This is a genomic window from Marinobacter sp. PE14, assembly GCF_053566155.1.
In genome coordinates, this window is the sequence record NZ_JBQXNY010000004.1 from 1 (window position 1) to 56694 (window position 56694).

At 58.2% G+C, this 56694-nt stretch carries 54 protein-coding genes and 1 rRNA gene (1 of these 55 only partly in view); 32 read left to right on the forward strand and 23 right to left on the reverse strand.

The annotated features are described in order from the left end of the window. A 5S ribosomal RNA gene (gene rrf, locus ACWJ62_RS13515) occupies nucleotides 1-76 on the forward strand; the annotation flags it as partial. A gap of 68 nt (nucleotides 77-144) precedes the next feature. On the opposite strand, the gene ACWJ62_RS13520 is transcribed toward rrf, so the two are convergent. The 8 genes from ACWJ62_RS13520 to ACWJ62_RS13555 all read right to left on the reverse strand — a co-directional run bounded on the left by ACWJ62_RS13520 (nucleotide 145) and on the right by ACWJ62_RS13555 (nucleotide 11525). Continuing rightward, complete coding sequence (locus tag ACWJ62_RS13520) at nucleotides 145-825, reverse strand: sensor histidine kinase (RefSeq protein WP_449286663.1); 681 nt, start codon at nucleotides 823-825, stop codon at nucleotides 145-147. Next, entirely contained in the window at nucleotides 822-2459 is a 1638-nt protein-coding gene (locus tag ACWJ62_RS13525; RefSeq protein WP_449286664.1) for a tetratricopeptide repeat protein, read from the reverse strand. Before ACWJ62_RS13525 ends, ACWJ62_RS13520 begins: the two co-directional genes overlap by 4 nt. Continuing rightward, complete coding sequence (locus tag ACWJ62_RS13530) at nucleotides 2456-5974, reverse strand: PAS domain-containing hybrid sensor histidine kinase/response regulator (protein WP_449286665.1); 3519 nt, start codon at nucleotides 5972-5974, stop codon at nucleotides 2456-2458. The genes ACWJ62_RS13525 and ACWJ62_RS13530 overlap by 4 nt, the downstream gene beginning before the upstream one ends. Before the next feature lie 53 nt (nucleotides 5975-6027). After that, nucleotides 6028-6534 carry a hypothetical protein gene (locus ACWJ62_RS13535; RefSeq protein WP_449286666.1) on the reverse strand — a complete coding sequence of 169 codons (507 nt, stop codon included), beginning with the start codon at nucleotides 6532-6534 and terminating at the stop codon, nucleotides 6028-6030. 97 nt (nucleotides 6535-6631) lie between these two features. Further along, complete coding sequence (locus ACWJ62_RS13540; protein WP_449286667.1) at nucleotides 6632-8398, reverse strand: sodium:solute symporter family protein; 1767 nt, start codon at nucleotides 8396-8398, stop codon at nucleotides 6632-6634. A 6-nt stretch (nucleotides 8399-8404) separates the two neighbouring features. Continuing rightward, the gene (locus ACWJ62_RS13545; protein WP_008172923.1) at nucleotides 8405-8671 is read right to left on the reverse strand and encodes a DUF4212 domain-containing protein; all 267 of its coding nucleotides are present in this window, start codon (nucleotides 8669-8671) and stop codon (nucleotides 8405-8407) included. 213 nt (nucleotides 8672-8884) lie between these two features. Next, the gene (locus ACWJ62_RS13550) at nucleotides 8885-9592 is read right to left on the reverse strand and encodes a 3'-5' exonuclease (protein WP_449286668.1); all 708 of its coding nucleotides are present in this window, start codon (nucleotides 9590-9592) and stop codon (nucleotides 8885-8887) included. Nucleotides 9593-9608: 16 nt separating this feature from the next. Next, entirely contained in the window at nucleotides 9609-11525 is a 1917-nt protein-coding gene (locus tag ACWJ62_RS13555) for a putative nucleotidyltransferase substrate binding domain-containing protein (protein ID WP_449286669.1), read from the reverse strand. 170 nt (nucleotides 11526-11695) lie between these two features. On the opposite strand from ACWJ62_RS13555, the gene smrA reads away from it, so the two are divergent. From smrA to ACWJ62_RS13600, 9 genes are all read left to right on the forward strand, one after another. Next, entirely contained in the window at nucleotides 11696-12277 is a 582-nt protein-coding gene (gene smrA / locus ACWJ62_RS13560) for a DNA endonuclease SmrA (protein WP_064230530.1), read from the forward strand. A gap of 63 nt (nucleotides 12278-12340) precedes the next feature. Next, nucleotides 12341-12532 (forward strand): membrane lipoprotein lipid attachment site-containing protein, encoded by a 192-nt coding sequence (locus ACWJ62_RS13565; protein WP_008172919.1) that lies wholly within the window; start codon nucleotides 12341-12343, stop codon nucleotides 12530-12532. Between the two features lie 81 nt (nucleotides 12533-12613). Then, a complete protein-coding gene (locus ACWJ62_RS13570; RefSeq protein WP_449286670.1) occupies nucleotides 12614-13102 on the forward strand; it encodes a (2Fe-2S)-binding protein in 489 nt (162 codons plus the stop codon). Nucleotide 13103: 1 nt separating this feature from the next. Then, the gene (locus ACWJ62_RS13575) at nucleotides 13104-15308 is read left to right on the forward strand and encodes a molybdopterin cofactor-binding domain-containing protein (protein WP_449286671.1); all 2205 of its coding nucleotides are present in this window, start codon (nucleotides 13104-13106) and stop codon (nucleotides 15306-15308) included. Further along, nucleotides 15301-16296 (forward strand): XdhC family protein, encoded by a 996-nt coding sequence (locus ACWJ62_RS13580; protein ID WP_449286672.1) that lies wholly within the window; start codon nucleotides 15301-15303, stop codon nucleotides 16294-16296. The genes ACWJ62_RS13575 and ACWJ62_RS13580 overlap by 8 nt, the downstream gene beginning before the upstream one ends. Nucleotides 16297-16345: 49 nt before the next feature. Beyond that, a complete protein-coding gene (locus ACWJ62_RS13585) occupies nucleotides 16346-16972 on the forward strand; it encodes a methylthioribulose 1-phosphate dehydratase (protein ID WP_449286673.1) in 627 nt (208 codons plus the stop codon). After that, nucleotides 16969-17529 (forward strand): 1,2-dihydroxy-3-keto-5-methylthiopentene dioxygenase, encoded by a 561-nt coding sequence (locus ACWJ62_RS13590; protein WP_449286674.1) that lies wholly within the window; start codon nucleotides 16969-16971, stop codon nucleotides 17527-17529. The genes ACWJ62_RS13585 and ACWJ62_RS13590 overlap by 4 nt, the downstream gene beginning before the upstream one ends. Next, the gene (gene mtnC, locus ACWJ62_RS13595) at nucleotides 17526-18218 is read left to right on the forward strand and encodes an acireductone synthase (RefSeq protein ID WP_449286675.1); all 693 of its coding nucleotides are present in this window, start codon (nucleotides 17526-17528) and stop codon (nucleotides 18216-18218) included. The genes ACWJ62_RS13590 and mtnC overlap by 4 nt, the downstream gene beginning before the upstream one ends. A 36-nt stretch (nucleotides 18219-18254) precedes the next feature. Then, entirely contained in the window at nucleotides 18255-19310 is a 1056-nt protein-coding gene (locus ACWJ62_RS13600; RefSeq protein WP_449286676.1) for a DUF3080 domain-containing protein, read from the forward strand. A gap of 7 nt (nucleotides 19311-19317) precedes the next feature. Here the strand turns inward: ACWJ62_RS13600 and ACWJ62_RS13605 are convergent, their stop codons facing one another. The 4 genes from ACWJ62_RS13605 to arsC are packed head-to-tail and all read right to left on the reverse strand — an operon-like array spanning nucleotide 19318 to nucleotide 22585. After that, complete coding sequence (locus ACWJ62_RS13605; RefSeq protein ID WP_449286677.1) at nucleotides 19318-21135, reverse strand: GspE/PulE family protein; 1818 nt, start codon at nucleotides 21133-21135, stop codon at nucleotides 19318-19320. Nucleotides 21136-21155: 20 nt separating this feature from the next. Further along, a complete protein-coding gene (locus tag ACWJ62_RS13610; protein ID WP_008172908.1) occupies nucleotides 21156-21527 on the reverse strand; it encodes a DUF2069 domain-containing protein in 372 nt (123 codons plus the stop codon). A gap of 57 nt (nucleotides 21528-21584) precedes the next feature. Then, on the reverse strand, nucleotides 21585-22190 hold the full coding sequence (wrbA, locus tag ACWJ62_RS13615; protein ID WP_449286678.1) for an NAD(P)H:quinone oxidoreductase: 606 nt from the start codon (nucleotides 22188-22190) through the stop codon (nucleotides 21585-21587). A gap of 41 nt (nucleotides 22191-22231) precedes the next feature. After that, nucleotides 22232-22585 carry an arsenate reductase (glutaredoxin) gene (gene arsC, locus ACWJ62_RS13620; RefSeq protein WP_449286679.1) on the reverse strand — a complete coding sequence of 118 codons (354 nt, stop codon included), beginning with the start codon at nucleotides 22583-22585 and terminating at the stop codon, nucleotides 22232-22234. Between the two features lie 68 nt (nucleotides 22586-22653). Between arsC and ACWJ62_RS13625 the strand changes: the two genes are divergently transcribed. From ACWJ62_RS13625 to ACWJ62_RS13705, 17 genes are all read left to right on the forward strand, one after another. After that, the gene (locus ACWJ62_RS13625) at nucleotides 22654-23121 is read left to right on the forward strand and encodes a TlpA family protein disulfide reductase (RefSeq protein ID WP_449286680.1); all 468 of its coding nucleotides are present in this window, start codon (nucleotides 22654-22656) and stop codon (nucleotides 23119-23121) included. A gap of 45 nt (nucleotides 23122-23166) precedes the next feature. Next, complete coding sequence (gene dnaE, locus ACWJ62_RS13630) at nucleotides 23167-26649, forward strand: DNA polymerase III subunit alpha (RefSeq protein ID WP_449286681.1); 3483 nt, start codon at nucleotides 23167-23169, stop codon at nucleotides 26647-26649. Between the two features lie 140 nt (nucleotides 26650-26789). After that, nucleotides 26790-27743, forward strand: a complete 954-nt coding sequence (gene accA, locus ACWJ62_RS13635; protein WP_449286682.1) for an acetyl-CoA carboxylase carboxyl transferase subunit alpha — start codon at nucleotides 26790-26792, stop codon at nucleotides 27741-27743. After that, nucleotides 27727-29076, forward strand: coding sequence for a tRNA lysidine(34) synthetase TilS (gene tilS / locus ACWJ62_RS13640; RefSeq protein WP_449286683.1), 1350 nt, complete (start codon nucleotides 27727-27729; stop codon nucleotides 29074-29076). The genes accA and tilS overlap by 17 nt, the downstream gene beginning before the upstream one ends. Nucleotides 29077-29163: 87 nt before the next feature. Then, entirely contained in the window at nucleotides 29164-30792 is a 1629-nt protein-coding gene (locus tag ACWJ62_RS13645) for a CTP synthase (protein WP_449286684.1), read from the forward strand. Between the two features lie 2 nt (nucleotides 30793-30794). After that, nucleotides 30795-31640, forward strand: coding sequence for a 3-deoxy-8-phosphooctulonate synthase (gene kdsA, locus ACWJ62_RS13650; protein ID WP_449286685.1), 846 nt, complete (start codon nucleotides 30795-30797; stop codon nucleotides 31638-31640). Nucleotides 31641-31820: 180 nt separating this feature from the next. Then, nucleotides 31821-33116, forward strand: coding sequence for a phosphopyruvate hydratase (gene eno / locus ACWJ62_RS13655; protein WP_449286686.1), 1296 nt, complete (start codon nucleotides 31821-31823; stop codon nucleotides 33114-33116). A 205-nt stretch (nucleotides 33117-33321) separates the two neighbouring features. Continuing rightward, nucleotides 33322-33594 (forward strand): septum formation initiator family protein, encoded by a 273-nt coding sequence (locus tag ACWJ62_RS13660; protein WP_449286687.1) that lies wholly within the window; start codon nucleotides 33322-33324, stop codon nucleotides 33592-33594. A 6-nt stretch (nucleotides 33595-33600) separates the two neighbouring features. Next, entirely contained in the window at nucleotides 33601-34302 is a 702-nt protein-coding gene (ispD, locus tag ACWJ62_RS13665) for a 2-C-methyl-D-erythritol 4-phosphate cytidylyltransferase (RefSeq protein ID WP_449286688.1), read from the forward strand. A gap of 26 nt (nucleotides 34303-34328) precedes the next feature. Beyond that, nucleotides 34329-34808, forward strand: a complete 480-nt coding sequence (ispF, locus tag ACWJ62_RS13670; RefSeq protein WP_449286689.1) for a 2-C-methyl-D-erythritol 2,4-cyclodiphosphate synthase — start codon at nucleotides 34329-34331, stop codon at nucleotides 34806-34808. Continuing rightward, nucleotides 34805-35854 (forward strand): tRNA pseudouridine(13) synthase TruD, encoded by a 1050-nt coding sequence (gene truD, locus ACWJ62_RS13675; RefSeq protein ID WP_449286690.1) that lies wholly within the window; start codon nucleotides 34805-34807, stop codon nucleotides 35852-35854. The genes ispF and truD overlap by 4 nt, the downstream gene beginning before the upstream one ends. A gap of 11 nt (nucleotides 35855-35865) precedes the next feature. Then, on the forward strand, nucleotides 35866-36636 hold the full coding sequence (gene surE, locus ACWJ62_RS13680) for a 5'/3'-nucleotidase SurE (RefSeq protein WP_449286691.1): 771 nt from the start codon (nucleotides 35866-35868) through the stop codon (nucleotides 36634-36636). Next, nucleotides 36633-37289 carry a protein-L-isoaspartate(D-aspartate) O-methyltransferase gene (locus ACWJ62_RS13685; RefSeq protein WP_449286692.1) on the forward strand — a complete coding sequence of 219 codons (657 nt, stop codon included), beginning with the start codon at nucleotides 36633-36635 and terminating at the stop codon, nucleotides 37287-37289. Before surE ends, ACWJ62_RS13685 begins: the two co-directional genes overlap by 4 nt. Nucleotides 37290-37291: 2 nt before the next feature. Beyond that, nucleotides 37292-38281, forward strand: coding sequence for a DUF368 domain-containing protein (locus tag ACWJ62_RS13690; protein ID WP_449286693.1), 990 nt, complete (start codon nucleotides 37292-37294; stop codon nucleotides 38279-38281). Nucleotides 38282-38491: 210 nt separating this feature from the next. After that, the gene (locus tag ACWJ62_RS13695; protein WP_449286694.1) at nucleotides 38492-39382 is read left to right on the forward strand and encodes a peptidoglycan DD-metalloendopeptidase family protein; all 891 of its coding nucleotides are present in this window, start codon (nucleotides 38492-38494) and stop codon (nucleotides 39380-39382) included. A 204-nt stretch (nucleotides 39383-39586) separates the two neighbouring features. Next, nucleotides 39587-40582 carry an RNA polymerase sigma factor RpoS gene (rpoS, locus tag ACWJ62_RS13700; protein WP_449286695.1) on the forward strand — a complete coding sequence of 332 codons (996 nt, stop codon included), beginning with the start codon at nucleotides 39587-39589 and terminating at the stop codon, nucleotides 40580-40582. 206 nt (nucleotides 40583-40788) lie between these two features. Next, nucleotides 40789-41364, forward strand: coding sequence for a chalcone isomerase family protein (locus ACWJ62_RS13705; protein WP_449286696.1), 576 nt, complete (start codon nucleotides 40789-40791; stop codon nucleotides 41362-41364). Between the two features lie 61 nt (nucleotides 41365-41425). Here the strand turns inward: ACWJ62_RS13705 and nth are convergent, their stop codons facing one another. From nth to metG, 8 genes are read right to left on the reverse strand one after another with little or no spacing between them, the layout of a single operon-like run. Beyond that, nucleotides 41426-42064, reverse strand: a complete 639-nt coding sequence (gene nth / locus ACWJ62_RS13710; RefSeq protein WP_449286697.1) for an endonuclease III — start codon at nucleotides 42062-42064, stop codon at nucleotides 41426-41428. Nucleotides 42065-42092: 28 nt separating this feature from the next. After that, nucleotides 42093-42809 (reverse strand): electron transport complex subunit E, encoded by a 717-nt coding sequence (locus ACWJ62_RS13715; RefSeq protein WP_449286698.1) that lies wholly within the window; start codon nucleotides 42807-42809, stop codon nucleotides 42093-42095. Between the two features lie 2 nt (nucleotides 42810-42811). After that, a complete protein-coding gene (rsxG, locus tag ACWJ62_RS13720) occupies nucleotides 42812-43513 on the reverse strand; it encodes an electron transport complex subunit RsxG (protein ID WP_449286699.1) in 702 nt (233 codons plus the stop codon). Between the two features lie 2 nt (nucleotides 43514-43515). After that, nucleotides 43516-44565 (reverse strand): electron transport complex subunit RsxD, encoded by a 1050-nt coding sequence (rsxD, locus tag ACWJ62_RS13725; protein WP_449286700.1) that lies wholly within the window; start codon nucleotides 44563-44565, stop codon nucleotides 43516-43518. 21 nt (nucleotides 44566-44586) lie between these two features. Next, nucleotides 44587-46416 carry an electron transport complex subunit RsxC gene (gene rsxC / locus ACWJ62_RS13730; RefSeq protein WP_449286701.1) on the reverse strand — a complete coding sequence of 610 codons (1830 nt, stop codon included), beginning with the start codon at nucleotides 46414-46416 and terminating at the stop codon, nucleotides 44587-44589. Further along, nucleotides 46416-46994 carry an electron transport complex subunit RsxB gene (gene rsxB / locus ACWJ62_RS13735; protein ID WP_088557582.1) on the reverse strand — a complete coding sequence of 193 codons (579 nt, stop codon included), beginning with the start codon at nucleotides 46992-46994 and terminating at the stop codon, nucleotides 46416-46418. Before rsxB ends, rsxC begins: the two co-directional genes overlap by 1 nt. 29 nt (nucleotides 46995-47023) lie before the next feature. Continuing rightward, entirely contained in the window at nucleotides 47024-47605 is a 582-nt protein-coding gene (rsxA, locus tag ACWJ62_RS13740; protein WP_014576726.1) for an electron transport complex subunit RsxA, read from the reverse strand. A gap of 45 nt (nucleotides 47606-47650) precedes the next feature. After that, entirely contained in the window at nucleotides 47651-49681 is a 2031-nt protein-coding gene (metG, locus tag ACWJ62_RS13745; protein ID WP_449286702.1) for a methionine--tRNA ligase, read from the reverse strand. Nucleotides 49682-49878: 197 nt separating this feature from the next. On the opposite strand from metG, the gene apbC reads away from it, so the two are divergent. From apbC to ACWJ62_RS13765, 4 genes are all read left to right on the forward strand, one after another. Continuing rightward, a complete protein-coding gene (gene apbC, locus ACWJ62_RS13750) occupies nucleotides 49879-50979 on the forward strand; it encodes an iron-sulfur cluster carrier protein ApbC (RefSeq protein ID WP_449286703.1) in 1101 nt (366 codons plus the stop codon). Between the two features lie 62 nt (nucleotides 50980-51041). Further along, nucleotides 51042-51608, forward strand: coding sequence for a dCTP deaminase (dcd, locus tag ACWJ62_RS13755; protein WP_008172848.1), 567 nt, complete (start codon nucleotides 51042-51044; stop codon nucleotides 51606-51608). Further along, complete coding sequence (locus tag ACWJ62_RS13760) at nucleotides 51605-52204, forward strand: YjaG family protein (RefSeq protein ID WP_148610251.1); 600 nt, start codon at nucleotides 51605-51607, stop codon at nucleotides 52202-52204. Before dcd ends, ACWJ62_RS13760 begins: the two co-directional genes overlap by 4 nt. Nucleotides 52205-52278: 74 nt before the next feature. After that, the gene (locus ACWJ62_RS13765; protein WP_449286704.1) at nucleotides 52279-53556 is read left to right on the forward strand and encodes a valine--pyruvate transaminase; all 1278 of its coding nucleotides are present in this window, start codon (nucleotides 52279-52281) and stop codon (nucleotides 53554-53556) included. On the opposite strand, the gene ACWJ62_RS13770 is transcribed toward ACWJ62_RS13765, so the two are convergent. From ACWJ62_RS13770 to purM, 3 genes are all read right to left on the reverse strand, one after another. Beyond that, entirely contained in the window at nucleotides 53553-54287 is a 735-nt protein-coding gene (locus ACWJ62_RS13770; RefSeq protein WP_449286705.1) for a DUF3108 domain-containing protein, read from the reverse strand. The two genes, ACWJ62_RS13765 and ACWJ62_RS13770, sit on opposite strands and share 4 nt — an antisense overlap. 90 nt (nucleotides 54288-54377) lie before the next feature. Next, nucleotides 54378-55040 (reverse strand): phosphoribosylglycinamide formyltransferase, encoded by a 663-nt coding sequence (purN, locus tag ACWJ62_RS13775; protein WP_449286706.1) that lies wholly within the window; start codon nucleotides 55038-55040, stop codon nucleotides 54378-54380. Further along, nucleotides 55037-56101: a phosphoribosylformylglycinamidine cyclo-ligase gene (purM, locus tag ACWJ62_RS13780; RefSeq protein WP_449286707.1), complete on the reverse strand. Its 1065-nt coding sequence runs from the start codon at nucleotides 56099-56101 to the stop codon at nucleotides 55037-55039. Before purM ends, purN begins: the two co-directional genes overlap by 4 nt. A gap of 159 nt (nucleotides 56102-56260) precedes the next feature. Between purM and ACWJ62_RS13785 the strand changes: the two genes are divergently transcribed. Next, nucleotides 56261-56694 carry the 5' end (the start) of a DUF2066 domain-containing protein gene (locus tag ACWJ62_RS13785; protein ID WP_449286708.1) on the forward strand. It continues 904 nt past the right edge of the window, so only the first 434 of its 1338 coding nucleotides appear in the window; it begins with the start codon at nucleotides 56261-56263; the stop codon falls past the right edge of the window.

Sequence of the window (56694 nt, forward strand, 5' to 3'; positions counted from 1 at the left end):
CCGAACTCAGAAGTGAAACAGACCAGCGCCGATGGTAGTGTGGCGTTGCCCATGTGAGAGTAGGTCATCGTCAGGCGCCTAATACCTAAAACCCCAGCATCCCAGATGCTGGGGTTTTTTATTGCCTTCAGAAAAATCTCTGGATCAGGGTAGCCAGATCTCAAACACCCCACCACCCAGGCTTCCGCCATTGTGGAGCTTTATCGATCCACTGCGATTTCCCTCGCTGTGCAATTTGGCGACTGAAGAGGCGAAGAACAGCCCAAGGCTGGTACTGCCACTCTTGAAATCAAGGGATTTGAAGTTGAGCGTTCCCGTGTGCTGCATGTTGTCGGGATATCCCTTGCCATCGTCTTCAACACCAATCACCAGGTAACCGTCTCTCTCACCGGCGGTGAGTCGGATTCTGCTACGGGTATAGCGGATGGCATTGTTGATGGTGTTATTGAGCACACCGGTCAACAGATCCTCGTCGAAAAAACCGTTTATATCCTCAGCGTCCACGGAAACATCGATACCGAGCCCCTGCAGAAGAGGATTGTGTCTGGCCAGGTGTTCCGAGAGAAAATCTGGCACAAAGTGCTCCTCAATGTGTGCGGAGAGGTTGTTCTCGCCAAGTCGATATATGCCAAGGAGTTGCACCAGATCGTTGTGCATCCGTTCGGCTTCGTACTGCAGGGTATTGAAGCGCGAAGATTCCCCGAGGCTTTCCTCGTGCTCGCTGCGAAGCTCGTCCAGAGAATTCAGGAGCATGCCAAGCGAGTTCTTCATATCGTGAACGGCTGAGGCAAGCACCATGGAAAAATCGATATTCTGGTCTTTCATACCATCAGCCCCTTCAGTTTTCGTTGTAACGCGATATAACGCCGATATTGGCGGTGTTGTTCAGGCAGTCCTGCCAGACGATCCAGGTAGGACTGGCAGCGTTTGAGGAGCTCCGGGTCTTCGGGATTGTTGTCATGCTCCTTCATCAGCACCTGAACCAGGTTAAGGTTTAGGGCGGCGTGGTCCGGGACAATCTCGAGAGCCTTTGAAAAGATATCCGCGGCTTCTTGCAGGTTTCCGGCTTCGAACGCTTTGATGCCATCCCGGTTGAGGGTTCGAGCTTTGATTTTCTGCCGGAAACCTACGGGCTCATCGAGGAGGCTTTCAATCTTCTGCAGTATGTCAGGCTCGTTGCTGAACCGCTCTGACATCTCTCGCAGCAGCGTTTTGGCATCGGTTTCATGTCCGAGTCGAAACAGGGTCTTGGCGTAATCGAGCCCCGTTGCTGCATCCAGGGCTGTGGCATCGCCGAGTTCCGGTCTGATCCTTTCGAGGATTTTGCTCGCCTCTTTGTCCTGACCCTGTCCTGCATAAACCCGGCACTGCACGATCTGGCTCCGCAGGCTGATACCCTGCTCACCCTCGAATCGCTTTTCCATCTTCTTGAGAACCGTCAGTGCTTCCCTGGCTTTTTCTTTGCCCTCTTCTTCAAGATCGCCTTCGCTGAGGTCGGAAAGTGCCTGGCCCAAGGCGAGGTAATGCTCTGAATTGTCGTGGATCGAGTGGGTGCCAAGCTCTACTGTGCGCTGCCAGGCCTCGGATGAGGTCTCGAGATCCTGGTTGGAGCCGGCCAGTTGTGCCAGATGCTTTTGCCGCAGTAATGCATTGGGGGAATGCTCTATGGCTTTTTCTAGTACCTGCTGTGCCTGTGTCGGCCGGCCCTGCCGTTCGAACCCTTCTGCCAGAAGATCATAGGCCTCCATGTAGTCCGGGTGGTGTGCAATAAGCTCTCGCAGTCCGTCTACCGCCTGGTCGAAGCTTCGATTGGCGAGCAGGACTTTGCAGCGTCCGAGCCTTGCCCAGGACAACTCCCGTTGCGCAAGGACGTCATCGTAGATTTTGAGCGCGTGCGCCAGGTCCCCGAGCTGGAAATACAGGTCGCCCAGGGTTTTCATCAACCAGGTCTTGTAACGCGGTTGACGGGGCAGCATTTGGAGACAAAGCGAAATGGCTTCCGGGTAGTTTTCCCGGTCGATTTCCCGATTGATGGGCATGAGCGTGTTGCGCTGGCTGATCAGTGCGCTCAGACGTTTCTCAAGTACAGCCCGGTTGATGGGCTTGGTCAGATAGGCATCGGGCTGGTACTCCCTCGCGCCCATGACCATTTCCTTGGAGGTCTCGGCCGTCACCATGAGGAACAGGGAGGAGCGCTTCAGTAATTTTCTGTACCGGAGGTCTTCGAGAATATGCTGACCATTCTTGCCCTCTCCAAGGTTGAAGTCGCACAACACGACATCCACGTGATTATAGGTACAGTACTGGATGGCTTGACTGGCATTGGAAACCAGTTCGATTGTGTCAGCGCCACAACTGCGCAACATCTGGCGCATGGACAACCGGAAATTTTCGAAGTCATCAATGACGAGATAGGTGAGCTTGCCGAAAGGATTGACGTCCGCTTTGGTATCGGTCATGAGCGCTTCTGTTTGAGTAGCTTGTTAACCAGTGCCCTCAGTGCAGCCGGTTTCACCGGTTTGTAGAGAATCTGGTAGCCGCGGTCGATGGCGTCCTCCCGCACTTCAGGCGCCATATAGCCGGTGATGAGTATGCCCGGGATGTCGGCATTAAGGGCGCCGCGAATGCTGTCCATGGCATCGAGGCCGTTCTTGTTATCATCCAGCTGATAATCGGCAAGTATAATATCGGGCCGATTTCCTTCCAGTTTTTCCATGGCGTCTTCCAGGCTTTCGGCGGCCGTCACGTCACATTTCCAGTTCCCAAGCAGGGCGACCATGCCCTGCAGGATAGCCGGGTCGTTATCGATACACAGGAAATGCAGGCCACCGAGGTTTGATACCCTGCGTGATCCCGATGCGGGCTTGGTGGCGGCGGTCTCGTTCTGTTCCGGGGCCGCTGTTGGCACTGTGATACCAAACACACTGCCTCGGCCCTGAACGGAATGGACGCTCACTGGATGGTTCAGCATGCCGCTGATGCGGTCTACGATGGCGAGACCGAGCCCCAGGCCCTTTTTGTCCCGGCCATGCTGAAACCGACGAAATTCCTCGAAAATGTGTGCCAGCTGGTCCTCGGGTATGCCGGGACCGGTATCCCAGACTTCTATACGAATGTAGCCTTTCAGACGCCGGCACCCGAGCAGAATCTTGCCCTCCGGGGTGTAGCGTATGGCGTTGGACAGGAAATTCTGGACCACACGACGCAGCAATTTGGAATCGGAGCGGATCCAGACCGTGCTGGGCACAACGTGCAGCTCCAGGTTCTGGTCCTTGGCGATTGCCGAAAAGTCGGTTGCCAGGTGGCGCATGATCTCGTTTACGGGGAAGACCCCGATATCCGGCTCCAACGCACCCGCGTCCAGCTTTGAAATATCCAGCAGGGTGCTGATGATTTCCTCGGCAGCCCCGAGAGAACTGTCGATGTGGTCCACCAGATCTTTCATTTCGCCGTCATCGGCTTTGCCGGCGAGGGCAGAGGTGAACAGCCGCGCCGCGTTCAGCGGCTGTAGAAGGTCATGGCTGGCCGAGGCGAGGAAGCGTGTCTTGCTCTGGTTTGCCTGCTCGGCCACGGATTTGGCCTTCAGCATCTGCTCATTGATGACCTGAAGCTCCTGGGTTCGCTCCTTGACTCGCTGCTCGAGGTAGATGTTGGTCTCCTTGAGGGCCTGTTCGGTTCTGCGCATGGCCGTGATGTCCTGGAAGGTGGTGACATAGCCGCCACCGGGTATCGGGCTGCCATCGATGCGTAACACGGTACCGTCCGGTCTCTGGCGCTCGTAGGACATCGGTCGGCCTTCCCGCATGCTGGTGCAGCGATCAAGGACGATCTCATCAATCCGGCGGGCTGATAGATTGGCATTGGTGAGGTTATAGCGCATCAGATCTTCAACAGGCCGACCGACCCTGACGAAGCCCTTCGGATAGGTGAACAGCTCCAGATACCGGTGATTCCAGACCACCAATTGCTGCTGGTGGTTAACCACAGACACGCCCAGGCTGATATTTTCAATCGCTGACTGCAGCAACTCCCGGCTGAACGTCATGGCCTGGGACGCCTCGTCGACGATGCTGACCACATCCTCGATCTGCATGTCCCGACCGGTGAGAGTCGATTCCAGGACCACCCTGGCGGTGGAGGCGCCGATGACCGAGGCCAGCTGGCGCTCGATGTATTTCATCAGATGCGCCGATGCCGGGCGGTGTGGGTGCAAACGGATGGCGTTGCGGCGTTCGTAATTCCGGAAAATGGTTTCCGAGCGTTCTTCACCCATGAACCGGTCGGTTAGCGCCTGCAGGTCGGATGTCAGAATTTCGCCCTGCCAGCTCTGGTGCTGGGCGGTTTCCGCTTTGGGCTGCGGATCGTGGAAGAAGGAGGCAATCTGGATCTTCTCGCGGACACGTTGACGGGTCAGCATCGAAAGTACGATGTACACAAGCGTGTTGATGCCGAGGCTCCAGATAATGCCGTGACTGGTCTGGTCCAGCTCGGACCCGAACAGGGCAGTGGGTCGTGTCCAGTTCAGCCCCCAGATTCCCTGCTCAATCAGGGTGTCGGAGACCCAGCCGGTGGTGGCCAGTGCCGGCAGTAGCAGGGTGTAACACCACATCAGGAAACCAAGGCCAAGGCCCCAGACAGCGCCCATGTAATTGCCCCGGCGCCAGATAATGCCGCCTACCAGCGCCGGCCCGAACTGCGCCGCTGCCGCAAATGAGAGCAGGCCGAAGGCCGTCAGGCTGTAGTCTTCACCGGCCATCCGGTAAAAACCATAGGCGGTGAGCAGCACCACAAAGATAGCGACCCGGCGGATACTCAGGAGCAGGTAGCTGAGGTCCGTGCGCCGGTTCATGCCCGGTCGGAAAAATTTCAGCAGGGCCGGCATGATGATCTCGTTGCTGACCATGGTGGCAATCGCGACGGAGCACACGATTACCATGGCTGCGGCCGCTGACCCGCCACCGAGGAACGCCAGTATGGCCAGCCATTCCTCGCCCGCCATGATCGGCAGTTGCAGTATCAGGATGTCAGGATTTCCAGCAGAGGCCTCGGGCGACAGCAGGCCGGCAGCTGCAATAGGAAGCACAAAGGCACTGGCGACGATCAGGTAGATCGGCATGGCCCAGCGGGCAATCTCGAAATCCCGATGATCGGTATTTTCAACCACCATGACATGAAACTGCCTGGGCAGGCAGATGATGGCGAGCATGGCAATGAGTGTCTGGGTAATAAACGCCGGCGCTTCGATACCATCGGTGGTCAGGGTGCCGATCAGGTCGGCGTCCGTGGCCCGTTCAAACAGGTCGCCAAACCCGCCGTAGAGCCCGTAGCCAACGAACAGACCCACAGCGACGAAAGCCACGAGTTTGATCAGTGACTCGAAGGCCACGGCCTGGATCATGCCCCGGTGATGCTCGGTGGATTCCAGGTGTCGGGTACCGAACAGAACGGTGAATACCGCCAGGGCAAGGGTGATGTACCAGGCGGAATCATTCCAGGCTGCCGTGCTCAGCTCTTCATAGCCTGTTCCGGTAGCCGAGAGCACGTTGAAGCCCATAGCAATGGCTTTTAGCTGCAGGGCAATGTAGGGAACGCTGCCAATCAGGGCAAAGGTCGCAATCATTGCAGCCAGAAGCTGGGATTTGCCGTACCGGGAGGCAATGAAGTCAGCAATGGAAGTGCTGTTATTGCGCTTGCTGATATAGATGATCCGGCGCAGTAACGGGGCACCGAACACGAAGACGAGCAAGGGCCCGAGGTAAATGGGGAGAAACCCGAGCCCCTCCTGAGTGGCGCGTCCAACGGCGCCGTAGAAGGTCCAGGAGGTGAAGTAGACTGCCAGAGACAGTGCGTAAATGTGCGTGCGTGCCAGGCGCCTGCGATATAACCCGGGGTGTTTGTCGCCGGCCCAGGCGATCACGAACAGGATCGAGATGTAGGTGATGGAAATGAGGACCAGCAGCCAGGCACTAATCATGGTTACGCGTTCCCGACAGTATCAGCAGGTTGGAGCATCACGCTAACGAGGTATCACTCGGCGCAGACGGTTTCATACAGGGGGTCTCCGGGCTCCAGCAGCTTCAGGTTATCCACTCGTGGGCTTCCGTCTGATCCCAGAGGCACCAGTTCACGGGTCGCACAGTTAATGATGTGAATGCGGTGGGAAACCGCGTCCGTCATTTTCTGCTCGAAGCGATAAAGGGTGAACCGGACGATGTCTTCGCTGCTGGTGTCACGGCTGATGCTTTTGGTGTCGACTGTGGAAAACGCGGTGACGTAGGGAAGTACGAAGGTCCAGGGCCGCCAGAGGATGCCGTCGGATTCGGTACTCACAACCACTGCTTCGTCTGGCAGGCGAGCCTCTTTCTGATCGAACCAGGTGTATTCCATGTAAATGAGATAGCCGAGCATGCCCGCGCCGGCGAAAACCGGGATGATCCACTTCGGGGCTTTATTTTGGGTGGCGGCGCGAATGCCCAGTGCAATACCGGCAGCGCCAAGGCCGCAAACTACAGTAGCGACAAATGTCCAGAACATATAATGACTTCCTCAAAAAAGAACGGGCTCCCTCATTGAGGAAGCCCGTTCAGTATCAACCTGTCAGTTCATTGAACAAATCAGGCTGAGATGTTGCTTAGTGGTCTGTAGCTTGACCGGAACCACGTGGGTAACGGACGCTTTCAACCAGTTCCTGAATCTCAACGGGCGGTTCTTCAGTTGCGTTGGATACAATGAAGGCTACCGCAAAGTTGACGATTGCACCAACCGCGCCGATGGACAGCGGGGAGATGCCCAGCACCCAGTTTTCGGGGGTGTCTGCCAGGTTATTGGTGCCCGGAATGAACAGCCAGCCCTTGTATACGAAGATGTACGCAAGGGTGAAGGCCAGACCGGTCAGCATGCCGGCGATTGCGCCTTTGTTGTTCACACGCTTGGAGAAGATACCCATCATCAGTGCCGGGAACAGGGATGCAGCGGCGATACCGAATGCCAGTGCAACAACCTGTGCCGCGAAGCCGGGAGGGTTCGCACCAAGCCATGTGGCGACAACGATCGCGACCGCCATGGATATCCGGGCTGCCATTAGCTCACCCTTCTCCGAGATCGCCGGATTAATGGAGCCCTTGATCAGGTCGTGACTGACTGCCGAGGAGATCGCCAGCAACAGACCGGCCGCCGTGGACAGTGCTGCTGCCAGACCACCTGCTGCGATCAGACCGATGACCCAGCCGGGCAGATTAGCGATTTCCGGGTTGGCCAGTACCAGGATATCCCGGTTAACGACCAGCTCGTTGCCGTTCCAGCCGCGGGCTTCAGCCGTAGGCGCGAAGGCTTCGCTGTCGTTGTACAGCTGGATCCGACCGTCTTCGTTCTTGTCGGTGAACTGGATAAGACCAGTCACTTCCCACTCCTTGATCCAGTTCGGACGCTCATCATACTGGATCGGCTCCGCTGCGGTGCCGTCCGGGTAGATGGTGGTCATCAGGTTCAAGCGAGCCATGGAAGCAACAGCCGGAGCAGTCAGGTACAGCAGGGCGATGAATACCAGGGCCCAGCCCGCAGACCAGCGCGCGTCAGCAACCTTGGGTACGGTGAAGAAGCGGATGATAACGTGAGGCAGACCTGCAGTACCGATCATCAGCGACAGGGTGAACAGAACCATGTTCAGCTTGTTGTCGATATCGGCGGTGTACTCGTTGAAGCCGAGGTCGGTGATAACCTGGTTCAGCTTGCTGAGGATCGGCATGCCGGAATCCACATGAGTTGAGAACAGGCCCAGACCCGGAATCGGATTCCCAGTCAGTTGCAGGGAAATGAATACCGCAGGAATGGTATAGGCAACGATCAATACACAGTACTGGGCCACCTGGGTGTAGGTAATACCCTTCATGCCACCCATTACCGCGTAGATGAAGACCACAACTGCAGCGATCATCAGACCAACGGTGGAATCAACTTCCAGGAAGCGGGAGAAGGCAACACCGGCACCAGCCATCTGGCCGATAACGTAGGTTACAGACGCTACGATCAGGCAGACAACCGCCACCAGGCGGGCATTCTTGCTATAGAAGCGGTCGCCGATGAACTCGGGTACCGTGAACTTGCCGAACTTCCGCAGGTACGGAGCCAGCAGCATCGCCAGCAGAACATAACCGCCAGTCCAGCCCATGAGGAAGGTGGAGTTGGCGTAGCCACCGGCAGCAATCAGGCCTGCCATGGAGATAAACGATGCCGCGGACATCCAGTCGGCGCCGATTGCAGCGCCGTTGGTGATCGGATGAACACCGCCGCCGGCAACGTAGAAGTCACTCGTGCTTCCGGCCTTGGCCCAGATAGCGATTGCGATGTAGAGGAGGAATGAGCCCCCTACAAACATGATGTTAATGGCAAATTGGCTCATTCGTTCTTACTCCTCGTGCACGCCGAATTTTTCATCGATCTTGTTCATGCGCCACGCGTAGTGGAAGATCAGAGCGATGAACGTGAGGATGGAACCCTGCTGGGCAAACCAGAAGCCCAGATCAGTACCACCAATCGGAATACCGGCAAGCATCGGACGGAGCAGAATTGCAAAGCCGTAAGATACCAGGGCCCAGACAATCAGGCTCCCGAATATCAGGCGCAGATTCGCCTTCCAGTACGCTTCAGCATCGTAGCTATGACCTGCTGACATAGGATCACTCCTGTTTTGTTGTTGTGGAGGTTGGGTGGGTTTTTGGTGAGGCACTTCGGTTAGAGAATTTATTATTCATATAAGTACTTCTCCGACTAGTTGTCCCTACTGACTTTACTGGTCAAGCGATTTATAGATATTGGCAAAAAGTCTAATTCTCAGTAATTTGGCGTGATGTCGGTCTATGAATGAGACATTCCGCCGGACATCGATTCAGAAACGATGCATGTTTTGCAGGCGCCGGTGGTAATGGAGCTTGTCGTAAAGCCCTTTCAGTGTTTTTACCCCTTCTGACCGCGCCTTGTTGAGGGCGACCAGGGTAAGTTCGGCTGTGGCGAGAGCGTCAGAAGCGGCGTGGTGACGTTCGCTGACTTCAAGGCCGAAATAATCGGCCCAGTTGTCGAGTCCTTTGCCACCGGTTTTGGTGTTGGGGAAAAAAGCAGGCATCAGGTCTGCCACGTCCATCCAGGTGTGGGGCTGGGTATAACCAAGCTGCGCCTTCAGGGTCTTTTCCAGGAATTTCTGATCGAACGCGGAGTGGTAGGCCAGGATCGGGTCGCCGTTCATCCACTCCAGGAGATAGAGCAGCGCATCCTCGATTTCGTGCCCCTGGGTCAGCGCCTCGGGTCCGATCCCGTGAATGAGCACGGTTTCGCGGATGTCGAGCTCCGGACGTCTGAGGATCAGATCGAACTGGTCGCCAAGGTTGATAACGCCGCCGCGGATGGCGACGGCCCCGATAGCGATGACCTCGTCCTTGGAGGGGTTCAGTCCCGTGGTTTCCAGATCCAGAACGATCAGGCGGCAGTCCGTAAGCAGCTGCTCTCCCGGCGTTTTCAGATTGGGCAGGTTGCCAGGATCGTGACTACCGATTTTTCCGCCCCGGCGATGCTCAATCCATTGTTTGATCTGTTCCAGCATGTCTCGCGCCTGAAGGTCAGAGTTGGTATGTAACTTCGAGTTTCTGTTGCAACCGCTGCGCCTGCCTGAAAGATTCGCGCAGGATTCGACGGTCGAGTGGGTTCAGATCGTCGGGATCGATGTAGTTGGTGAGCTCCTCGCCCTTCGCCAGCATTTCCTGGTGGGCCCGCATCCGGATCGCCTGGATCAGGCTATAACCTTCCTTCCAGGCGTTGGCATCTTTCGGATCGAAGACGCCTATTTTCGCCAGCTCATCCATGCGCTCCAGCGTGTTCGCTGTCTCAACGCCATTCGCCAGGGCAAAAACCCGCACCGCCTCAACAAACGGAGCCAGGCCCTGACGCTTGAGGTCCAGTGAGTGCTTGTTGCCCTCGGATATATAACGGAAGTTGCGGAACATGGTGAGCGGCGGCTTCCGCTGGAAAGCGTTACCGGCAAGCATTTTCTGGAACAGGGCGTTCTTCCGGATGCGCGTAAGGATCTTGTCCAGAAGATCGTTCAACGGCTCCGTTGGACCGTAGATGGCCCTCATATCGAGAAAAATTGAAGAATACACCAGGTTCTGGGGCGTGGAGGCATCAATGAACCGGATAAACCAGTCGTCCCATTCCGTGTCGCTCAGACAGAGTTTCGGGTTACTGGCCATGATGTTGCCCTTGCACAGGGTAAAGCCGCACTCGGCCAGTTCGTCGTTTACCTTTCGCGCAAAGGGCAGCAGCTTTTCGCGGACCTGTTCGGCGGTCATCCCCTCTGGCGTCTGGAACAGTATGCCGTTGTCCTGGTCGGTCAGCAGGGTCTGCTCCTGACGGCCCTCACTGCCAAACGTCAGCCAGGTGAAGGGAATGCCCGGGTCGTTCTTCTTGATGTTCAGTTCCAGGACCCGCCGAACGGTTACGTCATTGAGTGTGGTGATAATCTTGACCACCTGCCCGGAGTCCGCGCCGTGGGCGAGCATCGCATCCACCAGGCGTGATACGTCCGTGCGCAGGCTGACCAGGGTGCGCAGATGGGTGGCTGTGCCAATGGTGCGGGCAAGATTCACCAGATCCACACGCTGCAGGGAAAACAGGTCTCGCTCCGAAACCACCCCAATCAGTTTATGGTCATCGTCGATGACGCAAAGATGCGCAAAGTGATGCTCTGCCATCAGCATGGCGGCTTCGAACGCATCTGCGTGGGAAGGCAGGCAGCAGGGATTCTTGGTCATTACCTGCTGTATCGGCGTATCCAGGGGACCGGTGCCCTCGGCGATCATGGTGCGAAGGTCCCGCAGTGTGAAAATGCCGGTCGGGATACGGTTTTCATCGGTAACAATTATGCTGCCGACGTTGTTCTCATGCATGCGGGCCACGGCCTTACGCACCGGAAGATCGGGTGAGCACACGATCGGATTGCGCAGGGCATAGCGTTCCAGTGGCGTATCGAGGGACGTGCTGGACCCTATTGAGGCCATGGCACCTGACTGTATGCGCCGGTTTACCTGATCAAGCAGGCTGCTGACGCCCCGCAGGCAAAAATCCCGGAACGGTTCGCTTTCAGCAAAGAGAGTAACGAATGCCGTCTGCCCGATGCTGAGGCAGAAGGTATCGCCGTCTGCCCGATGCAGGGTTCTGGTTGGCCGTTCGCCGATCATGGCGGCGAGGGGAAAGCACTCGCCCTGGCTGATTTCGAAGGTCGTTTCCGTGCGGTCTTCCTTGTCGTTGTGGCGCTCGCCACGAATCCGCCCCTGTTTGACCACGTAGAATCGTTTAACGACATCCTGATCGGGAGACAGGACGACATCGCCATCGGCGTAGAACTGGATGGAGGCATTCTCCGCGAAATGCGCAAGATGGGCGTCATCCATGCTGGAGAAAGGCGCGTGTTCCCGCAAAAACGTCATGATGGCGCGGATGTTCTGCGGGCGGTCATTTTCCTGGTGCGCTGAGGCCATGTCCGTCGTCACTCGCTGGTTATTATTGTCCGTGTGAAGTGTAGTGTAGCCAAAGCATCTGTCGCCCTACGATTTTGGTCGCAATAAGTCTGACATAGATCAGTTTTCTTTAAGGCCGGTTACCCGGGTGGTAAAGTCAGCTTTTGAAACAGGTCATTAATTGTAGCGCCATGACTACCAAAGAAGAGCGCCTCAGCTTCCTTGAGGAAATGAAAGACGTCCGGCGTATCCGCAAGCCTAACCGGGCCGAGGTGACAACGCCCCGGGAACTGACGCCAGGCCATCTGGAGCGTCAGAGGGCGGCTGTTGAAAAGCCTGTGCGGGATATCAACCCCCTGACCTCCGACATGGTAGAGCCGCTCACGGCCCACGATATATTGAGCTGGCAGCGGCCAGGCATCCAGCACGGCGTATTTCGAAAGCTCCGACTGGGCCAGTATCCGATCGAAGCCCGCCTTGATCTGCACCGGATGACGGTTGAGCAGTCCCGGCGCGAAGTCTTCAGGTTCATCGGTGATTGCGTGCGCTATGGCCTGCGTTCGGTCATCATTCTTCATGGCAAGGGTGAGCGTAACCCTGATGGTATCGCCCAGTTGAAAAGTTACCTCGCCAAATGGTTGCCGGAGCTGGACGATGTCCTGGCCTTTCATTCGGCCCAGAAACACCATGGTGGTACGGGGGCTGTTTATGTCATGGTGCGAAAGAGTGACCGGGATAAGCAGCATAACCGTGAACTCCACGGCAGCCGTTAGGGCTGCCAATCCCAGGTATTCCTTAACAAGAGCCGCAGCGGCGGCTGAACGGAGGTTATCGTCGTGAAAAAAGCTGTACTGGTTGTATTCGCCGTACTGGCACTGGCGGGGTGTAAGGATCGAGTTATCTGGAACGACAACGGCAAGGTTGAAGAGGCCACAACGGACCGGGAGGTCTGGGACTCAAACGGCAAGATGGAGTCCGGCGAACGCAAGATCTGGGTTAACAAGGATGGCGAAGAAGTCGTCAGATAGGGCTCTGGTATCTGCCGCAGGGGGCAGCCACAACAAGAAATCCGGAAATAATACCGGAGACAGGTAAAGGAGAGGGTTGGGATGGCCGTGAGCCTGACAGTCAATGGCGACGAGCGGTCGCTGAACATTGAAGGGGATACGCCTCTTCTATGGGTATTGCGTGATGAGCTGGGGCTCAAGGGAACCAAATTCGGTTGCGGCGCGGGCCTCTGTGGTGCCTGCACGGTTCACCTGAACGGGCAGCCCGTGCGTTCCTGCTCGACACCGGTCGAAATGGCCGCCGGTGGTGATGTGGTTACGATTGAAGGTCTGGGGGAGGGTAGTCGTCTGCATGCCCTGCAGGAAGCCTGGATCGAACACGGCGTTCCCCAATGCGGCTACTGCCAGTCAGGCCAGATTATGAGTGCGGCCCACCTTCTGGCCAGCAATCCGGCGCCGTCACGTGAGGAAATTGTTGCGGCCATGACAGGCAATCTCTGCCGATGCGGCACCTACTCGCGGATCATTGCAGCCGTGGAATCCGTCGCTGGCGGTGAGTCGTCAGACAGCGCTCAGGGAGGGCCAGCATAACATGGCGATGAACCGACGAAATTTCCTCAAGGTCAGTGCCGGTGCCTCCGGCAGTCTGATGGTTTCAATGACATTACCGGGCTGCGCGGGAATCCAGACGGGTTATGAGCCGGACACGGGCGAATGGCGTCCCGATGCCTGGCTGGAACTGACTGCCGATGATGAAGTCTTCTTCACCCTGGCCCGGGTCGAAATGGGGCAGGGCACCTACACCGGGTTGACCACACTGATTGCCGAGGAGCTGGAAATCCAGCCGGAGCGGATCACGCCACGCTTTGCACCGGTGGCGCCGGAGTATCGAAATCCTCTTTACAAGCTGCAGCTAACGGGCGGTAGCACCAGTGTTGCGACCAGCTGGGAGCCGCTTCGAACGGCCGGTGCGGAAGCCCGGCAAATGCTGGTTATGGCTGCAGCACGTGTATGGAACGTTGATGCAGCCGAATGTCGCGCCAGTGAAGGTCGAGTGGTGCACCCGAACGGTATCGATTCCATGGCTTATGGCCAGTTGGTTGAGTTGGCCGCTAAAGAAGTCGTGCGTGGTGAGATAGTCCTCAAGCCGCAGAGTGAATGGAAGTACATTGGCAAGCAACGGGGCAAACTGGATGCCCGAGCCAAGTCGACCGGAACCGCGGTTTACGGTATTGATGTGGATCTTCCGGACATGGTGTACGGGGTGATTTCACGATCACCCCGACGCGGCGGCCGGGTCCGGGACTTCAACGCTGATCAGGTCCGGGCAATGACGGGTGTGCTTGATGTATTTGAGATCGAGCGCGGCGTGGCCGTTGTTGCAGACAAATACTGGCGTGCCCTTAAAGCTCAGGACGCGCTCAAGATAGACTGGGATTTTTCGGATGCCGTGTCTCTGTCTACAGGCGACGTGTTCGATTCCTATCGCGCCGCAGCCGATGACGATCCCGGAGAGTCCGAGCGTAGTGAAGGCAGTTTTGCCAGTGCCATGGAGGAGGGCGACCGGGTAGTGGAGGCAGAGTACGCCCAGCCCTACCTGGCACACGCGACATTGGAGCCCATGAACGCCACGGCCTGGTACCGAGAGGACGGGATGGAGGTGTGGGCCCCCACACAGGCGCCGGACCTTGGCCGGATAGCAGCAGCCCGGGTGACCAATCTTGGGCCCGACGATATCACTATCAATACGACCTTTCTCGGCGGCGGTTTTGGCCGTCGACTGACTCAGGACTATGTTGAAGAAGCGGCGGCAGTGGCTTATCGGGTCGGACGGCCGGTTAAAGTCATCTGGTCCCGTGAAGAGGACACCCGTCACGATCTCTATCGCCCGGCAATGCTGCACCGCATGAAAGCGAGCTTCGTGGGCGGCGAGCTGACAGGCTGGCATCACCAGATCGTGGGCCCGCAAATTCTTGACTGGTACGTCCGTAATGCGGCGCCTGCCCAGTATCCCTGGGCTCCAAAGTTCATGTACGACACCCTGGGCGCTGTCGGGCTAATGGCCGAAGGCCTTGCGACGCCGAAGGACTTCTCCGCAATCGAGGGTGCCATCGAGTACCCCTACCGGGTGTCCAACGTTGATATCCGTCATACCCACACCGATCCCGGCATTCCGATTACCTGGTGGCGTTCAGTGGGCTTTTCCCACAACGGGTTTGCCGTCGAAACCTTCATGGACGAACTTGCCCATGAAGCCGGTGAGGATCCTTACCAGTTCCGTCGTCGTCTGATTTCCCATGAGCCAAGGCACCTGGAAGTGCTTGACCGGGTTGTCAGGCTGGCCGATTGGCAGTCGCCTGTGCCAGAGGGTCGGGCCCGGGGGCTCGCCCTGTTCCGGAGTTTCGGAACTTACGTTGCCCAGGTGGTGGAAGCCGGAATCGAGAATGGAGTCATCAGGGTATACAAGGTCACCTGTTCGGTGGACTGTGGCCAGGTCGTAAACCCCCGCATCGTGGAAGACCAGATCGAGGGCGGTATCCTGTTTGGTCTGACTGCAGCACTTTATGGAGAAATCACGTTCGAGAATGGCGAGGTCCAGCAGAGCAACTTCCACGACTACCCGCTAATGAGGCAGTACGAGCGTCCTGAAGTGCTGGTGGATATTGCTGCAAGCGGTGAGTTGCCGACCGGTGTCGGCGAGCCCGGCGTGCCGCCCGTGATCCCGGCCCTGGGTAATGCCCTGTTTGCGCTCAATGGAAAGCGGCAGCGCAGCCTGCCACTGAAAGCCGATGCCTGATTCAAGCGTCGCGTATTCGGTCGCTACCGGCCGCCAGACAGTGTTAGACAGAATGTCTCGCTGGCTGGCGGCCGGTCAGAGAGCCTGGCTTTGCACCATCGTGGACACCTGGGGCTCCTCGCCGCGCCCGGTCGGCTCCTGGTTGGCGATTGCAGAATCCGGTCACTGGAGCGGGTCGGTTTCCGGTGGCTGTCTGGAAGAAGATCTGCTCCGGCGAACAGCGGAAGACGGGCCGGACTATCCGGTCTTTGTTGATTATGGAATCACCGACGATGACCGGGATCATTTCCAGCTGCCATGCGGTGGCCGGATTCGGCTTCTGGTCGAACCCTTCCGGGGCCAGCCGGGTCTCGATCACGTTCAGGCGTTGGCGGGTGCCTTGCGTGATCGGGAACCCGTGGTTCGTCGCGTGCCAATAAACGGGGCTGCAAGCCTGGAGCATTCTGTCTCCCGGGAGGGTAACGCGGTCCACTTTGACGGCGAACAGCTCCTTCACGCCCTGCAGCCCGAGTGCCGGCTGCTGTTGATCGGTGCCGGCGAAGTTGCGCGTTACGTTTTCGAATTTGCGACAGCGGCGGATTTTGCGGTCACCCTCTGTGAGCCGAGGGAAGCCTTCGCCGCTGGCTGGAGTTTTGAAGAGATTCCCCTGGACCGGCGCCTGCCCGATGACCTGATTTCCACGCAGTTTGGCGACGCCTGGTCCGGTATTCTGGCCCTCGCTCATGATCCGCGTATCGACGATATGGGGTTGCTGGCAGCCCTTCACTCCAGAGCCTTTTACATCGGCGCCATGGGATCCCGAAGGACCTCGGAAGCCCGGCGGGAAAGGCTTGCCTCTCTGGGTCTCGAAAAAGATGCACTGGAACGCCTGCGAGCCCCCATTGGCGTCGATATTCCGAGCAAGACACCGGCAGAAATTGCTGTCTCCATTGTCGCCGATTTGATTGCCGCACGGCATCATTTGCGGGGCGCCGCTTCGTCCCTATAATGTCGCCCATGGGAGTGTCCCAAGCGCTCTGAAACCCGGGAGAGAACTCGTGTTTGATGTAACCCGATATGCCGTCGCCGCGGATGCGATTGTGGAAGCCGGGCGGTTCCTGTACCAGCAGGGTTGGTCGCCCGCAACCAGCAGTAACTATTCTGCCCGCATCGATGCCGAGCACATTGCCATTACCGTTTCGGGCCGTCACAAGGGCCAACTGGGATCGGGTGATGTCATGGTGGTCGATCTGGCTGGCCGGCCGGTACAGAGCGACTGTCGCTCCTCTGCAGAAACAAGGCTGCACACGGTGCTATATGAGGTCTTTCCCGAGGTGGGCGCGGTTTTGCACACCCACTCGGTGAAGGCAACGGTGCTAAGCCGTCTGCTTGAGCCCGGCCAGCCACTGGCGCTGGAAGGCTATGAGCTGCAGAAGGCGTTTACCGGCGTTGAGACCCACGAATCAGTCCTCACGATTCCGGTGTTTGAAAACACCCAGGACATCGACGCTTTGGCGGCGCACACTCGCGAATGGTTCCGGGAGCATCCGGAACAGCCAGGCTACCTGATTCGTGGCCATGGCCTGTATACCTGGGGCAAGACCATGGCCGATTGCCTGCGCCATGTCGAGGCCTTTGAATTCCTGTTTGAATGTGAGCTTGAAACCATGAGGGTTCGCCCATGACTACCCTGAGTATTTTCGACCAGAACCAGCCCGAAAAGGCACGCAAAGTGACCGAGAATTCTGAAGAAATACGGGAGCTTCTGGCCCGCCACGGTGTGCGCTATGAGCAGTGGCCAACGAAAGATCTGCCGTCTGATGCATCCCAGGAAGACATCCTTGAGGCCTACAGCGAGGAAGTTTCGAAACTGAAGCACGAATGTGGTTTTCAGACCGCGGATGTGATCAGCCTGAACCCGGACAATCCGCAGAAAGACGCGTTCCGTCAAAAGTTCCTGGATGAGCACACCCACAGTGAAGACGAAGTTCGTTTCTTTGTCCGTGGCCAGGGTCTGTTTTACCTGCACTTCGGCAACGAGGTTTTCGCCGTGCTGTGCCAGAAAAACGATCTGATCAGTGTGCCCGATGGCACTCGCCACTGGTTCGACATGGGCCCGGCACCGGCATTTACCTGCATCCGCCTGTTCACCAATCCCGAGGGCTGGGTGGCGGACTTTACCGGTGAAGACATCGCCGGTCGCTTGCCCCGCTACGAGGCGCTGGCAGGAGCGGCCGAATGATCCGGGTTGTGCTGACGGATATCGAAGGCACCACCAGCTCTATTTCGTTTGTGCACGATGTCCTGTTTCCCTATGCCAGCGAGCACCTGCCGCGTTTTGTCCGTGACCAGCATCAGGACATCCCGGCTGTGTCTGAGCAACTGGACGCAGTGGCCGAGGTTTCAGGCGTTGCGCGCGAGGATGTCGAAGGGCTGATCGAAGTGCTTGAAACCTGGATCAGGGAAGACCGCAAGGAAACCTCACTGAAGACGCTGCAGGGCATGGTCTGGGAGCAGGGATACCAGCAGGGAGAGCTGAAAGGGCATATCTACGCTGACGCAGCCGACTACCTTCAACGCTGGCATGATCGGGGTCTGCGTTTGTTCGTATACTCATCAGGTTCGGTGAAAGCCCAGAAGTTGATTTTCGGTTTTACCACGGAAGGCGACTTTACGCCGTTTTTCTCGGGCTATTTCGATACCCGTATCGGGGGCAAGAAAGAGACAGTTTCATACCGGAATATTCTGTCTGAGTTGGGCGTCGAGGCCTGCTCGGTGCTGTTCTTGTCTGATGTCGAAGCCGAACTGGAGGCAGCCGAGGAAGCCGGAATGCAAACTGCCTGGCTTGTTCGCGAGGGAGATCTGCCGGAAACCGAACGTTTCATTGCCCGTGATTTTGCGGAGGTCGATACCTTGCTGCAAAAGCGCTAGGCCCACGGCTGTTTAACGCCATCGCAGGAGGAATGAATGCCCGGAACCGGATTTTGCAGAGTCTTTGCGCCGGTTCTCGCCGTGCTTCTCGCCGGTTGCGACCCGTTCTCGGATGCTCGTCCCATGATGGACGAGTACGTCGAGCGGGTGGCCCGGGTGTTGGAAACCGATCCCGAGTTTTCTGACATTCCCTCCGCCAGCCAGCTTCCTCGCCGTCGCGACCGGGTGCTGACCATGCCCGAGCTGGACATGGGGATGCTCGATTTTCTCTCGCTCTACGGTTGTGAGCTCCAGTACGTTGTTGGTGAGAAAAACTCGGTGATGGGGCGGGTGATGCAACCCCTGAACCGCCTTCGCTATGAAATCCGGTTTATCGAAGCGGCCAGGGACTGTCTGCCGGACATAGAGGATGAAGAATTTGCCGAAGAGCTTGCCGGTGGTATCGACAGCAAGCTTGAATCCCTGCCCATCGCCATCTGGAATGCCACCTGGGGCGTCGAAGAAATCGAAAAGCTGTTTACCCTGGCCAAGGGCTACTATCCCGTCGCGCCAGAGGGCAATCCCGTGTCTGATCTCGCCCTTGATATCGACAGCCTGAACGCAGCAGTGGCCCGTTTGTACTCTGAGGATCTGGCGGTTTCTCTCGACTTTGCCGGCGACGTTCATCAGCGCTGGCAGGCGGAATACCGGGCCGGCCAGTTAATCAACAGTGCGCTCCTTCTGACCGCAAGGCTGAAGGACGGGACGGCATTGCTCAAGCAAAGAATTGAAGGCAAGCCTCTGTGTATTAACGGCAAGCCCAACAACCAGTCGGATATTGTTCAGAGTATGTTCTTCAGTGTGTACATCGAAAAGATCCAGCCCTATATGAGCACTGTGACTCAGGGGCGGGTGGCGCTCATCGAGTCGTTCGAGCAGTTGGCGGAAATGCAGCGGGCGGTCATGCCAGAAAGTTTCACCGGCTGGTATGACCGGCACCTTGCACAGAGCGCCGAGGCCAGCCTGTGGCGGGAACTCGACGTGGCCATGATGGCGCACACCAAGGCCTGGCAGGAGTTACTGGGCCAGTGCGGATTGCGCCCAGGCGCCTGACCCCGGTTCACCGCTGGCTTTCGGGCGTTACCCTTAAAATTTCCTCGACAGTAGTCTGGCCTGCAGCTACTTTTTGCGCGCCACTGAGGCGCAGTGACTTCATGCCTTCCTTGTAGGCATCCAGTCTGAGCTGCTCCAGCTCGCAATGGTCGGTAATCTGTCTGAGCAATGCGCCAGATAACGTCATGATTTCATATACGCCCGCCCGCCCAAGATAACCGGTGTTCCGGCATTCCAGGCATCCCACAGGTTGGTAGAACTGCTTGGGAACGGGCGCTTTCCAGGGCCGGGTGAGGGTTTGCCAGGCCTGTTCATCAGCAGGGCCAGGGGATTTGCAGTGAGGGCAGAGCGTTCGGGCAAGCCGTTGTGCCATGACGCCCAGTACCGTTGCCCGAATCAGGTAAGGCGGAATGCCCAGTTCCATCATCCGGGTGATCGCACTCGGGGCGTCGTTGGTATGCAGGGTCGATAGCACCAGGTGGCCTGTCAGGGCAGCCTGCACGGCCATTTCCGCCGTTTCCAGGTCGCGGATCTCGCCGATCATGATGATATCCGGGTCCTGACGCAGCAGCGCCCGTACGCCGGCTGCAAAGGTCAGGTCGATATTGGTCTGAACCTGCATCTGGTTGAATGCCGGTTCCACCATCTCGATGGGGTCCTCAATGGTGCAGACGTTGAGCTCGGGCGAGGCAATCTGTTTCAGGGTCGAATACAGGGTTGTGGTTTTGCCGGACCCGGTTGGCCCAGTCACCAGAACGATACCATGGGGGCGGGAAGTAATTTCCTGCCAACGCTGGCGGTCTTCCTTGCCGAATCCCAGTTGCTCGTAGGACTTCAAAAGCACGTCTGGATCAAAGATCCGCATGACCATCTTTTCACCAAAGGCAGTCGGCATGGTGGCCAGACGCAGTTCCACCTCCCGGTTATCGGGTTTGCGGGTCTTGATGCGACCGTCCTGGGGGCGGCGTTTTTCCGCCACATTCAGGCGACCGAGGATCTTGAGGCGACTGGTCACCGCCACGCCCACATGCTCGGGGAACTCATAAACGTTGTGCAGCACGCCGTCGATCCGGAACCGGACCTGGGTGACCGTGCGGCGGGGCTCGATGTGAATATCCGAGGCGCGCTGGTCGAAGGCGTACTGAAGCAACCAATCGACAATCTTGACGACGTGCTGGTCATTGGCGTCCGGGTGTTCGCTGGCGCCAAGATCGAGCAGCTGCTCGAAATTCTGGTTGCCGGCAACACCCGGGCCCTGGCTGCCGCTGGCCTTGCTGACGGAATTGGCGAGTTGGTAGAACTCTACTGTGTACCGGCGGATATCCTCGGGATTGGCGACAACGCGCCGGATATCCTTGCGGACGGCCTGTTGAAGGTTCTGCACCCAATCGCTCTTGAAAGGCTCCGTGCTGGCGACAAGCACCTCGTCGGCGCCGATCTCAACCGCCAGGATGCCATGGCGCTGGGCGAAGGCGTAAGACATCACCCGGGCAATGGCGGGTGTGTCGATCTTGAGGGGATCAATATGGTAGTAGGATTGCCCCGCCCAGTCGGCCAACCAGTGGGTCAGCCGATCCAGATCCAGGGTGCGACCGCTCTTATGACTGGTCAACGCGGCAATCGCCACCAGCTCCAGCGGATGGCGCTTGCCTTTCTGTCCGTCGCCGGTTGCCGCGCCCAGGTTGGCCGACAGTACCCTCTCGGCATCTTCCTGGCTGATTTCCCCGCTGGTAACAAGCGCGGTGCAAACATCTCTCAGGGTCAGGGTACTTCTGGGCGGCGCTGGTGGCCGCTGCACCGTTCCGGAGTTGCTTGTTTCAGCCATAAAGGGTCAGTTCCAGGTGTTCAGGGTGTGTTTCCGTCTGCCACCGGCCGGTTCACCTTCAGGTGAATCATGGCAACAGTGAACAACAGGAAGGTCAGTACCGTCAAAATGACCGGCCCCGGGGCGCCTTCGCTCAGCCATGCCGAAACAACGGCCTGAGTGAAGTAGAAGATCACCACGAAGGACATCCAGATATAGCCCCGATTGTGACCGCGAAAGACCGTGACCGCAAAGGGCAGAAGCGGAACCAGTTTCACCGCCAGCATCAAGGGTATTGAGACGCCCTCAACGGGAGCCGGGTAGAACGTGGTAATCAGTAGGGTGGCAAGCACGCCGATATAAAGGGCGATCGTCGCCCGCACAGTAATACGGGCCTTCGGGTTGTTCAGCATAGTGTGTTCCGGAATCGATAAATGTAGAGCAAAGTACGTCCCGCACCCGGGCGCGTATCAGTCAGCGAGCTTCAGCGCCAGTCGCGCCAGACGCTCCCCAAAGGCCTGGCACAGGGCTTTCTCATGCGTGCTCAGTGGTTGCTGTTCACCGGTACCGGCCCAGTGGGTAGGGCCGTAGGGCGTGCCACCGGTGTCCGTTTCGCCGAGACTCTTCTCCGAGTAAGGCAGGCCGCAGACGACCATGCCATGATGTAGCAGCGGCATCATCATGGTCATCAGTGTCGTTTCCTGTCCGCCATGGAGGCTCCCGGTAGAGGTAAAGGCGCCCGCCGGTTTGCCTTCAAGGGTGCCGCTCAGCCAGAGATCGCCGGTGCTGTCCAGGAAATGCTTCAGGGGCGCCGCCATGTTGCCAAAGCGGGTGGGGCTGCCGATAGCGAGGCCGGCGCAATTTGCAAGATCGGATTTGCTGGCATAGGGCGCTCCCGAGTCCGGCACTGCCGGCAGGGACGCTTCGGTATCCGGTGAAACCGGCGCTACCGCCCTCAGCCTGGCTTCAATGCCTGCCACTCGGGCCACGCCTCGGCCGATCTGGCTGGCCAACTCCGCCGTCTGGCCGGTGCGGCTATAAAAAAGCACGAGAACATACGGCAATTGCTCGGACATTGTCAGCGATCCTTCTGATCTGACGGGGGAAGTTTTCGGGCTTAAAGAATCGAAAGAACGTTTTCCGGTGGGCGACCAAGGGCTGCTTTGCCGTTGGCGATCACAATCGGTCGTTCAATCAGTTTCGGTGTCGCTACCATGGCCGCGATTAACTGCTCATCACTGAGGTCGGGGTTGCTCAGGTCCTGTTCTTTATACTCTTTTTCTTTTTTGCGCATCAGTTCGCGAGGACGCAGATCCAGGGCATTCAGGATATCCTTGAGCTCCTGCTCTGTCGGTGGTGTTTCCAGGTAGCGTATAATCTCAGGCTCAACTCCCCGTTCGGTAAGCAGTTCAAGGGTTTGGCGGGATTTCGAGCAGCGAGGGTTGTGGAAAATCCGGGTTGGTTCTGTCATCTTCGTGCCTGATTGTCTGAATGGAGTCCACGATTTCTGTGGCCGGTAGTCTAACAGGAGGTTTTCCAGTGCAGTACCCTGATTCTGTCCGTGGGCGCTCTGGCCTGCATGTTCTGGCCGTGGCGCTACTCATTCTGCTGATGTCCGGCTGTCAGAAAATCGAGCTTGAGAGGGCAGAAGGCACAAAACTGAACTGGAACACCTTGCGCGGCCAGTGGGTGCTGGTTAACTACTGGGCGGAATGGTGCAAGCCGTGCCTAGAGGAAATTCCCGAGCTCAATGAGCTGGACAAGGCGCCCGACATTACCGTACTCGCCGTCAATTTTGATGGGGTGCAGGGCGACGCACTGGTCGAACTGGGCGAGCGTATGGGCATTGAATTTACCATGCTGGCGGACGATCCGGGGCCGGGGTTTGGCTGGAAGCTACCAGTCGCGCTGCCTGCCACTTTCCTGGTTAATCCGAGCGGCGACCTGGTCGAGACCCGTTTTGGACCCCAGACCGAAGAAGAACTCCGGGCCGTAATCGGCGGTTGAGACCGCTGCCCTAACTGAATTACACAGCAGGAATAACCTGACGTTATGTCGCAGACTTTTGTACACCTCCGTGTCCATTCCGAGTACTCCATGGTGGATGGCCTAGTCAGGGTTAAACCGCTGATCAGCCGTGTTGCCGAGCTGGGCATGCCGGCTGTTGGCCTGACCGAGCAATCCAACATGTGCTCGCTGGTACGCTTTTACAAGACGGCCATGGGCGCGGGCGTCAAACCCATCATTGGCGCCGATCTGTGGCTGGAAAATCCGGACGAGCCCGAGAACCCGTTCCGGCTCACGCTTTTGGCGCGAGATAATGATGGTTATCTCAACCTCACCGAAATCATTTCCCTGGGTTATACCGAAGGGCAGCGATTTGGCAAACCAATCATCCAGCGCAAGTGGCTTGAGGCGAGGGCGAACGGTTTGATTGCGCTCTCTGGCTCGAAAATGGGCGATGTGGGTAAGGCTTTGATGGCGGGCAAACCGGATTTGGCCCGCGAGCGGGCCCGTTACTGGATGGATTTGTACCCTGACAGCTACTACCTCGAGTTACAGCGCACAGGCCGCCCCGGAGACGAGGACTGCCTGCACCTGAGTGTTGAGCTGGCCGGTGCCCTTGGCCTCCCGGTGGTTGCCACCAACGACGTCCACTTCCTCGAGGCGGATGACTTTGAGGCTCACGAGGCCAGGGTCTGTATCGGTGAGAGCCGCACCCTGGATGACCCGCGCCGTGATCGCCGGTTCAGTGACCAGCAGTATCTGCGCAGCGCCGATGAGATGATCGAGCTGTTCAGCGACATTCCGGAAGCGATCGAGAACACCTTGGAGATTGCCCGGCGCTGCTCGGTGAAGGTTCGGATGGGCGAGTACTTCCTGCCCAATTACCCGATTCCCGATGGCATGACCATGGACGAGTATTTCCGGAAGGTCTCCGAGGAGGGTCTGGAAGACCGGCTGGCCAAGACCCTCAGCAAGGACGATCCGGAATACGATGCCAAGCGCGAGGCCTACTACAAGCGCCTGAACTTCGAGCTGGACATCATCATCCAGATGGGGTTCCCGGGCTACTTCCTGATCGTGATGGACTTCATCAAGTGGGCCAAGAATAACGGTGTTCCCGTGGGGCCGGGCCGGGGCTCCGGTGCCGGCTCGCTGGTGGCCTACGCCCAGTTGATTACCGATCTGGACCCCCTGGAATACGACCTGCTGTTTGAGCGGTTCCTCAATCCGGAACGGGTCTCCATGCCCGACTTCGACGTCGACTTCTGTATGGAAGGCCGGGATCGGGTGATTGAGTACACCGCCCAGAAATACGGACGAGAGGCGGTGTCGCAGATCATTACCTTCGGCACCATGGCCGCGAAGGCGGTTGTGCGCGACGTTGCCCGGGTGCAGGGCAAATCCTACGGCCTCGCCGACAAGCTTTCCAAGATGATCCCCTTCGAACCAGGCATGACCCTGGAGAAAGCCCTGGAGCAGGAACCACAGCTGGTAGAGTTTCTCGAGAACGACGAGGAAGCCCAGGAAATCTGGGAAATGGCCCTGAAGCTGGAGGGTGTGTGCCGGAACGCGGGTAAGCACGCCGGTGGTGTGGTGATCGCGCCTACCAAGATCACCGATTTTTCCCCCCTGTACTGCGACGATGAGGGCGGAAGCCTGGTGACCCAGTTCGACAAGGGCGACGTGGAAGACGCCGGGCTGGTGAAGTTCGACTTCCTGGGCCTGCGGACGCTCACGATCATCAAGTGGGCGCTGAACATGATCAATCCGCGCCGGGAAAAGAAGGGCATGCGGTCGCTCGACATCAACGAGATTCCGCTGGATGACGTGCCCTCGTTCGACATGCTCAAGAAAGCGGAAACCACGGCGGTCTTCCAGCTGGAATCCCGGGGCATGAAAGACCTGATTCGCCGTCTCCAGCCGGACTCCCTGGAAGACATGATCGCCCTCGTGGCCCTGTTCCGGCCGGGGCCGCTGCAATCGGGCATGGTGGATGATTTTATCGACCGTAAGCACGGTCGCCAGCCGATGTCCTTCCCGCATCCGGATTATCAGTATGAGGGCCTCAAGCCGGTCCTGGAGCCCACCTACGGGGTTATCCTGTACCAGGAGCAGGTCATGCAGATCGCCCAGGTGATGGCGGGTTATAGCCTCGGTAACGCTGATATGTTGCGCCGGGCCATGGGCAAGAAAAAACCTGAAGAAATGGCCAAGCAGAAGCAGTTTTTCCTGGATGGCTGTGAGCAGAACGGGATCAATACCACCCTGGCCGAAAACATCTTTGACCTGGTGGAAAAATTTGCGGGTTACGGCTTCAATAAATCCCACTCGGCCGCCTACGCACTGGTGTCCTACCAGACCCTCTGGCTGAAAGCCCACTACCCGGCGGAATTCATGGCCGCGGTACTGACCGCCGATATGCAGAACACCGACAAGGTGGTCACGCTGGTGGAAGAGTGCCGGAATATGAAGCTGGATCTTCTGGTGCCTGACGTCAGTCGTTCGGAATACACCTTCACCGTCAACGACGAGGGTCAGATTGTCTATGGCCTGGGGGCAATCAAGGGGCTGGGTGAGGGCCCGATCCAGAGCATCGTCGAAGGGCGTGGTGATGGCGAGCCCTATCAGGATATTTTCGATTTTTGCCGACGCATTGACCTGAAAAAGGTCAACAAGCGCGCCATGGAAGCGCTGATCCGGTGCGGCGCCATGGATAAGCTTGGCGCCAGCCGGGCTCAATTGATGGCCAGCATCGATAAGGCCGTTCAACAGGCCGGCCAGCAATCCCGGAACGAATCCGTTGGCATGATGGATATGTTCGGTGAAATGCTCGAGGCGGGCGACGGTGGCGACCCCTACGAGGACGTGGCCGGTGTGCGCGAGTGGCCTGAGAAGCAGCGGCTGAAGGGTGAGAAAGACACGCTGGGGCTGTACCTGACCGGCCACCCGTTTGATGAATATGAGAAAGAGGTTCGTCGGTTTGTCCGGTCCTCCATTGCCGATCTCAAGCCGAACAAGTCTCCCCAGCGGGTCGCCGGGTTGGTGGTTGCCCAGCGCACCATGAAAACCCGCACCGGCTCCACCATGTGTTTCATTACGCTGGACGACAGGAGCGCCCGGATAGAGGCGACCCTGTTCTCGGAAGCCTTCTTTGAAAATCGGGAGCTGTTGCAGTCCGACCAGGTGATTGTGGTGGAAGGGCAGGTCAGCCATGACGACTATTCCGGCCAGATGAAGATGCGCGTGAGCTCGGTGATGGATGTGGCGAGCGCTCGCCAGCAGTTCAGCCGCGGACTGAAGCTGAATCTGCACGCGGATCAGCTACAGAACGGACTTCTGGAGAAACTGGACACCACCCTCAGGCCGTTCCGGTGTGAGGGCAGCCCGGTCTGGATTGAGTACAGCAGCCCCGAGGCGTCAACCCGGATCGAGCTGGGTGAGTCCTGGCGGGTGCAGCCGGATGACAACCTGCTGCTGGAGCTACGTTACCTCGTAGGCGACCAGTCGGTAGAACTGGTCTATGATTGAGTAAGCTGAAAATTAAAAGTTTGTCAGATAGCGGACTCATACCAATGTCCGCTTTAGCCACTGACCGGGCGCTGCTATCTTTGTGTCAAATTCTGGTTTGGCGGAGCATTTTCCCGCCTGGCAAAAAATGATGGAACATCATGAACCCTAACTATCTGGATTTCGAACAGCCAATCGCCGACCTGGAAGCCAAGATTGAAGAGCTTCGGATGGTTGGCAATGACACCGACATCAATATCACCGACGAGATCACCCGGCTGAAGAAAAAGAGCGTCAGCCTCACAGAGAGCATTTTCTCCGATCTCAAGCCCTGGGACGTCGCGCGACTGGCCCGTCACCCCCGCAGGCCATACACCCTGGACTACATCGAATCCATGTTTGAGGATTTCGATGAACTGCACGGCGACCGCCGTTACGCAGACGACCTGGCCATCGTGGGCGGCACTGCCCGGCTGGACGACAAGCCGGTGATGGTGATTGGTCATCAGAAGGGCCGGGAAGTGCGGGACAAGGTCAAGCGTAACTTCGGCATGCCGCGCCCTGAGGGCTATCGCAAGGCCCTGCGCCTGATGGAAATGGCCGAGCGGTTCAAGATGCCTATTCTCACGTTCATCGACACGCCGGGTGCCTATCCTGGCATTGGTGCGGAAGAGCGGGGCCAGAGCGAGGCCATTGCCTTCAACCTGGCCGTGATGTCCCGACTCAAGACGCCCATTATTTCCACGGTGATCGGTGAGGGCGGTTCCGGTGGCGCGCTGGCCATCGGTGTCTGTGACCAGCTGAACATGTTGCAGTACTCCACCTACGCGGTTATTTCTCCAGAGGGCTGTGCTTCGATCCTGTGGAAGAGTGCCGAATACGCCGCCCAGGCCGCGGAGGCCATGGGTGTTACGGCTGACCGGCTCAGAGATCTGGGGCTGGCGGATAACGTGGTAACCGAGCCTCTCGGCGGTGCACACCGCAACCCCGAAAAAATGTCGGAATCCCTCAAGGAGGTTCTGGCAAAGGGTGTCGCTGAACTCAGCCGCCTGCCACTGGATGAGCTGGTATCCCGCCGCTACGAGCGGCTGACCCGCTATGACACCGGGCGCTGAGCCCGTCTCCGGATTCCACTGGCCGGAGGCCCTGTGTGCCCCGGTCAGAGAACTCCCTGATCACACCCGCCTTTGGGTCGCCCTGAGCGGCGGCCTCGATTCCACCCTGCTATTGCATCTGGCAACTTACTGTCATGGTCGACCCGGCGCTGTCCGGGCGATCCATATCAATCATCAGCTTCAACCCAACGCATCGGATACCGAGTCATTCTGTCGCGATGAATGTGAGCGACTGGGCGTGCCGCTGGTGGTTGAGCGGGTAACCGTCGATGGCGGGGGTAGCGCGGGTGCGGGCATTGAGGAAGCCGCACGCAAGGTCCGCTATGCCGCCCTCGAGGCTCTGGTCGGGCGGGGCGACCTAGTTCTGATGGCTCACCATGGGGATGACCAGGCTGAAACGGTCCTGTTCCGAATGTTCAGGGGCAGCGGTGTCGCCGGGCTGGCGGGCATGCCGGCCCGGCGTGCGCTGGGCCCCGCGACCCTCGTCCGGCCTTTGCTCGGGTTTGAGAGGGCCGAACTCGAGCGCTGGGCGGGGGTCGCCGGTCTGTCATGGATTGATGATCCCAGCAATACCGACCAGCGATTTGACCGGAATTTCCTGCGTCACACTGTGTTGCCGCTCTTGCGGGAGCGTTGGTCGGGGTTGAATCGCAGGCTGCGGCACACGGCGGAGTCCTGTGCCGAGAGCGAAGCGCTGAACCGCAAGCTGGCCGCTTTGCAGTGGCAGGCTGTAGGCGGCGACCGGGACCGTCTCCCCGTTGATGGCCTGAAAACGCTGCCTCTGGCGGAGCAGAAGAATCTGATCCGCTGGTGGGCACGGGAGCGCGGGTTTCATGCGCCCACTCCAGGTGACTGGCAGCAGGTCATTCGGGACCTGCTGTTTGCCGCAGAGGATCGGGAGCCGGAGTTCCGGTCCGACGGCTTCAGTCTGCGCCGTTTTCAGGGCGATCTTTGCCTGGTTCCTGACCGCGGCCCGTTACCGGACGTTCCGGTCGCTCTGGAACCGGGTGGCATTGTGGAGTGGGGAGAATGGTCCCTCAGGTTGGAAGCTGTCGCTACCCCGGAACGGCCGTTGCCGCCAATACGGATATTTACGAGGCAGGGCGGCGAGCGGGTCCGTTTCCGTCCCGATGGGCCGTCCCGTTCGCTCAAGAAATGGCTGCAGGAAGTCGGCGCTCCACCGTGGGAAAGGGCCCGTCTGCCGCTGGTTTTCGCCGGTTTCGGGGAGGCCGCGGAGCTCGTTGCCATTGGCGATTTATGGTGTTCTGAACAATACTCGGGAGGCGCCCATGCCGCCGGTTGGCGGCTGGTCGTAGAGCGGGAATGTGATTGAGTCAATGGGGCCTTTCTGGTAGTCTGGCGTCCCATCTTGAGATGACAATCTCCCTCCTTCACCGAACCAGACAATCACGGAATCTGCATGACGCGTTATATTTTCGTCACCGGCGGTGTCGTGTCCTCCTTGGGGAAAGGTATCGCATCAGCCTCTTTGGCTGCGATCCTCGAGGCACGCGGCCTGAAGGTCACAATTCTCAAGCTGGACCCGTACATCAACGTGGACCCCGGCACCATGAGCCCGTTCCAGCACGGTGAGGTTTTTGTCACCGAGGATGGCGCGGAAACAGACCTCGATCTGGGCCACTATGAGCGCTTCATCCGCTCCCCGATGAGCAAGCGCAACAACTTCACCACCGGTCGGGTGTACGAGGAAGTGATCCGCAAGGAGCGCCGTGGCGACTACCTGGGCGGAACTGTGCAGGTAATCCCCCACATCACTGACGAGATCAAGCGGCGGGTCGTTGAAGGTGCTGCTGGCGCCGACGTAGCGCTGATCGAGATTGGTGGAACGGTAGGCGATATTGAATCCCTGCCGTTCCTCGAAGCCTGCCGCCAACTGAAAGTGGAAGTCGGCCCCCAGCGTGCACTTTTCATGCACCTGACCCTGGTTCCCTACATTGCCACTGCGGGCGAGATCAAGACCAAGCCCACCCAGCACTCGGTCAAGGAAATGCGCTCTATCGGTCTGCAGCCGGATATCCTGCTGTGCCGCTCCGAGCACGAGGTGGACGCCAGTTCACGTCGCAAGATTGCCCTGTTTACCAACGTCGAAGAGCGGGCGGTTATTCCTCTCCAGGATGCCAAATCCATTTACGCCATTCCGCGAATGCTCTATGAGCATGGCCTGGATCAGCTCGTCATCGAACGATTCGGTCTGGATGCCCGTCCTGCGGATCTCAGTGAGTGGGACAACGTTGTTGAATCACTGATGAATCCCGAGCAGGAAGTGACCATTGCCATGGTTGGCAAGTACATGGAGCTTCTTGACGCCTACAAGTCCCTCATCGAATCCTTGCTGCACGCCGGCATCAAGACCCGCACCAAGGTCAATATCAACTACATCGATTCCGAAGACATCGAGCGTGATGGCACCGGTGCGCTGGCCAGTGCCGACGCGATTCTGGTGCCGGGCGGTTTCGGTGAGCGCGGCGTGGAAGGCAAGATCCGCACGGTTCAGTATGCCCGTGAGAACAAGGTGCCTTACCTCGGTATTTGCCTGGGTATGCAGGTTGCTGTTATTGAATACGCCCGGAACGTGGCAGGTCTTACCGACGCTCACAGCACAGAATTCCGCGAGCACACGCCGGAGCCGGTGGTGGGCCTGATCACCGAATGGCTGGATTCCACCGGAGAGCGTGAAGAGCGTACAGAAGAATCTGATCTTGGCGGGACCATGCGTCTTGGTGCCCAGGACTGCGTGCTTACCGAAGGCTCGACCATTGCCAACTGCTATGGCAGGAAAACCATTCGCGAGCGTCATCGCCATCGTTACGAGGTGAACAACCACTTCCTGCCAAAGTTGGAAGAGGCCGGTCTGCAGATTTCAGGGCGTTCGACCGATGGCCGTTTGGTAGAAGTGGTTGAAGCGCCGGATCATCCCTGGTTTGTCGCCTGTCAGTTCCATCCGGAATTTACCTCCACGCCCCGGGACGGCCATCCGCTGTTCAAGGGCTTTGTTGAGGCAGCACTGGCCTGCAAGAAAGGATCCTGAGCATGGCGCAGAGCACCGTAAACGTTTCGGGAATCGACGTCGCCAACGACAAGCCGTTTGTGCTCTTTGGTGGCATGAACGTCCTCGAGTCGCCGGAGCTGGCCATGGAGGTTGCCGAGGCCTACGTTGAGGCCACCGGCAAGCTGGGTATTCCCTACGTTTTCAAGGCGTCGTTTGATAAGGCCAACCGCTCGTCGGTGAATTCGTTTCGTGGTCCTGGCCTTGATAAAGGGCTGCAGATTTTGGCGGACATCAAAAGAAAGTTTGGTGTTCCCATTATTTCGGACGTCCACGAGCCGGCCCAGGCCGCTCCGGCAGCGGAGGTGTGCGACATCATCCAGTTGCCGGCTTTCCTGAGCCGCCAGACGGACCTGGTGGTCGCCATGGCGAAAACCGGTGCAGTGATCAACATCAAGAAAGCCCAGTTCCTGGCTCCCCAGGAAATGAAGCACATCATCACCAAGTGCGAGGAAGCCGGCAACGATAAGGTGATCCTGTGTGAGCGGGGCAGCAGCTTCGGTTACAACAACCTGGTCGTCGACATGCTGGGCTTTGGCATCATGAAAGCCATGAACGTACCGGTGATGTTCGACGTGACCCACTCCCTGCAGATGCCGGGCGGAAGAGCGGATTCCGCCGGTGGCCGACGTGCCCAGGTGACGGATCTGGCTTTGGCAGGTATGTCCCAGGGCCTGGCCGGCCTGTTCCTGGAAGCCCACCCTGACCCGGACAAGGCCAAATGCGATGGCCCCTGCGCTTTGCGGCTCAGTCAGTTGGAGCCCTTCCTGCAGCGGGTGAAAGCTGTGGATGATCTGGTAAAAAGTTTTAAACCTATCGACACCGCCTGATTGGCGGTGTTGGCGTTTTACGCGGACTATGGGAGCGAGCGGGAACGGCCCTGCGAAAATGTAGAGGGCCATGGATGGCCCGAAACAAGCGCACAGGGATGTGCTTGTAGCGGTTTTCGCAGGGCCGTTCCCGCTCGTTCTGACTCCCAAATTTGAACATGAACTTGGAGACAGAGAAGAATGACCAAGATTGCCAACATCAAGGGCCGTGAGGTTCTGGATTCCCGCGGTAACCCGACTGTCGAAGCAGACGTTATCCTCGAAGACGGAACGGTGGGCAGTGCTTGTGCGCCGTCAGGTGCATCTACCGGTTCCCGCGAAGCGCTGGAACTGCGTGACGGTGACGCCTCCCGCTACCTTGGCAAAGGTGTTCTGAAGGCCGTAGAAGCCGTGAACAGCAGGATCCGCGAGGCCCTGGTAGGCAAAGATGCGGCTGATCAGCGTGCTCTGGACCAGATCATGCTGGACCTGGACGGTACCGAGAACAAGGCCAATCTGGGCGCCAACGCAATTCTGGCGGTTTCCCTGGCGGCGGCCAAGGCTGCAGCTATCTCCCTTGGCAAGCCGCTGTATGAGCATATTGCAGACATCAACGGTACCTCTGGTAAGTTCTCCATGCCGGTGCCTATGATGAACATCCTGAACGGTGGCGAGCACGCGGATAACAACGTGGATATCCAGGAGTTCATGGTTCAGCCGGTTTCCGCCAAGAGCTTCTCTGAAGCCCTTCGTGTTGGCGCGGAGATTTTTCACAGCCTGAAGAAAGTGCTGAAGGCCCAGGGCCTGAACACAGCGGTTGGTGATGAAGGCGGTTTTGCTCCTAATCTGCCTTCCAACGAAGCCGCGCTGGCGGTGATTCAGGAAGCGGTTGAGAAAGCCGGTTACAAGCTGGGTACCGATGTGACCCTGGCCCTGGACTGTGCGTCTTCCGAATTCTACAAGGACGGCCAGTATCAGCTGTCCGGTGAAGGCAAGAGCTTCGATTCTGAAGGCTTTGCCGATTACCTGGCAGGTTTGTGCGAGCGGTACCCGATTGTCTCTATTGAAGACGGCATGGACGAGAGCGACTGGGATGGCTGGAAAGTTCTGACCGACAAGCTCGGCAGCAAGGTTCAGCTGGTCGGTGACGATCTGTTCGTGACCAATACCAAAATCCTGAAGCAGGGCATCGAGAAGGGCGTGGGTAATTCCATCCTGATCAAGTTCAACCAGATCGGCAGCCTGAGCGAAACCCTGGATGCCATCAAGATGGCGCAGGATGCCGGCTTTACCGCAGTGATCTCACACCGTTCCGGTGAAACCGAGGACACCACCATTGCCGATCTGGCGGTGGCGACCTGCGCGGGCCAGATCAAGACCGGCTCCCTGTGCCGCTCGGATCGTGTTGCCAAGTACAACCAGCTGCTGCGCATTGAAGAAGCGCTGGACGGTAAGGCGCCTTACCGTGGCCTGAGCGAGATCAAAGGGCAGGGCTGATCGACTGATTCCACCGATTCTGGCAGAGTGCCGGGTCGGTAATTGGCGAAAAACTCTTAAGGCCATCGTGTTCTGGGCGAAAGTCCGGACACGATGGCCTTTTTGTACAGACAGTTAGAAGAATTTGTTGCTAATCTACTCTAAGGTCTATACTCAACGTCCGACGTTGGTATTTTGATTGATTGATTTTTGAACGGAATCGGCAATGAAGTTGCTCTGGACCCTAATGGTGGTTGTGATTCTCCTGCTGCAGGTGCGTCTGTGGGTCGGGGAGGGCAGCTTTGCGCAGGTATGGGCTTTGGAGCAGTCCATCGCCGAGCAACGTGAAGAAAATGCCGAGCTGGCTACCCGCAATGAACGTCTCTATGCCGAAGTCAGGAATCTGCGTAACGAGCAGGGTGCCGTTGAAGAACGGGCCAGAATGAACCTCGGCCTGATAAGAGACGAAGAGACCTTTTTCCTGGTTGTTGAAAACTGATTGTCTATGCCTGCCCCGAGACTCTGGCTGATTGTTCCTGCCGCTGGCATCGGCCAGCGTATGCAGGCTGAGCAACCGAAACAGTACCTTCGGATTGGCGAACGTTTCATTCTCGACATCACCCTTTCCCGACTGATGGATTCCGCGCCTTTTTCCGGCTGCATGGTGCCATTGCATCCGGCCGACCACTGGTGGCCGGATACCGAGGCCAGCGGCGATAGCCGAATCCAGACCTGTACGGGCGGTTCCGAAAGAGCTGGTTCGGTGTTGTCGGCGCTGCATGCCATGGCGGAACAGGTAAAAGATGACGACTGGGTTCTTGTGCATGATGCGGCCAGGCCCTGCCTTCATACCCGGGATCTTTCCAATCTGATTGACCGGCTCTACAGCCATCCTGTTGGGGGGCTGCTCGCCTCTCCGGTTGCCGATACGGTAAAGAAAGCCGGTACTGGTGAGCTTCCGGAAGTGATTGAGACCGTTGATCGCACTGGGTTGTGGCGGGCTCTGACGCCCCAGATGTTTCGCTACCGTATTCTTCTTGATTCCCTGGAGGCTGCTCTTGCCGGGGAGCTTCCGGTGACCGATGAGTCCTCCGCCGTGGAGTTTTCGGGTAACATGCCGGTGCTGGTTGAAGGGCGGCCTGACAATATCAAGATCACCGTGCCCGCGGATCTGGCACTGGCAGGCTTCATTCTTAGCCAATTCTGAACTTTCGGAGTGTTCCGGAGCACATTATGCGTATTGGTCAGGGCTTCGATGTCCATGCCTTCTGCGAAGGCGACTCTGTGATTATTGGCGGCGTAAGCATTCCGCATTCTCGCGGGCTGAAGGCCCATTCCGATGGCGATGTCCTGCTGCATGCGCTGGCGGATGCATTGCTGGGCGCTGCCGCGCTTGGCGACATCGGGCATTTCTTCCCGGACACCAGTGATGAGTGGGCGGGTGCCGACAGCCGGGACCTTTTGCGTCGGGTTGTGAACCGTGTCCGGGAAGAAGGTTTCTCCGTCGTTAACGTGGATACCACAATCATTGCCCAGGCTCCCAAAATGGCACCTCATATCGATGCCATCCGTTTGAACATTGCCGAAGATCTTGGCGTGCCGCCCAGTCGTGTAAGCGTGAAAGCCACCACCACGGAAAAGCTGGGTTTTACGGGGCGCGGTGAAGGCATTGCCTGCCAGGCGATCTGCTTGCTTGAACCGGTGGAATCGTGAGCGACTGGCGTCTTGACTGGCCAACCTCCGGCGGCGGTCGTGTTGCCTCTGGCCGCCTGAAAACCGCCCCGGACCATTTCATTGTCGACGAATTGCTGGAGCTGTCGGAAAGCGACCCGGACGTCGAGGGCGATGTAATCGCAGGCAGTGGCGAGCATCTTTGTGTGAAACTGGAGAAAGTGGGAGATAACACAGAGTATGTTGCCCGCGAATTGGCCAGGATCGCCGGGTGTCGTCACTTTGATGTCGGTTTCTGTGGGCTCAAGGATCGGCATGCTGTGACCCGCCAGTGGTTCAGTCTGTACCGTCCCGGAAGCGAGGATCAGGACGCCGTCCTGATCCGGGAGATTGGCGAACGCTGGCTGGTTCTGGCGGCTTCCCGGCAGGCCAGGAAGTTGCGGCGAGGGGAGCACAGGGGCAATGGCTTCACGATCATCCTGAGGGCCGTTTCTGGTGAGCGCCAGGTTATTGACCGAGCGCTGGAGCGTCTCGGGGATATTGGTGCTCCAAACTACTTTGGCCCCCAACGGTTTGGCAATGGTGGCGCTAACCTTAACCGTGCGGTGCATCTGGATCCCGCTACCCTGAACCGACGTGTCCGGTCTGGCGGAAAAGGCCGGGGTGGCAAAAAGCGAGCTGGCAGCGACGGCTCGAAAAACGTATTGTATTTTTCGGCAGCGCGCTCCTGGCTATTTAACGAGGTGCTGGCAGCTCGGGTAGACGATGGCAGCTGGGCCGAGGCAGGAGCGACAGGTCCACTGTGGGGTGACGGCGGTACCACCGCTTCCGGGCCACTGGAAACCTTCGAGCGGGGCATTGTCGCGCAAACCCCGGAGTTGGCCGCCCTGTTTTCGGTCACCCGGATGAAACCGGAGCGACGGCCACTGGCGGTAAAGCCGGAGAGCCTCTCCTGGCGATGGCTCGCTGACGACTGTCTGGAGCTGGCGTTTTTTCTTTCGCCCGGCCAGTACGCGACAACGATTTTGAGTGATATTTTCGAGCTTGAGGACATGAGCCTCGGCCGACACAACGAACAACAAGGCTAGCGGAGAACACTGTGCGTATTCTGTTGTCGAACGATGACGGCGTTCATTCACCGGGGCTCATAGCCCTGTTTGATGGCTTAAAAGGACTGGGTGAGCTTGAGGTCGTGGCGCCTGACCGGGATCACAGCGGCGCCAGTAACGCCCTGACGCTCAATCGCCCCCTGACGGTTGAGGAACATCCTAACGGTTTCCGTTCAGTCGATGGAACACCGACCGACTGCGTCCATCTGGCGGTAAACGGATTGTTCCGTGAGCCGTTCGACAGGGTGGTGTCGGGTATCAACACCCACGCCAACCTGGGCGACGACATCATCTACTCCGGTACCGTTGCGGCAGCAACCGAGGGTCGCCACCTAGGACTCCCTGCCATTGCCGTCTCCCTCGTCAACGATGGCCACTTTCACTACGAGACCGCCGCCCGGGTTGTCCGGATGCTGCTCGAGAACGAGCGTCCCCTGGTGCTGGGGCCGCGCTCCATTCTCAACGTGAATGTCCCGGATGTTCCCTGGGAGGAGCTGGCTGGCATTCGGGTGACCCGGCTGGGCCACCGGGAACGGGCAGAGGGTGCCGTTCCGATGACCTGTCCCCGCGGCAAAGAGCGTTACTGGATCGGGGCGGCAGGTGTCGGCGGTGACGCCGGTCCCGGCACCGATTTCAACGCCGTCCGCGAAGGTTATGTTTCGGTTACGCCGGTTCACATCGACATGACCCGGCATGAGGCGCTCTCTCGGCTCCGGGATTGGGTCGATACCCTGGAGGTTTCGCTGGAGGGGCGGGGATGACAGCGCAGCTCGAAGGCATCGGGATGACCTCCCGACGCACCCGGATGCGACTGGTTCAGCGCCTCAGGGAAGCCGGCATCGAATCGGACCGGGTACTTGAGATTATGGGAGAGGTGCCACGACACATTTTCCTGGATGAGGCGCTTTCCCACAGGGCTTACGAAGATACATCGCTACCGATTGGTTACGGCCAAACCTTGTCACAGCCCTATATAGTGGCGCGCATGACTGAATTAATGCTGGCTCACGGGCCCTCACGGGTCCTGGAGCTTGGCACCGGGTCCGGTTACCAGACCTCGGTGCTCTCCCGCCTGTTCGCTGAAATCTACAGCGTCGAGCGGATCAAGGCTCTTCAGGACAGGGCCCGGGACCGGTTGCGACAACTGAACGCCAGAAACGTGTTCCTGAAACATGCTGATGGTGGCATGGGCTGGCCCGAACGTGGCCCTTTCGACGGCATTATCGTGACGGCAGCGCCCATTGAAGTTCCAGGCGAATTACTCGCCCAACTGGCAGACGGTGGCGTGTTGATTGCCCCGGTAGGTGAGGAGAACCAGGTGCTGGTGCAGGTAACCCGGCGGGGAGATCACTTTGATCACAAGGAGCTGGAGCCGGTCCGGTTTGTGCCGCTTCTGGGCGGGGTTGTCCGATAATCATGATCGACTCTTCAGCAAGTAAACCAAACCGGGACAACGATATTGCACGCAGCCACCACCCTGCAGCCGTGTTTCTGCGGGGAATCGCCATGGGAGCCGCTGATATCGTTCCAGGGGTTTCCGGTGGCACCATTGCATTCATTACCGGTATCTATTTCCGCCTGCTGGAAGCTATCAACGCGGTTCCCGGAGCAGTCTTCCATGACCTTTTTCGAGGCCGGTTCAGTCGGTTCTGGCACGCCTGTGACGGAACTTTTCTGGTCGCCCTGCTGGCGGGCGTTCTGACCAGTGTTGCTACCCTGGCATCTGGCATCAGCTATATGCTGGTGGCCTATCCAATCCTGATCTGGAGCTTTTTCTTTGGATTGATCGTCGCTTCGGTGTGGCATGTCGGGCGTCAGGTGCGACACTACAAGGCCGCACTGCTGGTTCCGCTGTTGTTCGGCATTGCTATCGCGTGGTGGATAACCACCCTGTCTGCCAGCGAAGTCGCGCCCTCCACTCTGGCGTTTTTTGGGGCCGGTGCGCTGGCCATCTGCGCCATGATTCTTCCTGGCATCTCGGGCAGCTTCATCCTGGTGATTATCGGTATGTACGCGCCCGTGCTGGCCGCGATCAAATCGGTGGATGCGGGCATTCTGCTTCTGTTTATGGCAGGTTGCGTGGTGGGCCTTTTATCCATCGCCCGCCTGATAACCTGGGCGTTCCATCATTTTCATGATCTTGTGCTCGCCTTGCTCACGGGCTTCATGATCGGAGCGCTCAACAAGGTCTGGCCCTGGAAGGAGACTCTCAGCTGGCGCACTAACAGCTCTGGTGAACAAGTGCCCCTGAATGAGGCGAGTATCTGGCCCTCGACCTTTGCGGAGCAGGCCGGCCAGGATCCCCAGGTGCTACTGGCGCTGCTTATGGCGACGGCCGGCTTTGCACTCGTTCTGCTGATAGAGTGGCTCGGTTCCCGGCATGGAGAGGTCTCACCGGCGGGGTGATTCGAGGCGATTGTTGATGAAAAGTGTTACCTAATGCACAAAACGGGTGTTCCTTGAGGTAACAAGAGAGGCCGGACAGTAACTTGGCTTCCTGAGGAAAATGTGCAATATATTAGCAAGTTACTATAAAAACTTTAGAAACTGCTTCGACAACCGACAGCGGTTATACGGATTTTTCATAACTGGGTCAGTTTTATTCCTGTGAGATTTATGCGTGGGCTCATCAATGCCGTTTTGCCGGCGTCCCCGCGGTTCCCGTCCGGTGCCTCGGAGCCTCATCGCCCTGCGAAAAAAACGCCGGCCCGCGTCCTGGCCCTGTTGCCCCTCATGGCCCTGCTACTACTCTCTGGCTGCAACACGCCGGCGCTTTACCAGGACGACATTTACAATCCCCCGGTCTATTGGGGCCGTCACGTCGTCAAACCCGGCGAAACCCTGTACAGCATAGCCTGGCGGTATGGTCGGGACTACCGCGAGCTTGGTGACGCCAATGGCATTGGTCCGCCCTGGAATCTCAAAGCGGGTCAGGTGATTCGTCTGGATCTTCGCGGAAGTGTAACCTCGGGCAGTCAGACTACAGCTGCTAAAAGGCCGACTGGATCGCAACCCGCAAGAACGGCGAGTCGTGCTTCGCCTCCGAAACAGACAGCCGCCACGGCACCCAAACCTGCGGTAACAAGAGCAGCGAACAAGGGCGCGCCACTCGCTTCCCAGACCCAGACCGTGGCCCGCATTGAATGGCGCTGGCCTCACGTTGGCACTGTAATTGCTGGATATTCAACATCCGGAAAAGTCAATAAAGGTATTGATATTGCCGGGCAAGCCGGGGATGCTGTAAGAGCTTCGGCCACCGGGAACGTGGTCTATGCCGGCAACGGGTTGCTTGGGTACGGCAACCTGATTATCGTGAATCACAACGAGCACTATTTAAGTGCTTACGCTCATAACCGGAAGATTCTGGTGCAGGAAGGGGAGGATGTGAAAGCCGGGCAGGTGATCGCAGAGCTCGGTAGCAGTGGCGCTGAACGACCCATGTTGCATTTTGAAATTCGCAAAAATGGCAATCCGGTTGACCCAGTCCATTATCTACCGCCGCGCTAGTGAATGACGCAGTCAGCAGGCTGCCCTGATCGCACACCCAGGCACTGACAAAACACCGCGTTCGCAAGAAAAACAAGAACGGTAAAGGCCATGACAGGCCGACCAACAAAATGTCCTGAAGAAAAAGCGTGAAGACAAAGACGTCCGCAATAAAAAGAAGTATCGGGCGAACATCCAGGATTATTGAGAGGCGGGGCAAGACAAATGTCAGCAGAGCAAGAAGACATCATCATTGATCGTGTATCGGACATGGACGATGCCGAGGATCAATTGTTAGCAGAAGAGAAAGTTGAAAAAGAGCCAACCGAAGAAGTAGCCGAAGTAGAAGAGGGTATCCCCACCCAGGGACGTTATTTCACCAGTCAAAAGCAGCTGGATGCCACTCAGCTGTATCTCAACGAAATTGGGTTTTCCCCCCTGCTCACGCCGGAAGAAGAGGTCTATTTTGCCCGTCTGGCCCGCAAGGGAGAGGAGTCTGGCCGTAAACGGATGATCGAGAGCAACCTTCGCCTTGTGGTGAAGATCGCACGACGTTACGTGAACCGCGGTCTGACTCTGCTGGACCTGATCGAAGAGGGTAACCTTGGCCTGATCAGGGCGGTGGAAAAGTTTGATCCGGAGCGGGGTTTCCGATTCTCCACCTACGCCACCTGGTGGATTCGCCAGACCATTGAGCGAGCCATCATGAACCAGACCCGCACCATTCGTCTGCCGATTCATGTGGTCAAGGAACTCAACCTGTATCTGCGTGCAGCGCGGGAACTGACCCAGAAACTGGACCATGAGCCCTCGGCGGAAGAAATCGCCAGAATGGTCGACAAGCCCGTGGCCGACGTTAAACGGATGCTGGGTCTCAATGAGCGCGTGGCTTCCATGGACACGCCCATTGGTACCGGTGGCGAAAAGTCCCTTCTGGATACCGTAGCCGATGAAGGGGCTTCGGATCCGGCGGATCTCCTGCAGGACAACAATATGTGTTCCTGCCTGGAAAAGTGGATTGATCAGCTCAGCGACAAGCAGCAGGAAGTCCTGTCACGCCGTTTTGGTCTGCGGGGCTACCCGGTAAGCACGCTGGAGGAGGTCGGTCAGGAGATTGGCCTGACCCGTGAGCGAGTAAGACAGATCCAGGTCGAGGCGCTTCGCCGCCTTCGTGAGATCCTGGAGAAGGAAGGCTTGTCCGGAAACCTGCTGTTCAAGTAACGCCTTTCTTAAATCTCTATCCAAAGCCGGCCAGGGGATACCCTGGCCGGCTTTTTTGTGTTTCAGGATCGCCCCAAATGAGAACCAGGGCGCGTCCCGTGCGCCAGCGCCGTTGATAGAATGCCATGACCGGGCGGGGATAAGGGTGTCGAAACCCGGTGTACGAATGGTACACGTCAATAATAACGATCGAAAAGGAAAGGACTATGAAGAAGGCTCTTACAACCGGTTTTGCGTCGCTGGTAATGACGGCCCTGCTGTCTGCACCGGTAGCTGCACTCACCGTGGAAGGTGTTGATGTTCCGGATACCTATTCCGCCATGGATACCGAGCTCACGCTTAATGGCGCAGGTACTCGTTCCAAATGGTTCATGGACCTGTATGTCGGCGGTCTGTATGTGCCCGAGACCATCGACGATGGCGAGGCCGTGATCAACGCAGATGAGCCCCAGGCCATCACTCTGCACATCATTTCCGGCATGATTACCAGCGAACGCATGACCGAGGCCACCCTGGAAGGTTTCGAGGCCTCTACCGATGGCGAAATGGCCCCTATCCAGGCGGATGTGGACCAGTTTATGTCGGTCTTCGAGGAAGAGATCACAGAAGGTGACGTTTTTGATCTGGTGTACCTGCCGGGCGAAGGCGTGCGGGTCCTCAAGAACGGCGAGCGCAAGGACACCGTTGGCGATCTGGCCTTTAAAAAGGCCCTGTTCGGAATCTGGCTGTCCGATAAACCGGCGCAGAAGGATCTGAAGGAGAAAATGCTGGGTCAGCGCTAACCGCGGCTTGGCATCTGAAACAAAAAAGCCGGCGAGATGCCGGCTTTTTTACGCCCCGGATTCAGAGGTAATCCCGTTTCTGCTTGAACTCGCACAGGTCCTCAATGATACAGGCGCCGCATTTCGGTTTGCGGGCGGTACAGGTATAGCGCCCGTGCAGAATCAGCCAGTGGTGCGCGTCCAGCAGGAACTCTTTTGGCACCAGGCGCATCAACCGGTTCTCCACCTCCAGAACGTTCTTGCCAGGCGCAACGCCGGTGCGGTTCGACACGCGATAGATGTGAGTGTCCACCGCCATGGCCATGTGGCCGAAGGCGGTGTTCAAGACCACGTTTGCGGTTTTGCGACCGACTCCGGGCAACGCCTCGAGATCCTCCCGCCGTTCAGGCACCTGGCTGCCGTGTTTCTCAATCAGGATTCGACACGTCTTGATCACGTTTTCGGCTTTGCTGTTAAACAGGCCAATGGTCTTGATGTACTCCTTCAGGCCATCGACCCCCAGTGCGAGGATGGCCTCAGGCGTGTTGGCGACCGGGAACAGCTTGTCGGTAGCCTTGTTGACACCCACATCTGTGGCCTGGGCCGAGAGAATAACGGCAATCAGCAACTCGAACGGGCTGGAATAGTTCAGCTCGGTGGTCGGGCTGGGGTTGGCCTCCCTGAGGCGGGTGAAGATCTCGATGCGTTTCTGTTTGTTCATCAGCTCTCAGTCTTGTGCAAGTGCGGACTCAGGATACGTTCCCGGTAACCCGGACCCGCTTGCTGCCTGCTGCTACAGGTGCTGGTTCATGGGCCTTGCGTCGCTCTTCCAGATGGTTGTCGATACCGTTTTTGAGCGCGATCAGCAGTCCGAGCCCGATAAAGGCACCGGGCGGAAGAATCATGAACAGCATATCCGGATAGTTGTCGAAGGGGCGGATCACCCAATCGGCGGCAACGGGGCCCAGCAGCAGGTGCATGTCGACAAACAGAGTGCCCTGTCCGATAAGTTCCCGAAGGCCGCCCAGGACCACCAACACCGTCAGAAAGCCGAGGCCCATCATGGCACCATCCAACAGTGCCGGAAGTGGTGGATTTCTGGAAGCAAAGGCGTCAGCCCGGCCCAGGATGGCGCAGTTGGTGACAATCAGTGGAATGAAAATGCCGAGAATCAGATAGAGCTCATAGGTAAAGGCCTGCATGAGCAACTCGGCGCAGGTTACGAATGAAGCGATGATCATGACGAATGCGGGCAGGCGCACAGACTCGCTCACGAAATTGCGAATCAGCGACACCGCAAGATTGGACCCCATGAGCACCATGAGTGTAGCCAGCCCGAGCCCGATGGCGTTAACGACGGTACTGGTCACGGCCAGAAGTGGGCAGAGTCCAAGCACCTGGACGAGGGCCGGGTTGTTGTCCCAGAGCCCGTCGCGGATGATTTCGCTGGATGATTTGGTTGCCATGATCAGGAATGCTCCGTATTGGACGATTCGCCAGCAATCGCTTCAGGGTTCAGGATGTTGTCTCTCAGTGACGGCTCTTCGTTAAGCCGCTCACGGATAATCTGACGATTTTCCCGGAAGTAGATCAGTGCTTTCTGAACCGCTTTCACGACAGCCCTTGGCGTGATGGTCGCGCCTGTGAACTGATCGAATTCTCCACCATTCTTCTTGACGTTCCACTCCCGATGCGGCGGCTTGCCCAGAGAGCGGCCATCGAAGCTTTTGATCCAGTCGGATTTGCGGGTTTCGATCTGGTCTCCCAGCCCCGGCGTTTCCTTGTGACTGGTTACCCTCACTCCGAGAATGGTGCCCTTCATGTCCACCCCCACGAGGAGATGAATCTTGCCGGAGTAACCGTCGGGTGCTACTACAGGCATTATCATGCCAATGGGCTGTTCGTTCTGTCGAGCTACCCAGACGTTCAGAGAGCCGGGCTGTGCCAGGCGCTCACTGGCAGGCAACTGTACCGTATCCCGGAGCAGGTCATTGTTGTGCCGGCTTTCGGGAATGATTTCATACAGGGCCTGGGCCTCTGCGCGGGCGGCTTGTTCACGAATTCTCTCTTCCGTGGCCACCTGGGTTACGGCAATGGTGCCGCCGGTGATCACGGCGAACAGGCCGAGCCCGATGGCGCTGCGGCGGATGGACTGTGCAACTGCAGCCATGATTACCCCTGGCTCCCCGGCACACCCCGACGGGCCTTGTGGTGGCCGTACGTGCGTGGGGGAGTGTAGTGATCGATGAAAGGTACCGCAAAATTCATCAGCAGAACGCTGAACGCCACGGCGTCGGGAAAATTGCCCCAGGTGCGGATCAGGTAGATCAAGATGCCAATTCCCGCCCCGTAGATGAGTTTCCCCTGGTGGCTCGTAGCTGCAGACACCGGGTCGGTAGCGATAAAAAAGGCACCGAGCATGGTCCCGCCTGCAAGCAGATGCAGGGATAGTGGGGCATAAAGGTCGGCATTGTTGCCAAAAGCCAGGCTCATCGCGATCATTCCACCAAGAAATCCTGCCGGAATGTGCCAGGAAATGATCCGCAGGGCGATGAGCAGAAGGCCTCCTGCCAGAAATGCCGCATTGACCCATTCCCAGCCTTTGGCGATACCCTCACCAAACGTCGGATGGTTCAGCACCTCGGTTGCGGTGTGGGTGGTGATCTTGTGTTTGTACTCGTCAAGAGGCGTTGCCATGGTCCAGCCATCGACCGCTGTTTGCTGGCCGGAGGCTATGGTTGCCAGGGTCTCGCCAAAGCCCGGAGCACCGTCCCAGAGCATGGCGGGCTCTGCCCAGTTCGTGGTCATCGCCACCGGAAAAGACACCAGAACCAGGGCGTAGCCAACCATGGCGGGGTTGAAAGGATTTGAGCCCAGCCCGCCATAGAGTTGTTTGGCCACAACGATAGCCGAGATCACTGCGACGGCAGATACCCACCAGGGTGCAAACTGCGGCAGCGACAGACCCAACAGAAGGCCGGTGACGGCGGCTGTGTTGTCTTTGATGAAGAAGGCGACCGGCTTCTTTCTGAGCTTTAGCAGGGCAGCTTCAGAGGCGATCGCCAGGGCAATACAGAAGACCACGTTGATCAGGTTGCCCCAGCCGAAGAATAGCGTCTGGGCCAACAGACCAGGCAATGCCGCAATAAGAACCCACAACATCACGCGGGATGTTGGTCGGGCATTGTGGGCGTGTGGCGATGACTGCTGAACAAATGCCATGGATGTGTTGCCTGATCTCGGTTAATGGGTTGGCTGGGATTCAGTCGGACCGGCGGCCAGTTTTTCTCTGGCCTCAGACAGCGCCTCTTCCGCTCTTTGCACCCGATCGTGATTCTTGGCCACGGCCCTCTCCAGCTTCTCGACGTTGTCCGCCTGCTGGGCTTTGGCGTCATCAAGCATGCCTTGCATGGTTTCCAGCTTGGACCTGGCCTGCTCAAGCTGTTTCTCAAGGGCCTCGATGTCGGGCTTTTCCTCCGTCGGCGGCGCACTGGGGGCTGGCGACTGGGACGCTTGCGCCTTTGCTTTCTTGCGTGCCAGGGCCTGTTCAACCAGCGCTGACTTGGCGGCACGCTCGTCAACGGCCTCGCCTTCGGCTGCAGCTTTTTCGGCTTCGGCCTGCTTCTTGGCCGCCGCTTCGGCAGCGGCCTTCGCGCGCTCCTTACGCCTCAGTTCTTTCTCCTGTTGCTCCCGCTCAAGGCGCGCCTGGCGGGCCTCGAAGCGTTCACGAGCCCTGTCTGACTTCAGCTGTTCCGCCTGTTGGGCACGGATCTCGCCCTTGGCGAATCGATAGTACTGAACCAGTGGAATCGAACTCGGGCAAACGTAGGAGCAGGCTCCGCATTCAATACAGTCAAACAGGTTCAGGTGCTCCGCCTTTTCAAATTCGGTGGCCTTGGCGTGCCAGAACAATTGCTGCGGCAACAGCTCCATGGGGCAGGCTTCGGCGCACTGGCCACAACGGATGCAGGGCTGCTCCGGCGGCGGTGCCGGCAGTTCAGCCGCCGTTGCCGCAATCACGCAGTTGGTGGTCTTGATCACCGGTACTGCTTCGGTTGTCAGCGTGTAACCCATCATGGGGCCACCAAGCACAAGGCGGCTGACCGCATCCTGGTCGACACCGGCCTGCCCGAGAAGATGCTCAATCGGCGTGCCAATAAGCGCTTCGAAGTTACCCGGTTCCCGAACGGCTTCCCCCGTGATGGTAACGATTCGGGAGATCAGCGGCGTACCCTCGAAGACCGCATTTGCCACGGCAACGGCGGTTCCGATGTTCTGGCACATCACGCCGATATCGGCCGGAATTCCACCGCTGGGTACTTCCATGCCGGTCAGTATCTGGATCAGCTGTTTCTCGCCACCGGAGGGATACTTGGTGGGAACAACCGCAATTTCGGTCTGGGTGCCTTCGGTGGCTTTTCGGAGCGCGGCAATGGCTTCCGGTTTGTTGTCTTCAATGCCAATCACGCAACGCTCGGGGCGCAGAATCCACGCCATGATTTTCAGCCCGGCAACCACCTCGTCGGCCTTTTCCCGCATGGTCATGTCATCAGCGGTGATATAGGGCTCGCATTCCGCGCCGTTCAGAATGAGCGTGCTGACCTTGCGATCCCTTGGTGGCCGGAGTTTGATATTGGTGGGAAAGCCGGCTCCACCCATGCCGGAAATACCGGCATCACGGATCATTTTCAGAACCTGGTCGCGCTCCAGAGAACGATAATCCGTCACTGGGCTGCGCTGGCACCATTGGTCCTCGCCGTCCGGTTTCAGGGTGATGCACCGGTCCGCCATGCCTGAGGGATGGGGGACAGGGAAGTCGGCAATGCTCTCGATCATCCCGGATGTCGGTGCATGAACGGGAACGCCCATGCCGGTTTTCACGTCGGCAATTTTCTGGCCCTTCAAAACCCGCTCACCCACCTCAACAATGGCCTCGGCCGGATCGCCGATGTGCTGCTGAAGTGGCAGTACCAGATAGTCAGGAACGCCTGCGTTGCGAATCGGGCGCGCGGTAGAAATGTCTTTGTGTTCCGGGGGATGGATGCCGCCGGCGAAGTCCCAGAGTTGAGTCATCAGGCACTGGCTCCCTGGCGATCGGTGGCAATAAGTCCGGATTTGGGCGGTGTCCAGGTCCAGGTGCGAATATCCGGTTCCACCGTCACCATGTCGATGCAGTCCACCGGGCAGGGGTCAACACACAGATCGCAGCCGGTGCATTCGCTCTCAATGACCGTGTGCATGTGCTTGGCGGCGCCAAGAATGGCGTCCACGGGGCAGGCCTGGATGCACTTGGTGCAACCAATGCATTCGTCCTCACGAATCACGGCAACCCGTTTGACCTGTTCAACACCGTGTTCGGCGTCCAGGGGTTCCGGCTCCACATCCAGCAGGTCTGCTAGTGCCTTGATGGTAGACTCGCCGCCCGGCGGGCATTTGTTGATGGGGCCCCCCTCGGCAATGGATTCAGCGTAGGGCCGGCAGCCGGGATAGCCGCATTGGCCGCACTGGGTCTGGGGCAGAAGGGCATCGATCTGATCCACCAGCGGGTTGCCCTCTACCCTGAACCGTTCGGCCGCAAATCCGAGCAGGCCGCCGAAAACAACGGCCAGGGCCAGAAGCACCACAACGGCAACAAGAACGCTTGTCCACATAACCTGTTACTCCTAATCCCGCCGGCCGATCAAACGCTGACCAGGCCGCCAAAGCCCAGGAAAGCCAAAGCCATCAACCCGGCTGTCACCAGCCCGATGGCGGCACCGCGAAAGGCCACCGGCACATCGGACACGGCGATTCGCTCACGCATGGCGGCGAATAGCACCAGAACCATCGAAAAGCCCGCTGCTGCGCCAAATCCATACAACACTGACTCAACGAAGTTGTTGTTCTTGTTGATGTTAAGCAGGGCGACGCCGAGCACCGCGCAATTCGTGGTGATCAACGGAAGGAAGATGCCCAATACCCGGTATAGCAATGGGCTGGTTTTGCGCACCACCATCTCGGTGAACTGAACCACCACCGCAATCACCAGAATAAAGGTGATGGTTCTGAGGAACGCGAGGTCCAGCGGCTCGAGCAGGTAGGTGTAGGCAAGGTAACTGCACACCGAAGCCAGGGTCAGCACGAACGTGGTGGCCAGCGACATCCCCATGGCCGTCTCCAGTTTTCCGGATACGCCCATAAAGGGGCACAAGCCCAGGAACTGAACCAGCACAAAATTGTTCACCAGAATGGTGCTGACCAGAATCAGCAGATATTCGGTCATTTACCTTGCTCCATTGGCACCTGTCAGCGCTCAGCCCGGTCGCCCTTACATAATCCGCATGCCGGGCGTGGCGCCCGAATCCGGAGACAGGATAAAGATGTCCTTGCCTCCCGGGCCGGCCGCCAGAACCATACCCTCGGACATCCCGAACTTCATCTTCCGCGGCTTGAGGTTGGCAACCATGACAGTCAGGCGTCCCTCGAGATCTTCCGGCTTATAGGCTGACTTGATACCAGCAAACACGTTGCGCTCGCCATGCCCTACGTCAAGAGTGAGGCGAAGAAGCTTGTCCGCACCCTCCACGTGTTCGGCTTTGACAATTTTAACGACCCGAAGATCCACTTTCGCGAAATCGCCAAATTCTATTTCATCCGCGATGGGCTCAAGATTGGCAGCAGGTGCCGGTTTGCCGGTCGCTGCAGGCAACTCTTCCTTGGAAGCATCCAGCATTTTCTCGATCTGGGCCATGTCCACACGGTTCATCAGCGGCTTGAACTTGTTGATGCCGTGGTTTTCCAGGCGTTCGCTCCGATTGTTCCAGTCCAGCGGTGCATTCAGGAAAGCCTCGGAGGCCTTGGCGGTCTCCGGCAGCACCGGTGCCAGATAGGTCATCAGAAGATGGAACATGTTGATGGCGTTGGTGCAGATGGCCTGGAGATTTTCGTCCTGGCCTTCCTGCTTGGCGATCACCCACGGTTGCTCATCATTGACGTACTGGTTGGCGATGTCGGCCAGTTCCATGATCCGTCGCATAGCGCGGCCGAATTCGCGGGACTCGTAGAATTCCTCGATTTCCTTGCCGGCCTCGATGAATTCTTTCAGTTTGGCGTGCTCGGTAACCTCGCCAAGCTGACCGTCGAAGCGCTTGGTAATGAAACCGGCACTGCGGCTGGCAATGTTCACCACCTTGCCCACCAGATCCGAGTTCACCCGGGCGGCAAAGTCCTCAAGGTTCAGGTCCATGTCATCCACGCTGCCGGTCAGTTTGGCGGCGAAGTAATAGCGCAGGTATTCCGGGTTCAGATGGTCCAGGTAGGTGCGCGCCATGATAAACGTGCCGCGGGACTTGGACATCTTCTTGCCGTTGACGGTGACAAAACCGTGGGCCCAGACTGCGGTCGGGGTGCGGAAGCCCGCATCGTGAAGCATGGATGGCCAGAACAGCGCGTGGAAGTTGATGATGTCCTTGCCGATGAAGTGGTAGACCTCGGCGGTGGAATCGGCCTTCCAAAAGTGCTCGAAATCGATGCCTTCCCGGTTGCAGAGGTTCTTGAAGCTGGCGAGGTAGCCGATTGGCGCATCCAGCCACACGTAGAAGTACTTGCCGGGCGCGTCAGGAATCTCGAAGCCGAAGTAGGGCGCGTCGCGGCTGATGTCCCATTCCTGAAGCCCTGCGTCCAGCCATTCAGCCAGCTTGTTGGCAACCTGTGGCTGAAGCGTTCCGCTGCGGGTCCACTTGGCGAGGAAGTCCTGGAAGTCCGGCAGCTTGAAGAAATAGTGCTCGGATTCCTTCTCGATCGGTGTCGCGCCGGAAACTGCCGAACGGGGATTAATCAGCTCGGCAGGCGTGTAGGTGGCGCCACAGGCCTCGCAGTTATCTCCGTACTGGTCCTCGGTCTTGCACTTGGGGCAAGTGCCCTTGATGAACCGGTCCGCCAGGAACATGTTCTTTTCCGGGTCGTAGGATTGGGTGATCTTGCGCGTGGCAATGTGCCCGTTTTCCTGCAACTGACGGTAGATGTACTCCGAGAACTGACGGTTCTCTTCGGAGTGGGTGGTGTAATAGTTGTCAAAGCGGATGTGGAACCCGGCAAAGTCTTCCTGATGCTCGTCGCGGATCCTGTCGATCAGCTGCTCGGAGGTAATACCTTCACGCTCGGCACGAAGCATGATGGCAGTGCCATGGGCATCATCGGCGCAAACGTAGTAACAATTCTGGCCACGCATCTTCTGATAACGCACCCAGATGTCGGTCTGAATGTATTCCAGCAGGTGCCCGAGGTGAATAGGGCCGTTGGCGTACGGCAGGGCGCTGGTAACCAGAATATCGCGCTGTTGCTTACTCGCTTGCGTCATGGTGATGTCCGAACCTTATGTTGACACGGGTTGGAAAGACAAAACGGGGACTGGCGGCTGTCTAGATTGATTGCCCCAGGTAAAGACCCCATATGGTCAGAAACGGGCACAGATGATACCTTCCGAGCAGATAATTTTCACCCGAATCACCTGTTTCCGTGCTTAAAATCGAGCATGAGCTTATTCCGGAGAACCCGATGACACAGATTTCTGAGCAGGCCTTGCAAGCAGCGGTTCGCGAGTACCGCGATCCATACCTCAACAAGGATCTCTACGAACTGGGTGCCGTGAAATCCCTGAACGCGGACGACAGCGGGAAGGTGACCCTCATGGTGGAGCTTCCGTATCCGTCCAAAGGGATCGCAGGCGCCCTGAAACAGATTGTTGCCAACGCTCTTGAATTTGTTGATGGCGTAGAGAGCGCAGACGTTCATGTAGGCCAGAAAATCCACTCCTACAAAGTCCAGAAAGACCTGCCCTCCGTCCCTGGCGTCAAAAACATCATCGCCGTGGCCTCCGGCAAAGGCGGTGTCGGCAAATCCACCACCGCCGTCAACCTCGCCCTGGCGCTTCAAGCCGAAGGCGCACGGGTCGGCATTCTCGACGCCGACATCTACGGCCCCAGCATTGGCATGATGCTCGGCGTGCCCGAAGGCAAACGCCCGGACACCCGCGAAAACAAATATTTCGTCCCCATGGACGCCCATGGCCTCCAGGCGAACTCCATGGCCTTCGTCGTTACCGAGAAAACCCCCATGGTCTGGCGCGGCCCCATGGTCAGCGGCGCCGTGATGCAACTACTCCAACAGACCCTCTGGAACGAACTCGACTACCTCATCGTCGACATGCCCCCCGGCACCGGCGACATCCAGCTCACCCTGGCCCAGAAAGTCCCGGTAACCGGCGCCGTCATCGTCACCACACCCCAGGACATCGCTTTGCTGGACGGCAAGAAAGGCATCGAAATGTTCCGCAAAGTCGACATCCCCGTGTTGGGCGTTGTCGAAAACATGAGCGTCCACATCTGCAGCAACTGCGGCCACGAAGAACCCCTCTTTGGCCACGGCGGCGGCGAGCGCATCGCCCAGGAATACGACACCACACTCCTCGGCCAGTTGCCCCTGCACATGACCATCCGCGAACAGACCGACGGCGGTACCCCCTCGGTGATCGCCGAACCGGACTCCGAAGTGGCCCGTCGTTATCGCGATATCGCGAGAAGGGTAGGGGCTGAACTGTCGACCCGTGAGCGGAACCTTTCCGGTTCGATCTCAAGCGTTTCGGTGACCGAGCACTGACAGACCCGGAGCGAACAGGTAAACTACGCCCCAATTTTCCCAGTGGATACGAGACTTCGCCAATGAGCATCAAATCCGACAAGTGGATTCGCCGGATGTCCGAACAACACGGCATGATCGAACCGTTTGAAAGCGGACAGGTTCGTGAAACCGAAAAAGGCCGCGTGATCTCCTACGGCACCTCCAGCTACGGCTACGACGTACGCTGCAGCAACGAATTCAAAATCTTCACCAACGTCCACTCAGCCACCGTGGACCCGAAGAACTTCGATGAAAACAGCTTCGTCAACTACACCGGCGACGTCTGCATCATCCCGCCGAACTCCTTCGCACTGGCCCGCACCGTTGAATACTTCCGCATCCCGCGAAGCGTCCTGACCATCTGCCTGGGCAAATCCACCTATGCTCGTTGCGGCATCATCGTCAACGTCACCCCGCTGGAGCCGGAATGGGAAGGCCAGGTAACCCTGGAATTCTCCAACACCACCAACCTGCCGGCGAAGATCTACGCCAACGAAGGCGTCGCCCAGATGCTCTTCTTCGAATCCGACGAGATCTGTGAAACCAGCTACAAAGACCGGGGTGGCAAATATCTTGGCCAGACCGGCGTGACCCTGCCCAGGACATGAACGCCAACCAGTTCCTGAAAGCCGTTTCACAACTGCAGGGCTGGCGCGAATGCGCCTTCCTGCTCGCTCTGGCTGAGCGCTCATTCCCGAACTACGCCCTGTTTGCCGATGCCATGGGCCTGAAGACCGGTGCCAAAATGCGCCAGCTTCTGGATCTTGGTTGGGACCTGCTTCAAAAGGACGTCTCCGAATCGGCGATCCCGCAGCTTCTCGCCAAACTGGAAACCCTGTCGCCAGACGTAGACGCCTACGATGCCTACGGTGTATACCCGGCCTTTGACTTCTGTCAGCTACTGGAGCAGGCGCTGCTGAACCGCCTGAACCCGTCCAAACACCGCGCTACCGATGCGTCACAGATGGCGACCGGAACCGTGATGAACTTTATTGAGCTGTCCGAAGGGGAAGACCTCGAGGAAGACGAGCTCGTTCGTCTGCTCGATCACCACCCGTTGATGAAAGAAGACAAAACCTTCCAGCGGAACCTGATCCTGGAGCTGAAGCGCCAACGCACGCCAACCGATCAGTTCGTGGCCCGTCTCCGGGAGGATGCAGCCAACGAGGGCGTCAGTAACCTTGGCATTTCGCTCACCGAATAAACGTTGGGGAGCGAGCAAGCTACACTTCCGGTATTACCCGTTATATTCAGATTAGGTCAGATGGATTTTACCCCATGAAACTCTCTGCTTTTGGTCGCAAGTTCACCGCCGATGCCGGTATCACGTCCCTGATGGATGACCTGGGTAATGCCATGGCATCCGGTGACGACATGATCATGATGGGTGGCGGAAATCCCGGGCATATTCCCGAAATCCAGCAGAGAGTGCAGGAAATTCTCGCGGATATGAGCCGTAACGAGGGCGATGTTCGTCGTCTGGTCGGCATCTACGATCCGCCCCAGGGGGAAAAGCAGTTTATCGCTTCGCTCGCCGAGCTGCTCAACCGCGAATATGACTGGGGCCTGAAACCCGAGAATATCGCCCTGACCAACGGCAGCCAGGCGGCCTTCTTCATGTTGTTCAACATGTTTGGGGGCGATTATGGCGAAGGTCACCGCAAGCACATCCTGTTGCCATTGGCGCCCGAGTACATCGGCTACGCCGACGCCGGCATCGAACCGGGCCTGTTCCATGCGGTTCAGCCAGACATCTCTTTCACTGATGCTCACGAATTCAAGTACCGGGTGGATTTTGATGCCGTTGAGGTTACCGGCGAGACCGGCGCTATCTGTGTGTCACGCCCCACCAATCCGACCGGTAACGTCGTTACTGACGAAGAGCTTGCGCGGCTTGAAGAGCTTGCCCGCCAACACGACATACCACTGATCGTCGACGGCGCCTATGGCACACCATTTCCCAGCTTGCTGTTCGTCGATGCAACGCCCACCTGGAACGACCAGATCATCCTCTGTCTGAGCCTCTCGAAGCTTGGTTTGCCGGCAGCGCGGACCGGTATCGTGATTGCGGCCGAGCCGGTGATCAAGGCGTTGTCAGGCATTAATGCCATCATGAACCTGGCCACTGGCAGTTTTGGCGCCATGCTGGCAGAGCCTCTGGTTCGTTCCGGTGAAATATTGTCCCTGAGCCGGGATGTGGTTTGCCCGTTCTACAAGGCGAAGATGGAGCGGGCGGTGTCCGCGTTCCGGGAGGCCATGGGGGAGGACAGTTGCCGCTGGTATGTGCACAAGCCCGAGGGCGCCATGTTCCTGTGGCTTTGGTTCCCGGACCTGCCGATCTCCAGCCTTGAGCTGTATCAGCGGTTGAAGAGCCGAGGGGTTCTGGTCGTTTCCGGGCACTATTTCTTCCCGGGATTGCCGGAAGATGGCTGGAGGCACCGGCATGAGTGCTTGCGCGTAACCTATTCCCAGGACGACGACCGGGTTGCCGAGGGCCTCCGGATCATTGCCGATGAGGTCAAGACTGTCTGGCGGGAGGCCGGGCGCGATGTCTAGCGCCCGAACTCCGCTTCCTTGAGTTTCAATTCGTAGGTGCTGCCGTCCGGCTCAACCTGCCTGAGGCGGACAAGCAGGAAATTCTGCTCCGGCGAGAACCACATCAGCGTCTGACGCTTTGAGTCCTCGCGAACCTTCTCCGCCTTGAGGGTGGCGCTCTGTTTGCTGCCGGTACTCATGTTTTCACCATTGATCACCGCGAAGCGATCGGTGTCGATAGAGTTACCGTCGAGTACCCGATAGGTCATTTCCCGCTTGCCATTCTTGATGTCCTGGTGCAGCTGAAGCTGGTAGCCCAGCGGATCCAGCAGGCCTTCTTCCAGCGCCAGCTCAAAGGACTTTCCCTTGTATTCCCCGGTTGCGACGCCTGCGGACCAGTCGAAGTCGATAGAGTTCTTGCGGTCGCTGATCAGGAAACCGGATAAGCGGTATCGGTATCGCATGGGTATGACATGCCCGTTCTCCCAGCGGAATACCAGCGATTCGTCGATGCTGACAATGAAGGAGTCAACATCCGTGCGGTAAAGCCAGACACCGTTGCCCTGAGGGGAGAGTGTGCGTTTCGCGCTGCCATTGAGGGAGAGACCCTTCTCCATGGCTGCAGTATAGCTGGCCTCGAAAGGGGCCAGATCCGCTTCGGTCTGTGCGTGCAGCGTGACCGGCCCGGCGAGAATGCCGAGACAGGTGAGCAGTGCCGCGCAACCAAGTCTGATGAGACGTTGTGAAAGCATCTTGTTAAACCCGAACAATTACCGTCATCAATGGCGACAGTGTAGCTGCTCGGGCAGGATGCGGGGATGACAATTCGTTCAGGCGATGTATCAGTTGTCTGGCAGGCGCATCGGAGCGTTCAAGGGTTCGCCGTCGAACAACACATAATCGCTACCCAGCTGAATCCGGCCCTCACAGAACCAGCGCACAACAATGGGGTAGAGAATGTGTTCCTTGGCCTGTACCTTCTCCGCGAGGCTTTCTGGCGTGTCATCGGAAACAATCGCCACTTCTGCCTGGGCAATCACGGGGCCACCATCCAGCTCTTCGGTAACGAAGTGGATGGAAACGCCATGTACGGTATCGCCCGCTTCCAGTGCGCGACGGTGAGTATTCAGCCCGGTGTACTTCGGTAACAGGGACGGGTGAATGTTCAGCATCTTACCCCGGAATGCCCGAACAAAATCCGTGGTCAGAATACGCATGAAGCCTGCCAGAACAATCAGATCCGGATTGTATCGGAGGATGTCCGCCATCAGGGAAGCATCAAACTCATCCCGGGATTCGAAATTCTTGTGGTTTACCACAAAGGTTTCGATGTTGGCCTGAGCCGCGCGCTCAAGGGCAAACGCCCCAGGCTGGTTGCAGCCAACGGCAATGATCTGCCCGGGAAAATCCCGCTCCCGGCTGGCGTCAATCAGGGCCTGAAGATTGGTGCCGCTTCCGGAGGCGAGCACCAGGATTTTCGGCAACGGGGTCTGATCTGCCTTCATGCCGACAGCAGCCCCGGTGCGTAGCGAACGCAGGCATCTGCCTGTTCGTCATCGGCACGTTCGATCAAGCCTACCTGCCAGGCATGCTCGCCCAGTGCTTTCAGGGTATCCAGGGCCAGCTCCTTCTGGTTGGCAGGCACGCAGACAATCATGCCGATACCACAGTTAAAGGTGCGGTACATCTCTTCACTGGCAACGCCGCCGTTGTCCTTGAGCCACTGGAATACCGGGGGCAATGACCAGCTGTCGGTATCGATGGCAGCGATGGTGCCGTCCGGCAGCACCCTGGGAATGTTTTCCGGCAGGCCACCACCGGTGATGTGGGAGAGGGCACGGACGTCGACTTCGCGAATCAGCTGCAGAAGATTCTTTACGTAGATTCGCGTCGGCGCCATCAAAGCGTTGGCCAGGGTGATGTCGCCCATTGGCTGCTCGAGGTCGGCGTTGCTGACTTCCAGAATTTTCCGGATCAGGGAGTAGCCGTTGGAGTGGGGACCGGAAGAGCCCAGGGCAATCAGCACGTCTCCGGCCTGGACGCGGCCGCCGTCAATAATTTCGCTGCGTTCGGCAACGCCTACGCAGAAGCCGGCCAGATCGTAGTCGTCGCCTTCGTACATCCCCGGCATTTCGGCGGTTTCACCACCGACCAGCGCACAGCCAGCCTGCTCGCAGCCCTCGCCGATCCCGGCAACCACCTGAGCGGCAACGTCGACGTTCAGCTTGCCGGTCGCGTAGTAGTCGAGGAAGAAAAGCGGTTCAGCGCCGCCGACAACCAGATCGTTCACGCACATGGCGACCAGATCGATACCGATGCTGTCGTGCTTGTCCAGTTGCATGGCCAGTCTGAGCTTTGTGCCCACTCCGTCGGTACCGGAAACCAGAACCGGTTCGTTATATCCGGCGGGGATGGAGACCATGGCGCCGAAGCCGCCGAGACCGCCAAGAACCTCGGGGCGGCGGGTGCGCGCGGCGGTGTCCTTGATTCGGCTGACGAGTTCATTGCCGGCATCGATATCGACGCCAGCATCGCGGTAGGTCAGGGAGGGCTTCTGTTCGCTCATGGTGTACTTAACCGTTGGCCAGTGGGTCAGGCGGCGGATTTTAACAGGTGCGGTGTGGCGCTCCAAATGTATATTGCTTTTCCGAAATCCGGGGCCGCTACTCACGCCTTGGGGCATGGTGTATCCTATGCGCCATTCATGCGAATTGCAGGGTGTTTCATGTCAGTATCAGGGCAAAAGCCGGCACACAGGTCTGTATCCGGGGCGTGGGTAGCTGCGCTGTTCACCGTTCTGCTGGCTGGGTTTTCCGCCCAGGCGACTGCGGTGACCGTTTCCGGTCTCTATTCGGCAAAGGTGCCAGTGGAAGGGTCCTCGCCGGGTCAACTCGCCCAGGGGTATGCAGACGGTCTGAGCCAGGTACTGGTCCGGGTTTCCGGTACCCGAGACGTATTGGCGATGGAGGGCGTTGAAGCCCTGCTGTCCGATGCCGAGTCGTTACTGCTTTCCTATCAGGTTGCCCGTGGCGAGTCCGGCCAGAGTGTTCTGAGCATGTCCTTCGGAGCGGTTGGCGTAAACCGCGCCCTGGCAGCGATTGACGCGCCGGTGTGGGGTGCCAACAGACCGCTCACGCTGGCCTGGATTGCTGCCGAGGA

Excerpts from the sequence above, each read along its gene's own strand:
- ACWJ62_RS13520 (WP_449286663.1), bottom strand. The coding sequence starts at position 825 with ATGAAAGACCAGAATATCGATTTTTCCATGGTGCTTGCCTCAGCCGTT.
- ACWJ62_RS13525 (WP_449286664.1), bottom strand. The coding sequence starts at position 2,459 with ATGACCGATACCAAAGCGGACGTCAATCCTTTCGGCAAGCTCACCTAT.
- ACWJ62_RS13530 (WP_449286665.1), bottom strand. The coding sequence starts at position 5,974 with ATGATTAGTGCCTGGCTGCTGGTCCTCATTTCCATCACCTACATCTCG.
- ACWJ62_RS13535 (WP_449286666.1), bottom strand. The coding sequence starts at position 6,534 with ATGTTCTGGACATTTGTCGCTACTGTAGTTTGCGGCCTTGGCGCTGCC.
- ACWJ62_RS13540 (WP_449286667.1), bottom strand. The coding sequence starts at position 8,398 with ATGAGCCAATTTGCCATTAACATCATGTTTGTAGGGGGCTCATTCCTC.
- ACWJ62_RS13545 (WP_008172923.1), bottom strand. The coding sequence starts at position 8,671 with ATGTCAGCAGGTCATAGCTACGATGCTGAAGCGTACTGGAAGGCGAAT.
- ACWJ62_RS13550 (WP_449286668.1), bottom strand. The coding sequence starts at position 9,592 with ATGCTGGAACAGATCAAACAATGGATTGAGCATCGCCGGGGCGGAAAA.
- ACWJ62_RS13555 (WP_449286669.1), bottom strand. The coding sequence starts at position 11,525 with ATGGCCTCAGCGCACCAGGAAAATGACCGCCCGCAGAACATCCGCGCC.
- smrA (WP_064230530.1), top strand. The coding sequence starts at position 11,696 with ATGACTACCAAAGAAGAGCGCCTCAGCTTCCTTGAGGAAATGAAAGAC.
- ACWJ62_RS13570 (WP_449286670.1), top strand. The coding sequence starts at position 12,614 with ATGGCCGTGAGCCTGACAGTCAATGGCGACGAGCGGTCGCTGAACATT.
- ACWJ62_RS13575 (WP_449286671.1), top strand. The coding sequence starts at position 13,104 with ATGGCGATGAACCGACGAAATTTCCTCAAGGTCAGTGCCGGTGCCTCC.
- ACWJ62_RS13580 (WP_449286672.1), top strand. The coding sequence starts at position 15,301 with ATGCCTGATTCAAGCGTCGCGTATTCGGTCGCTACCGGCCGCCAGACA.
- ACWJ62_RS13590 (WP_449286674.1), top strand. The coding sequence starts at position 16,969 with ATGACTACCCTGAGTATTTTCGACCAGAACCAGCCCGAAAAGGCACGC.
- mtnC (WP_449286675.1), top strand. The coding sequence starts at position 17,526 with ATGATCCGGGTTGTGCTGACGGATATCGAAGGCACCACCAGCTCTATT.
- ACWJ62_RS13600 (WP_449286676.1), top strand. The coding sequence starts at position 18,255 with ATGCCCGGAACCGGATTTTGCAGAGTCTTTGCGCCGGTTCTCGCCGTG.
- ACWJ62_RS13605 (WP_449286677.1), bottom strand. The coding sequence starts at position 21,135 with ATGGCTGAAACAAGCAACTCCGGAACGGTGCAGCGGCCACCAGCGCCG.
- ACWJ62_RS13610 (WP_008172908.1), bottom strand. The coding sequence starts at position 21,527 with ATGCTGAACAACCCGAAGGCCCGTATTACTGTGCGGGCGACGATCGCC.
- wrbA (WP_449286678.1), bottom strand. The coding sequence starts at position 22,190 with ATGTCCGAGCAATTGCCGTATGTTCTCGTGCTTTTTTATAGCCGCACC.
- arsC (WP_449286679.1), bottom strand. The coding sequence starts at position 22,585 with ATGACAGAACCAACCCGGATTTTCCACAACCCTCGCTGCTCGAAATCC.
- dnaE (WP_449286681.1), top strand. The coding sequence starts at position 23,167 with ATGTCGCAGACTTTTGTACACCTCCGTGTCCATTCCGAGTACTCCATG.
- accA (WP_449286682.1), top strand. The coding sequence starts at position 26,790 with ATGAACCCTAACTATCTGGATTTCGAACAGCCAATCGCCGACCTGGAA.
- tilS (WP_449286683.1), top strand. The coding sequence starts at position 27,727 with ATGACACCGGGCGCTGAGCCCGTCTCCGGATTCCACTGGCCGGAGGCC.
- ACWJ62_RS13645 (WP_449286684.1), top strand. The coding sequence starts at position 29,164 with ATGACGCGTTATATTTTCGTCACCGGCGGTGTCGTGTCCTCCTTGGGG.
- kdsA (WP_449286685.1), top strand. The coding sequence starts at position 30,795 with ATGGCGCAGAGCACCGTAAACGTTTCGGGAATCGACGTCGCCAACGAC.
- eno (WP_449286686.1), top strand. The coding sequence starts at position 31,821 with ATGACCAAGATTGCCAACATCAAGGGCCGTGAGGTTCTGGATTCCCGC.
- ACWJ62_RS13660 (WP_449286687.1), top strand. The coding sequence starts at position 33,322 with ATGAAGTTGCTCTGGACCCTAATGGTGGTTGTGATTCTCCTGCTGCAG.
- ispD (WP_449286688.1), top strand. The coding sequence starts at position 33,601 with ATGCCTGCCCCGAGACTCTGGCTGATTGTTCCTGCCGCTGGCATCGGC.
- ispF (WP_449286689.1), top strand. The coding sequence starts at position 34,329 with ATGCGTATTGGTCAGGGCTTCGATGTCCATGCCTTCTGCGAAGGCGAC.
- ACWJ62_RS13685 (WP_449286692.1), top strand. The coding sequence starts at position 36,633 with ATGACAGCGCAGCTCGAAGGCATCGGGATGACCTCCCGACGCACCCGG.
- ACWJ62_RS13690 (WP_449286693.1), top strand. The coding sequence starts at position 37,292 with ATGATCGACTCTTCAGCAAGTAAACCAAACCGGGACAACGATATTGCA.
- ACWJ62_RS13695 (WP_449286694.1), top strand. The coding sequence starts at position 38,492 with ATGCGTGGGCTCATCAATGCCGTTTTGCCGGCGTCCCCGCGGTTCCCG.
- rpoS (WP_449286695.1), top strand. The coding sequence starts at position 39,587 with ATGTCAGCAGAGCAAGAAGACATCATCATTGATCGTGTATCGGACATG.
- ACWJ62_RS13705 (WP_449286696.1), top strand. The coding sequence starts at position 40,789 with ATGAAGAAGGCTCTTACAACCGGTTTTGCGTCGCTGGTAATGACGGCC.
- nth (WP_449286697.1), bottom strand. The coding sequence starts at position 42,064 with ATGAACAAACAGAAACGCATCGAGATCTTCACCCGCCTCAGGGAGGCC.
- ACWJ62_RS13715 (WP_449286698.1), bottom strand. The coding sequence starts at position 42,809 with ATGGCAACCAAATCATCCAGCGAAATCATCCGCGACGGGCTCTGGGAC.
- rsxG (WP_449286699.1), bottom strand. The coding sequence starts at position 43,513 with ATGGCTGCAGTTGCACAGTCCATCCGCCGCAGCGCCATCGGGCTCGGC.
- rsxD (WP_449286700.1), bottom strand. The coding sequence starts at position 44,565 with ATGGCATTTGTTCAGCAGTCATCGCCACACGCCCACAATGCCCGACCA.
- rsxC (WP_449286701.1), bottom strand. The coding sequence starts at position 46,416 with ATGACTCAACTCTGGGACTTCGCCGGCGGCATCCATCCCCCGGAACAC.
- rsxB (WP_088557582.1), bottom strand. The coding sequence starts at position 46,994 with ATGTGGACAAGCGTTCTTGTTGCCGTTGTGGTGCTTCTGGCCCTGGCC.
- rsxA (WP_014576726.1), bottom strand. The coding sequence starts at position 47,605 with ATGACCGAATATCTGCTGATTCTGGTCAGCACCATTCTGGTGAACAAT.
- metG (WP_449286702.1), bottom strand. The coding sequence starts at position 49,681 with ATGACGCAAGCGAGTAAGCAACAGCGCGATATTCTGGTTACCAGCGCC.
- apbC (WP_449286703.1), top strand. The coding sequence starts at position 49,879 with ATGACACAGATTTCTGAGCAGGCCTTGCAAGCAGCGGTTCGCGAGTAC.
- dcd (WP_008172848.1), top strand. The coding sequence starts at position 51,042 with ATGAGCATCAAATCCGACAAGTGGATTCGCCGGATGTCCGAACAACAC.
- ACWJ62_RS13760 (WP_148610251.1), top strand. The coding sequence starts at position 51,605 with ATGAACGCCAACCAGTTCCTGAAAGCCGTTTCACAACTGCAGGGCTGG.
- ACWJ62_RS13765 (WP_449286704.1), top strand. The coding sequence starts at position 52,279 with ATGAAACTCTCTGCTTTTGGTCGCAAGTTCACCGCCGATGCCGGTATC.
- ACWJ62_RS13770 (WP_449286705.1), bottom strand. The coding sequence starts at position 54,287 with ATGCTTTCACAACGTCTCATCAGACTTGGTTGCGCGGCACTGCTCACC.
- purN (WP_449286706.1), bottom strand. The coding sequence starts at position 55,040 with ATGAAGGCAGATCAGACCCCGTTGCCGAAAATCCTGGTGCTCGCCTCC.
- purM (WP_449286707.1), bottom strand. The coding sequence starts at position 56,101 with ATGAGCGAACAGAAGCCCTCCCTGACCTACCGCGATGCTGGCGTCGAT.